Origin of the sequence: Rothia nasimurium (genome assembly GCF_928391935.1) — a bacterium.
GTDB classification, from domain to species: Bacteria; Actinomycetota; Actinomycetes; order Actinomycetales; family Micrococcaceae; genus Rothia; species Rothia nasimurium_D.
The window spans coordinates 1-56,419 of record NZ_CAKMTD010000006.1 but is presented as its reverse complement, the minus strand read 5'-3'; the positions used below and the strand labels follow the sequence as shown (position 1 = coordinate 56,419).

Genomic DNA, 56,419 nt, shown 5'->3' with positions numbered 1-56,419 from the left:
AGGGCGCGGGCGGTGGCGGCCGAACCGGTAAAGGCGACGTGGTCGCGGTAGTCCAGGTAGTCCAGCAGATCGCGGGCAGAGCCGGAAATCAGCTGCAGGGAGCCCTCGGGCAGCAGGCCCGAATCCAGCATGAGACGCACGGTCGCCTCGGTGACGTAGCCGGTGGGGGTGGCGGGCTTGACGATAGTGGGCATACCGGCGATAAAGGCCGGGGCGAACTTCTCCAGCATGCCCCAGATGGGGAAGTTGAAGGCGTTGATCTCAACAGCCACCCCGGGCAGGGTGGTGTAAATGTGCTCACCGATGAAGGAGCCGTCGCGGGAGAGCTGCTCAACGTTGCCGTCGATGATGACGCGGGAGTTGGGCAGCTCGCGGCGGCCCTTGGAGGAGAAGGTGAAGAGGGTGCCGATACCGCCGTCCACGTCGATGTAGTGGTCGCGCTGGGTGGCACCGGTGGCGAAGGAAAGCTCGTAGAGCTCGGCCTTGTGGTCGGTCAGGAACTGGGCCAGCTGCTTGATGATGAGGGCGCGTTCGTGGAAGGTGAGCTTACCCAGGTTGGCCTGGCCGGTGGTGCGGGCGTAGTCAATGGCCCCTGCGGTGTCGATTCCCTCGGTGGATACCCGGTAGATGGGCTCGCCGGTGATGGCGTTGAGAACGTCCTGGGAAGAGGTGGGGTTTTCCGGGGCCCACCAGGAGCCTTTGATGAAGCTGGGAACAAGGGTGGGGGTGCTCGTCATCGAGTGCTTTCCTTACTGTGAGACGGCCACGCGAATAAATGACCGAACGTTCAGTTATTGCTATAAACTATAGTTCATATCACAGGTGAAAGAAAGCCCTGCGCCCCGGCGCAGGCCACACGGAAAGGACGGCCATGACCGACGCACCCACCCCCGGCGAGCAGGTAGAGCTCTGGAAAATTACCTTAGGCGAACTGGACGAAAAAATGGGGGTAACGGTTCTTGAAGAATCAGCAGAGCGGGTAGTGGCCACCATGCCGGTGGAGGGCAACCGCCAGTCCCTGGGCCTGCTGCACGGCGGGGCTATGCTGGCTTTGGGGGAGGCCGTGGGCTCCTGGGGGGCCGTCATTCACGCCTCGTCCATGGGCAAGGTTGCGGTGGGCGTGGACGTGAACGCCACCCACCACAAATCCTCAAAGAGCGGCACGGTGCGGGCCACCTCGTCCGCCATTCACCTGGGCCGCTCCCTGACCACTCACGAGGTCATTATTACCCATGAGGAAACCGGCGCCCGCCTCTGCACCCTGCGGATCACCAACTTCATCAAGTAGGTACCACCTCAGTTGGGTAGGTACCATTTAAATCAGAAAAACCCACCTAGTTCGTGGGTTTTTCTGATTTAAATGGTACCTACTGGGGAGGGTGGGCCTATAAATCCCTAAGTTCTTCAAGAGACTGTGCAAAGCGCGGCTCCATGACGCTCACGCTGTGGGCATCTAAGCCGTTCTTTCTAGCTTCTGAGACAGCCCCCTCAAGAATCGAGTACGCCGTCCGCAACCACTGCCTCGCCGCAGCTTCGGTTAACCCACAAAGACTAAGGATCTCCCGGTGAAGAACATCGTGCAGGGCGTAATCCTCAGAGCCGTACAGCGACAGCTGATGAAAAGCCTCATCGGGTGTTGGATTAACGTCAAAGCTAGGAGCTAAGGACCAAGCCCCAGAGACATACAGGAACCCGTGGTTTCGTAGATGATCATCGGTATTGCCCAAGAGATAGCCGAAAGCGAGGCGCCTCCACAACTCCCCTGTCTTGGCCCCATGCTCACGTGCGAACTCCAGCAAATCAACCCAGTCGCCACCATCGCCGTCCTGGGCTTCGAGGGCGGTCATAGCAGAAATATAGGGAATGCGTGCCCCCTGAGGGGTGCGGTCAAAACGTCTTTGGAGGTAAATCCGCCGGGGGTTTTCAGCCCCGTCTGTAATGGTCAGGGTTCGCCCCTGCGGTACAGTAATGCCAACTTTCTCCTGCAGAGAGCGTGCGGTAAACTCCCATCCCATGATGTCCCAGTCGTCCCCGATAGGCTTAGGGAACTTAGCCAGCCATAGCTGACCGTTAATCTTCACATTCGCCTTGGGGCGAGCCCCGCCTAGAGAACCGGTTGCCCGAAAAAGCCGACGGGTCTGTAAATCTGGAATGTCAGTAAAGTTCTGTTCCACAGCATCTGCCGTTGATAGGAGCTGGGGTAAATCCACCTCAGCCGGAACGCCTGTTCCATCTGCTGCTTGGGCCACGCCCTCAAGCCAAAAACGCGTAGCCCCCTGTCTGCTGATGTCATTTACCCCGAGAAGGTAGTCGTATTCCCCAAGACTAGTCTTACCTGCTGCTCGCTGCAGAAGCTTGCGCCCCCAGCGGTCGGGGGCGCTATCAGAAAAAGGCCCTAGTCCGTCAAAGGCCTGTGGGCCTGCTACAAGGGGCAGGGAAGGTGCTAGCGCAAAAGCACGCGGGTGAGCAAGGTAATCTGTGGTGTACGAAAAGACCCCGTTTCGATACGCGGGATAAAGATACCCGGCGACTACTTCTTGAGTGCCGATAAGGGTTGTAACGGTGACTTTAGGGTTCATTGCGCCGCCTTACCACCTTGGGGAGCTTCTCGTTGGCTCGGAGCTTGCCCACGTCGGTGAGATAAGGATCGGTTGCGGTAACAACTCCATCGAGCATACCCAAGACTTTTAAGACCGTGAGCAGAATGTCGGAGCGAACGGGTTGACCAGACTCAATCTTTCGTAAGGTTACTACCGTGGTTCCTGCTCGTTCTGCAACCATTTGGGCGGTAAGACCCAGAAGTTTACGCTGGGCGGTTAGATTTTCGCCCATGGTGCGCTGTGCCCGACGGACGGGTAGGGGAATGTATCCCACTGAGACCTCCCTTAAGCAGAAGCTTTTCTTTCAGTATAAGCCCCATAGTGAAAGAAAAGCTTCTGTTTGAGGCCAGGTAGCCGCCTCTGCACCCCGCGGATCACCAACTTCATCAAGTAGGTACCACCTCAGTTGGGTAGGTACCATTTAAATCAGAAAAACCCACCTAGTTCGTGGGTTTTTCTGATTTAAATGGTACCTACCGGGCGGGAGGGCCTAGCTGTAGTCGTAGAAACCCTTACCGCTCTTACGGCCCAGCTCCCCGCGGGCCACCATATCGCGCATCAGCTGCGGAGGGGCAAAGCGCTCACCCAACTGCGACTCAAGATACTCAGCAATGCCGAGGCGGACGTCCAGCCCCACCACATCGGTCAAAGCCAGCGGACCAATCGGGAACTTGTAGCCCAGCACCATAGCGTTATCAATATCCTCAGGGCTAGCCACGCCCTCCTCGACCATACGAATGGCCTCAAGAGCAATCGCCACACCCAGACGCGAAGACGCAAACCCAGGAGCGTCATTAACCACCACCGGGGTCTTACCCAGGCCCTCAACCCAGAGGCGGGCAGCCTCCTTCAGCTCGGCAGAAGAATGCTTAGACTGCACCACCTCCACCAGCTTGGACGCCGGCACCGGGTTAAAGAAATGCAGGCCAATAAAGTTACCGGGGCGCTGCAAGGACTCCGCCAACCCGTCAATCGACAGGGAGGACGTATTCGACGCCAACCAGGCACCCTCCCCCAGCTGCTCTTCCACAGCCCGCAAAGCAGAAACCTTCAAATCCCAGTTCTCGGGCACGGCCTCAACCACCAGCTGGCGGTCCGCAAAATCACCGTAATCAACCGACACCGCAAACCGCTCGGTCAGCTCATCAAAATTACCGTCAAAAGCCCCGCGCTCCAGCGACTTAGCCAAATCGCGCTCCACGCGCTCACGGGCAGCTTCGGCCGCCTGGGCGTCCCGCTCAACCACCACAACCTGGGCCCCGGCCAGCAGAAAAGCATGGGCAATACCCGCGCCCATACGTCCGCCACCCAGCACGCCCACGCGGGCAGGAACCTTCAACTCGTGAACTTCAGTCATCACTAACCTCTACTTCTTCTTCCGATCAAGAAAAGCCTGCATACGGTCAAACTTGGCCTGGGACTCAAACAGAATCGCCTGGGCCAGCTCGTCAATGTGGGGGTGGGCCTCACGCGGGGCCCCAAAGACCCGCTTGGTCACACGCACTGCCAGCGGGTCCTGGGCCCCAATACGGTCTGCCAGGGCATGGGCCGCCGCCAACAGCTCGGACGGCTCGTGCAGCTCGGTCACCAGGTGCAGCTCAAGCGCCTCGTCGGCAGACAGGATCCGACCGGCCATCAGAATCTCCAGGGCCACCGGCTCACCCACCAGCTCCTTAAGACGCCAGAGGGCGCCGGCGGCGGCGATAATACCCAGGTTGGTTTCGGGCTGGCCCATCTTGATGTAGGGGGTGCCCAGGCGGAAATCAGCCGCGTAGGCCAGCTCCGCCCCACCGCCCAGGGCGTAGCCGTCAATGGCGGCAATCACCGGCATGGGGAGCTTATGAATCCGGTCGAAAATTTGTGAATTTACCCCGCGCAGGGCGTCCTCCCGGCGGCGTTCGCGAAGCTGGGCGATGTCGGCGCCCGAGGCGAAAATTCCGCGTCCATTGACTTCGCACCCGGTCAGAATCAGGATCTTGGGGGTGACTTCCAGGTAGGCGCAGACCTCGTGCAACTCGGCGACCATGGTGGCGTCAATGGCGTTGCGTACCTCGGGGCGGTTCATGCGGACGACCAGGCGGTCCTCGCCCTCTTCAATAGTGAGGGCTGTGAAGTGCTCGAACATTAGACGGCCTCCACCAGCAGGGCGGCGCCCTGGCCCACGCCAATGCACATGGTAGCCAGGCCCTTGCTGGCGCCCTCGCGTTCCATACGGCCCAGCAGGGTAATGACAATGCGGGAGCCGGACGAACCCAGCGGGTGGCCCAGGGAAATCGCCCCGCCGTCGCGGTTGACGATATCCTCGTTCAGGCCCAGGCGGCGCATGGAGGCCAGGGACTGGGAGGCAAAGGCCTCGTTGAGTTCTACAGCTTCGAGGTCGGCGACCGTCCACCCGGCCTTGGCTAGGGCTTTTTCGGTGGCCGGTACCGGGCCCAGGCCCATGATTTCGGGGGCTAGGCCAGCGGACGCCCCGGCGACGACGCGGGCGCGGGGGGTTAGCCCGTACTTCTTCACGGCCTCTTCGGAAGCCACGATAATGGCTGAAGCCCCGTCGTTGAGGGTGGAGGAGTTGCCGGCCGTTACCACAGAGCCACCAGCAACAACCGGCCGCAACCCGGCCAGGACCTCGGCGGTCGTGCCGGGGCGGGGGCCCTCGTCCGTATCCACCACGGTTTCCCGGCCCTTGCGGTCCCGCACCACCACGGGCACGATTTCGTCCTTAAAGTGCCCGGCTTCAATGGCCGCGATGGCCCGTTCGTGGGAGCGGACGGCAAAGGCGTCGCAGTCTTCACGGGAAATAGAATCGACGCGGGCTACTTCTTCTGCGGTTTCAGGCATGGAGTAGGTGAACTTGTCACGCGCCGCAAAAACGGGGTTGACGAAGCGCCAGCCGATGGCGGTGTCGAAGCTCTGGCCGGGCTTAGCAAAAGCGGTGGTGGGCTTTTCCATGACCCAGGGGGCGCGGGACATAGACTCCACGCCGCCAGCGATCACGATGTCGGCGTCCCCCGCCTTGATCATCTGGGTGGCCATGGTAATGGCGCTGAGCCCTGAGGCGCAGAGGCGGTTGACGGTGATGCCGGGGACGCTTTCGGGGTAGTCGTTGAGGAGCCAGGCCATGCGGGCGACGTTACGGTTTTCTTCACCGGCGCCGTTGGCGTTGCCCAGGATAACCTCGTCGACGACTGCCGGGTCTAGCCCAGTCTTGTCGATGACGTCCTTAATGACCAGGGCGGCAAGGTCGTCGGGGCGGACGGACGAGAGGGCGCCACCGTAGCGGCCGACGGGGGTTCGGGATCCCCCCACCAGATATACCTGGGACATTCTTACTCCTTCGTGAGAACGCTAAGCGGTCAGGCCAGAAATTACTGACCAATCGTTCACTAAATCTTGTCACTTTAAGTGACGCGGGTCAAGAGAAACCAAAGACCCCCGTAACCTTTCCGCCCATAGGCGGGAGGCGACGGGGGCCGAAAGGGGAGCTACTTGCCCTGGGCTTCTTCAGGGTGCAGGTCGATTTCCTGGATGCCCTTGGGAACCAGGCTGACCGCAATGAGGGAGACCAGGGTGATAACAACCAGGTAGACACCAATCATCCAGGACTGGCCGGTTTCCCGCAGGATCATCTGGGCGATCATGGGGGCGAAGGCACCGCCGAGGATCGCGCCGATTGCGTAGCCAATGGAGATACCTGAGAAGCGGACGGAGGCCGGGAACATCTCAGCGTACATAGCCGACTGGGGGCCGTAGGAGGGACCCAGGCCAATGGTCAGGACGAAGATAGCCAGGGTGAAGAGGAAGACGCTGCCGGAATCTACCAGGAACCACATGGGGATTGACCAGAGGAGCATGAGGCCGTAGCCAATCTGGAAGGTGCGGACGCGGCCGAACTTGTCGGACATCCAGCCGCCCAGCATGGTGAAGGTCAGCCAGCCGAGGCCACCGATCAGGGAGGCGGTCATAGTGTCGCCGCGGCTCATACCCAGGGACTTGACGCCGTAGGAGATGAAGAAGGCGATGACCAGGTAGCCTGCAGCGTTATTGGCGATGAAGATCAGGGCCGCCAGGATAACTTCCTTGGTGTTGCTCTTGAAGAGCTGCTTGAGGGGGGCTGATTCGGCCTTCTTGAGGTTCTGCATTTCCTTGAAGACGGGGGATTCTTCAACCGAGTGGCGGATGTAGAAGCCGACCAGGATCAGGATGATGGAGGACCAGAAGGGGATACGCCAGCCGAAGCTCAGGAACTGCTCTTCGGTCAGAATGGCGTTGAGCAGCAGGTTGACGAGGGTTGCCAGGATCATGCCCAGGGGGACGCCCACCTGGGGGAAGGCGCCGAAGAAGCCGCGCTTGTTGCGGGGGGCGTGTTCGACGGACATGAGGGCTGCGCCGCCCCATTCGCCACCGGCTGAGAAGCCCTGGAGAATGCGGAGGGCGATGATGATGAGGGGGGCTGCAATGCCGATTTGGGCGTAGGTGGGGACGAAGCCGATACCGACGGTGGCGACGCCCATGAGGATGAGGGTGAGTACCAGGGTGATTCGGCGGCCGAACTTGTCGCCGATATGGCCTGCGACGATAGCGCCGAGGGGGCGGAAGATGAAGCTGATACCCAGGGAGGCCCAGGAGACGATCTGGGCGATGGTCTTGTCTTCACCTTCGGGGGTGAAGTACTGAGTGGCCAGGATCAGGCCTGCGGCCTGGGCGTAGATGAAGAAGTCGTACCACTCGATGGTGGTGCCGATCAGGGTGCCTGCGAGCACCTTGCGTTCTTCGCGGCTCACCTTGTGAGGCGCTGTGGCTGTGGAAGACATCGGTGTCTCCTTGTGTGATGGGGCGTGGATGAAACCGCTGTGAGGCGGGTGTCACATTTTGTGTATGCAGAGAATCATATACGAAACGCGGGGCTCTGCAACAGGGGTTGAGCAAAAAATTTTTTAACGCTCGGTCAGTAATTCCCGCCCAGGGTGCTATTTCCCGTGGTGGCGGCGGACGTGGGTCAGTGGGCGTCCTGGAAAAAATCAGGACGGACGCGCCCCGCCTGGCGCAGGGCCGGACGGGGCGGGGTAAAGAATCTGCTGGGACCTATTCGCAAATCACCTGGGGGATGCCCATGTGCTTGAGGCCCTCGACGCCGAACTCAAGGCCGTAGCCAGAGGTCTTGATGCCGCCGAAGGGAACCCGGGGGTCAATGGCGCCGTGCTTGTTGATCCAGACGGTGCCAGCCTGAATCTTGGTGGCTACCTCCCGGGCCCGCTCGATATTGGACGACCAGACCGAGGCTCCCAGGCCAACATTCAGCTTATTGGCTTCTTCCAGGGCTTCCTCCAGGGTGGAGTAGCGGATAATCGGCAGGGCCGGGCCGAACTGCTCTTCAACCACCAGGGGGTTATCCTTGGCGATGTCGGCCACCAGGGTGGTGGGATAGAAGAAGCCGGGGGCGGACTCGTCCGGGTTGCCACCCAGCAGGACGCGGGCGCCGCCGTCCTTAGCCTTTTGCACCAGGTCAGCCACGATGTCGTACTGGGCCTTGTTCTGCAGGGGGCCCAGGACGTTCTGCTCCTCAAGGCCCACGCCCATAGGCATGTTCTGGGCGACGGCGGTGAGCTCTTCGCAAACCTGATCGTAGAGGGAGTCAGGGACGTAGAGGCGCTTGAGGGCCGCGCAGGTCTGGCCGGTATTGATAAAGGCGCCCCAGAAGAGGCCCTCGGCGATGGCCTTGGGGTCGGCGTCATCCAGGACGATACCTGCGTCGTTGCCGCCCAGCTCCAGGGTGAGGCGCTTGAGGGTGTCGGCGGTGGAGGCGGCAATCTTCTTGCCGGTTGCGGTGGAGCCGGTAAAGGTGATCTTGTCGATTCCCGGGTGGGTGCTCATAGCCGCGCCAACCTCGGGGGTGGCGGGAATAATCTGCACCAGGCCCTCGGGTAGGACGCTGTTGATAACCTCAACCAGGGCCAGGACACTCAGGGTGGTGTATTCGGAGGGCTTGAGCACAATGGTGTTGCCCATGCGAAGAGCCGGGGCGATCTGCCAGATAGTGATCAGCATGGGCCAGTTCCAGGGGCCAATGCCGCCGACGACGCCGATGGGGCGGTAGTTGAGGACGGCCCGGGTTTCGCCGTCGTCCACCAGGGTTTCTTCGTCCAGGCCGAAGGAGGCGGTGGCGCGGGTCCAGGCGGCGCAGCCACCCACTTCAAAGCGGGCATTGGGGCCGTTGAGGGGCTTGCCCTGCTCGCGGGAGAGTAGCTCAGCCAGGGGCTCGGCGGCAGCTTCAATGGCGTCGGCCATCTTCATCAGGTAGTCGCTGCGCTCGGCATGGCTGAGGGCAGCCCAGGCGGGCTGGGCGGCGCGGGCCTTGGCAACCATTTCGTCGAGGACGTCGGTGCCCAGCTCGGGTGCCAAGCCGATGAGTTCCTCGGTGGCCGGGTTGAAGACTTCCCGGGTGCCACCTGCGGTAACGCGCTCTAGGAGTTCTGCGTAGGTGGTGGGTAGTGACGACATTGTCATCTCCTTGATGTTGGGTACGGTTACATCTATGATGTAAGTCACCACCCCTGCTGTGTTAGGTGGCCCGTGCAGAAACTTTGTCTTACTGTGCTGTGGGTCACGAATTGTGGTGGGGGCCGCCCAATCACCTGTGAAAGGCAGTTCATGCGCGAGACAGAAGCCCCCGAACCCTACAGCTTCCGCCAGCACGAACACATGAACCTGCCCCAATGGATCGCCGGGGCCCGGGAAAGCTTCGGCCTACTCAACATCACTGCCCCCGATTCCGAAAACTTTATCGCCAGCGTCCGCACCGCCTCCCTGGGGGAAGTCCACCTCTTCGACATGCACACCCCCGCCCACACCGTCACCCGCGAACCCACCGCCGACGACCTAGCCCACGGCGGCTACTGCAAACTCAGTCTGCAACTTGAAGGGCAGGCCACCATTACCCAGGACGGGCGAACCTGCACCCTGGGGCCCGGCGACCTGGCCCTCTATGTCACCAAACGCCCCTACCAGTTGGACTATATCGATAATCAACGCAGCCTCATCGTCCTCTTCCCCCAAAACTTCATCCACCTGGGAGCAGACTACCTGGGGGTTATCACCGCAACCCCGGTGTCAGACTCCCAGGGGCTCGGAAAGTTCGCCGTGCCCCTCTTTGAGCAGCTGGCCGCCAACATTGAAGAACTGAGCGGGCCGCACGCCCTGGCCCTGGTGCGGTCAGCCCTCGAAATGGTGATTACCGTGATGGTGGCAGAATCCAGTGAAGCCGGGCGCCAGCCGGGCAATATGCTCTACCACCAGGCGGTTGCCTACATTGAAGAGCACCTCTCAGATCCTGACCTGGGGCCGGGCAAGATTGCCGAGGCCCTCTATATCTCCCTGCGGCAGCTGCACGGGCGGTTCGCTGCCCAGCAGCAGACGGTGTCGAGCTTTATCCGCTCCCGCCGCCTGGAGTGCATTCGGGAGGATCTTGCTAATCCCCTCTACCGGGGGGATTCGGTGCAGACCATTAGCGCCCGCTATGCCCTGTTTGACCCGTCGCATGTGAGCAAGGCTTTTAAGGCCGAGTATGGGGAGTCACCTTCGGCCTATCGGGCGCGGATGATTCTTGAGTAGGGGTGGGGTCTAGCCCCCAAAATGCTTTCCTGGTAAAGTAATGCCTGTAAGGAAAACTACCCTGAAAGGCATACAATCATGGCACCTAAAATAGGCTTCCTCTCCTTCGGTCACTACGGCGACTACCCCGGCTCCAAAACCCGCACAGGAGCCGACATGCTCCACCAGGCCATCGACCTGGCCGTCGGCGCCGAAGACATCGGGCTCGACGGGGCCTTCTACCGCGTCCACCACTTCGCCCAACAGCAGATGTCCCCCTTCCCCCTGCTGGCCGCAGCCGGGGCCCGCACCTCCGCCATCGAGCTGGGCACCGGCGTCATCGACATGCGCTACGAAAACCCGCTCTACATGGCAGAACAGGCTGCCATGGTCGATCTGATTGCCGGTAACGAGCGCCTGCAGCTGGGTATCTCCCGCGGGTCCCCCGAAACCGTCTACAAGGGCTTTGCCCACTTCGGTTACCTGCCCGCTGAGGGCGAGGACGAGGCTGACATGGCCCGCCGCCACACCGCCCTCTTCCGCGAGGCCATTGCCGGTAAGGGCATTGCCCAGAGCATTTCTGACCCCACCCAGCTCGACCCCATTACGCCCCAGTCACCCGGCCTGCCCCGCCGTATCTGGTGGGGTGCTGGCACCCGCGACACCGCCCGCTGGACCGGCGAGCAGGGCATGAACCTGATGTCCTCCACCCTGCTGCTGGAAGACACCGGTGTGCCCTTTGACCAGCTGCAGGCCGAACAGCTGCGTATCTTCAAGCAGGCCTGGGCGGACGCCGGGCACGAGGGTACCCCGCGCACCTCGGTTTCGCGCTCGATCATTCCGATTATTGACGAGCAGAGTAACTACTACTTCGGCCTACGCGCCCAGGCGGAGGGCCAGGACCAGGTCGGTATTCTGGACGGCGCCGTCTCCCGCTTCGGCAAGAGCTACATTGGCGAGCCCGACAAAATCGCCGAAGAGCTGGCCCAGGACGAGGCCGTAGCTGAGGCAGACACCCTGCTGGTGACCATTCCCAACATGCTGGGAGTTGATTTTAACCTGCGCCAGCTGGAGGCCATCGTCCGCGACATTAAGCCCGCGCTCTAACCCCCGTTCCCGCCCCTAGCAAGGGGACCTCATTTCTTCAAAAGGACCGCATAGTATGCGGTCCTTTTGAAGTTTCGTGGTCCCTTTGAGAATGAGGAGTTACTTGACCCCTTCAATCTCGGATTCAGTGACCCACTTATGGTTCTTCATGGTCATGCCACTGGAAGTGAAGTCCACCATATAAACGGTCTCATCGGTGGATGACTCAACCGTTCCCTCAGCTCCCTTCATGCCGGTCATGTGCTCAGCCTCGATGGTCACGGGGGCGCCGTCGGAAAGGCGCTCACTCCCGGCGTCCGCCAGTTCTTCCTGCACAACCCACTTGTGGTCGGTGACGGGGTCAGAGCCATCGGTAGGGGTGTAGTTCACCGAGTAGGTGTAGGTCTGGTAGGCGCCCACGATGGTGGCGGTAGCCCCGTCCATACCACTCATGTGGTCAGCGGCGAGTACAACCTCGGTGCCAACCGGGTAGGTGGGGTCTGATGCTTCAGCGATACCGGCAGGTGCGGGCCCGCCATCTGTCGGGTGGTTGGCGTGATCAGCGTGGGCTGCGGCAGCTGACGAGACCAGAGCCTCAGCCTCGTTTTTAGCATTTGACTCGTTGGACCCGCAGGCGGTCAGAGCCAGCAGAGATAGGGCAGCGAGGGCGAGGACGCGGGTGGGTAGGGTTTTCATAGGTGCCTCCTGGGGCGTTGGTTGGGGTGTTAGGAAAAGCGGAGCAGGCGGGTGGAGTTGAGTACCACGAAGACTGAGGAGAAGGCCATGGCTGCTGCTGCAATCATGGGGTTGAGCAGGCCTGCTGCTGCTACCGGAATAGCCACCGTGTTGTAGGCAAAGGCCCAGAAGAGGTTGCTCTTAATGAGGCGCAAGGTGGCCCGCGAGAGTCGAATGGCCGTTGGCAGTGAGCCCAGGTCACTACGCACAATGGTCATATCGGCAGCCTCCATAGCCACGTCGGTGCCCGACCCCATGGCCACGCCCACATCGGCCTTGGCCAGGGCGGCCGCGTCATTCACGCCGTCGCCCACCATGGCGACCCCCACCCCGCCCTCTTGCAGGCGGGTGATGGTGGCCAGCTTATCGGAGGGGCTAACTCCCGCATAAACATTCGCGGAGTCAATGCCCACCCGGGTAGCTACCGCACGGGCGACGGGTTCGGCGTCCCCGGTCAGTAGAACCGGGGTGAGCCCCAGCTCCTTGAGTTCTGCCAGGGCTTCGGACGCCCCCGGCTTGGGGGTGTCCTGCAGGGCCAGCAGGGCCGCGGGCTGCCCGTTGAAAGCAAGGACGACGGTGGTGCGCCCGGCCTCCTGCCCGGCCAGTAGGGTGCGGGTGTGGGCTTCGCTCAGCTCGATACCTTCGGCAGCTAAGAAGCTGGCCTGACCCACTAGAGCCGTGATTTCTCGGCTTTCGCCCGAGGAAACCTCTTCCAGCAGGGTGGCTCGCACGCCCCCGCCGGGGGCTGACTCAAAGGTGGTGACTTCAGGCAGAGAGGAACCCGCTCCAGCAGCCTGGGCTGCCTGGGTGATAGCCCGGGCAATGGGGTGCTCAGAGCGGCTCTCAGCCGCCCCGGCCACCGCCAGCAGACGCCCTGCGTCCTGGGCTTCAAAGCCCGCTAAGGGGGTTACCTCAGCCAGGGTGAAGGCACCGGTGGTGACGGTGCCGGTCTTATCGAGCACCACGGTGCGCAGGTGCTTGGTGGATTCGAGCACCTGGGCTGAACGAATCAGAATACCCAGCTGGGAACCGCGCGAGGTACCAGCCAGCAGGGCTGTAGGGGTAGCCAGACCCAGGGCGCAGGGGCAGGCGATGACCAGCACCGACACGGCTGCGGTAAAGGCGGCGTTGAGGTCGCCGGTCAGCAACAACCAGCCTGCTAGGGTGGCCAGGGCCAGCCCAATGACAATCGGAACGAAAACCGCAGAAACCCTATCTGCCAGGCGGGCGATAGGAGCCTTGGTGGACTGGGCCTCAGCCACGGTGCGACTCATTTGGGCCAGCACGGTATCGGCCCCCACCCGGGTTGCCCGCACCGTCAGGGAGCCGGACGTATTGACGGTCGCGCCAACGACGGCGTCCCCCACCCCCACCTCAACCGGCACAGACTCACCGGTTAGCAGGGAGGTATCCACCGCTGAGCGTCCTTCAAGGACCTCGCCGTCCACCGCGATTTTCTCGCCGGGGCGCACCAGAAAGATGTCGCCGGGCAGCAGGTCCTTGACGGGAATCTGCACTTCCCGCCCGCCCTGCAGCACCGTGGCAGACTTAGCCCCCAGATTCAGCAGGGCCCGCAGGGCCTGGGAGGACCGCCGGGCGGTACGGTGTTCAATGGTGCGCCCAGCCAGTAGGAAGAGGGTAATCATGGCGGCGGCATCGAAGTAGAGCATGTGGTCCATGCCGTGCCCGCCTGCGGACGCCCCGTGCCCGGCATGGGCGGTCATAGCCGGATCCATGGCCAGCTGCCAGAGCGAAAAAGCGTAAGAAGCAACCACACCCAGAGAAATGAGGGTGTCCATGGTGAACGAGCCGTGCCGCAGGTTAGTCCAGGCCGGGCGGTGGAAGGGCATAGCCGCCCAGGTGGCCACCGGCAGGGTCAGGGCTGCAACCACCCAGCCCCAGTGGGGGAACTGGAAGGTAGCAAACATAGATATCAGAAAGACCGGCAGGGTGAAAACAGCCGCTACCCACAGGCGCGGGGCGAGCGAATCCTGCCCGGCCTCATCCGCCTGCTCCACAGCGTCCTGCTTGAGACTGGCTGAGTAGCCAGCCTTCTCAATGGTCTCAATCAACTGCTCATCGGTGATAGAGGCGGGTGCAACCACCCGGGCAGTTTCCAGCGGAAGGTTAACCGAGGGCTCCACCCCAATCTTCTTGAGCTTACGCTCCACCCGCCCCACACAGGACGCGCAGGTCATACCCCCCACATTCAGATTCACGATACGGGTGTCACCGGTGAAAACCTCAGCGGTGGATTGGGTGGGCATGACGCCTTCTTTCACTTGATGTGTTTGTTGTGTCTATCGGTGCCTGGGGCCGGGCGCATATCGCGGGCTTTGGAGGGCGGCTTTGCCCAGCGACCCTCTTGCTCCTCGCCTGGGGGCTCGTCGCAATTCACGCCAGCCCCGGAGCCAGCTGGGCGCCAGCCGCCCTCCGTCGCCCGCAGGTGCGGGTGCGCGTCGGTAGCCAACTGGCTGGGGCTGGCATGAATCGCGTGCGAGCTTGCGAGCCCGCGAGAAGGTTAGTTGGCAGAGACGCGCGTCCGCACCCCATAGGGAGAGGTGTTTGCCCCTGGATAAAGCCGCCCTCCACAGCCCTAGAAAACTGAGTCGGCTGAGATGCGCGTCCGCCCTGTATCGGTGATTAGCCGACGGGGGTGAACCCGGCTTCTTCGATGGCGGCTGAGACAGCGGCGGCGTCCAGGTCGCCGGTGTGGTTGATGGTGACGGTGGATTCGCCGCCCTTGACCACGTCGACCTCTACGCCGGTGACGTTCTCAATTTCTTCGATTTCTTCGCGCACGCTCATGGCGCAGTGGTTGCAGGTGAGGCCGGTTGCTTTGACGATGGTTGCTGACATGGGTTTTCTCCTTGGGGTGAGGGGCGCGGACGCCCGTACTTGGGTTGGTGGGAGCCGGTGGGCTCCCGCCGGGGTTAGGTTTTTAGCTTTTGACCAGACGGGTAATGGCGGCCATAGCCTCGCTGATTTTGTCGTCGAGGGGGGCGGCGTCGCCGGTGGCTTCTGCCTGGGTAGCAGCATCGACGACGCAGTGGCGCACATGGTCTTCAAGCAGCTGGATAGAGACGCTGTGCAGGGCCTTATTGATGGCTGCGACCTGGGTCAAAATGTCAATGCAGTACACATCTTCATCGACCATGCGGGCTATGCCGCGCACCTGCCCCTCAATGCGGCGCAGGCGCTTGAGGTAGGCGTCCTTGTCGGCGGTGTAGCCGTGCTGGTGCCCCTCGGGTGGGCTGGCCTGGTGGGTTGCGCAGTGTTCTTCGCTCATGCCTTAAACATATACCCCCTAGGGGTATATTTGCAAGGGGGTTGAATCTCGAATGCCCACGAAATTGCCCAAAGTGCGACATTAGAAGGCACGGATGAAAATTTCGGAGACATTCGGCACCGCCAGCCAATACTAAGCCCCCTGTTAGACTGGTTCTATGGCTTCATTCATCGAGGATTACGCTCTCCTGTCAGACATGAACACCGGGGCGCTGGTTTCCCGCACCGGCTCCATTGACTGGTTCTGCGCCCCGCGCTTTGACTCCCGCGCCGTCTTCTCCGCCCTCCTGGGGGAACGCGAACACGGCCGCTGGCTCCTGGCCCCCCTCGAATCAGTCAACCCCGCCCCCGTTGAAGAAGTCCGCACCGAACGCTCCTACCTCGAAAACACCTTTATCCTGCAAACCGTCTGGTCAGTCGGTGAAGCCTCCGTGCGCGTTACTGAATTTATGCCCCTCTCGGGCGGCACCACCATCGTCCGCAACGTCGAGGGCCTCACCGGCGAGGTCACCATGTACCACGAGCTGGCCCTCCGCTTCGACTACGGCAAGACCGTCCCCTGGGTCACCCACTACGAGGGAACCGACCCGGCGGGCAACCCCGACCCGGCCGCCTCCATGCTCGTCGGCATGGCAGGCCCCCACGCCCTCGTCTTCCGAGGGGACTCCCTGCCCGACGGCGACCCCGAGTCCAAGGCCGAAACCTTCACCGTTTCCGCAGGTCAAAGCTACACTTTCACCCTCTCCTACTTCGCCTCCAACCACAACCCGCCCGCCCCCATCGACTACCTGTCCGCCCTCACCTACACTCAGGACCAGTGGCGCGAATGGTCGGACCTCTACATCCCCGCCCAGCCCGATGCGCCCGCCCCCTCCGGGCAGGACGTCCCCGCCCCGGCCACCACCACCATCTCGGCTGAACTAGAACCGCCCGCTGACCTGGAAGAAACCCCCGCCCCTGAAACCCGCCCCACCCCCCTCAGCGAGGCCGGATCCAACACCACCACCCCCGAAGTCGACCACGACACCTACCAGGAAATCGCCCAAACCGCCGCCCAGCAGGTTGTCCCCACCGCCGAGGACCACCGCGAAGAAGCCAACACCCGTTACCGGGAAGCCCGCCTGCGCTCCCTGCTCCTGTTGCGCTCCCTCATCTCCCGCGAAACCGGCGCCCTGGTCGCCTCCGTCACCACCTCCCTGCCCGAGGTCATCGGCGGCAAACGCAATTACGACTTCCGCTTCACCTGGCTACGCGACGTCGCCATGACCATGGACGTTATGCTCACCCACGGCCACGAACGCGAAACCGCCCAGCTGCGCAACTGGATCCTGCGGGCGCTCGCCAACAACCCCCGCCGCGTCCACGCCGTCTACGGGTTGGCCGGCGAAAAGGACGATATTGAGCGCCGCCTGGCCCTGCCCGGTTATGAGGGTTCCCAGCCGGTGAGAAGCGGCAACGGGTCGGGCGACCAGTTCCAGGGGGACGCCCTGGGGCAGGTGCTCGTTACCTTCGCCAACCTGCGGGAGGCCGGGGTTGCTGAAGACCACCTTTCCTGGCCCCTGCAGAAGGCCCTGCTCAACGCGGCGGCTGACCGGATCGGGGAGCCTGACCGCTCCATGTGGGAGACTTTCGGGGAACCTGCCGTCTATACCCACTCCCAGGCTATGCTGTGGGCGGCCTTTGACGCCGGGGTTTCGGCGGTGCGCGATTTCGGGTTGGACGGCGACGCCTCCACCTGGGAGCACTGCCGCGACGCCGTTGCTGAGGAGATTCTTGAGCGGGGCTATAACGCAGATTTGGGCTGTTTCGTCTCAACCTACGGCGGCACTGCCGTGGACGCCTCCCTGCTGCAGCTACCCCAGATTGGCCTTGTGGCTTGGGATGATGAGCGTATGTTGGCAACCGTTGCGAGGATCGAGCAGACGATCGCCCACCCGTCGGGCATGATTTACCGTTACGACAATTCTGACTCCCACGACGGTTTTGAGGGGCAGGACAACCCCCACTTTGTCTCCTCCCTCTGGCTGGCGGAGCAGTATATTCGCTCCGGGCGTGAGGCGGACGGCCGGGCCCTGCTTGATACCGTGCTGGCCTGCGCCAATGACCTGGGGTTGATGAGCTCTGAGTACGATTTTGACCGGCAGCGGCTGACGGGTAACTTCCCGCAGGCCCTGGCCCATATCTCCCTGATTCGGGCGGTCGAGGCACTGGGGCTCTAGTCAGACACCCTCCACCCCTGGGTAGGTACCATCTAAATCGGAAAAACCCACCAGCCAGGTGGGTTTTTCCGATTTAAATGGTCCTTTCCGCACAGGCGCATCACCCAGGCTGCCCTAGAGCAGCTTGTGGGCCGCCTCCACCAGAATCAGCACACCAAACACCAGCAGCACGAGCCCGGCAACACCGTCAATGACGAGGGTGGCACGCGGGTGCAGCAGCCACTTCATGGCCAGGGCTGCCAGCGAAATAATCAGGGCAAACCAGAGCACATTAATGCCGCCGTGAATAACAGCCAGAAGGGACCCCATCACCAGGGGCGGAACAGCCGCCACCATAAAAGGCGGCACGCTGGCTATATAAAAGACCGCAATTTTTGGGTTAAGAATATTGGCGATAAAGCCCGCCAGAAAATCCTTGCGGACGGACCCGCCCCCAGCCGGGGCGTCCGCGTCCTTGCCCCCGGGTAAGGACGCCGCACTGCCAGGCAACGAGGCCTGGTCGGCTTTGAGGACGGTTACCTGCCCCCAGCGCCTGAGATTAAGCAAGAAGGTGACGCCCAGGTAGATCAGGTAGAGGCCACCGGCCACAGTAATGAGGTCAAAGACCAGGGGAGCGGCGGCCATGAGCACGGCCAGGCCGGTCGCGGCGGTAACACCCCAGATGAGTAGGCCCGCTGTGATACCAAAGACGCAGGCGTAGGCGCTGCGCCGTCCGCCCGCCACCAGGGATCGTAGCACCAGGGCGGTGTCTGTGGCCGGGATGATGGTGATCAGAAAAGCGATTCCGGCGAAGCCAAGGAGGGCCTGGGTAAGGGTCATGGGCACCACTGTAGAGTAGGGAACAAACCCGGTTCAATTCCATGTATGTAACCGATCTCAGCTGGCAGCTGCACTCGGTCTATGGGGGCTACGCTGTCGCTATTTTGCCCCACCTGGTGCTGGACGGGCTCTACCGCTCCGAACTGTCCGGTGCTGACCCGGGCAGCCTGTGGGTGAGCGAGCCCTTGGGCGCCCGCCGGGTTTTTGCGGTGCTGCGGGCCAGTTCAGAGCAGGATGCCGCCGTCCGCCTCCTCATCGGCATGTTTCGGGAGTTGAACCCGGCATCGTCCTAACCCACCCAGCGGTAGCCGGTCCCCTTGCGTCCTCGCTCACCCACCATCGCAACGAGGCCTGCCTCAAGGAGCTGCTCTACCGCGTAGCGAACCTGGGCGGGGCTGAGCCCGGTCTGGTCGGCAAGCTGAGAGCGCGTTAGCACCTGTCCGGAGGCAAGAGATTGGGCAATAGCGGGGGCATTCTTGCCAACTCCCTGGGGTAGAACCGGGGCAAGGGGCTGGACCTGTGCGCTAGGACGCTGGGCCGGGGCAGGGCGTACCGGCTGTTCCTGGTGAGCGGGCAGGGGGTGCTCTGCAAACCAGAGAACCACCCGAAACTTGACCCCGGTATCGGTGAAAATAGGTGCGGGTGCCCCTACCGCTTCGAGGGCCTGCTGGACCTCCCGAATCCCTCCGCCTTCGCCCTCAATCACCCGGGCCCCATCTGGGGTTTCGCTCTGCTTCATCAGGTGATAGAGCCTCTGATTGATTGCCGCCTGGGCATGTTCTTCGCTCAGGAGCTGGTGGGTGGACAGGCCGCGCAACCCACCGGGGCTCTCAACAATAAGGCACCGCTCAGTGATACGGATCTGCACAGACTTGCCGGTGCTGAGTGTCAGAGGGCTGAGATCACGGTGAACCAGGGCGTTGGCAATCACTTCCCGCACTGCCGTCATGGGGAGAACTGTTTGGTCGTAGAGATCCCCGCTGCTGCGGTAGACCTGGTAGGTGGGGAGGTTGGCCTCTACCCAGTTCGTGAGGTCCGCAAGCAGGTCAGGTACAGCTCCATCGAAATGTTCAAGATTGCGGCTTCGAGACGTGCCGTTGCGGGTGGTGAGGACGGCGGCGGTCACCCCGAGCGCAGGTTCAGGGCCTTGCGGGTAAAAACCTAGTCCGTACAAGCCCGCTACAGTGGGGGTGCCCTGGGGATCTAGGACGCCTGTAGCCCTGAGAATATCCTCGTCCTCTAGCTGGCGCATACGCCTGCTGCTTGCCCGAGTATGCTCCAAGTAGTTCCTGACGAGCTGGGGGTTTAGGTCCTCCTTGGAGGTATTGGGGGCAGGCTGGGCGTCGTAGCGAATGTGCTCAGAAGCGTGGAGTTTAGCGACCTCAATCATGCGTAGCTCCACGGGGTTCATGGCGTAGTCGCCGTCTGACTGGCGAAGATATGATACGCCCTTGTAGGTGGCAGGCTTCGCTGTGATAGGGAGCCCCTGCACATCGACGACGAGTACGGTGGCAGTTTCGTCCTCCTCCGGGGTGAGGGCAGCGAACTCTAGGTAGGGGGCTGGGACGACGTCGTTTCGGTTGTGAGCGGCGATTGCGGCTTCAAGCTGGGCAACCTGGCGAATGCCGGTGACGGTGAACCCTGCTTTCTCGTCGACACCTAGGATAATAGTTCCGCCACTAGGCATATTGGCGAAGGCACAGAGGGTTTCCCCTAGGTGGGTGGGCATGCCTCCCTGGGCTTTTTTGACTTCAAGGGTGGTGGTGTCGCCTTGGCGTTGGCGCAGTTGCTTGAGGGTTGCCGTGAGGCGGGCGGAGGTCCAGGTCATGGTTAAAGCATGGAAGTGTCATAGTGAAAAGTCAATGTTAATTTTCACTATGACGGTAAGTGTTTCACCATGATTTTTTACCAGGACGCCGCTGTCCGCCTCCTTATTGGCATGTTGCGGGAGTTGAACCCGGCGTCGTCATGGTGAAAATCGGCGGTCATTGCTAACCATCATGGCTATTTTCACCATGATAGTCGCCATGATCTTCGCTATGAAGATTCAACCTGCCTGCCCCAGCGGGCGGCCTTGGCGGCGCAAATCATGAGCTGCACCTGGTGGAAAATCATGAGCGGCAGAATGAGGGCACCCACAGCCCCACCCCCAAAAATCACCGCAGCCATGGGTAGGCCGGTTGCCAGGGACTTCTTCGAGCCGCAGAACTGCACTGCCACCCGGTCGCCGTAGCTAAAGCCCAGTCTCTTGGCCACAACCCCGCTGAGCCAGAGCAGGAACTCAACCAGGGCAATAGACAGAAGAACCAGAAGCAGGATCTGCCAGGGGCTAATGCGGGTCCAAATGCCCTGCACAATGCCGTCCGAAAAGGCCGCGTAGACCACCATGGCAATAGAGAGACGGTCAACGTGCTTGGTGAGCTTGTTCTTGGCTATGTCGCCCACCCAGCGGCGCAGGAGCTGGCCCAGCACGAAGGGCAAGAGCAGCTGCAAGGCAATATCACCAAAAACGGAGCCTGAAATAGCCAGCTGGTCACTCTGCATCAGCACCATCACCAGCAGGGGCGTAGCAACAACACCCACGATATTAGAAGCACTGGCGCTAACAATTGCCCCTGCCACATTGCCCTTAGCAATCGAGGTGAAAGCTACCGAGGACTGCACGGTGGAGGGCACCAGGGTCATAAAGAGCAGGCCCAGGTAGAGCTCCCGCCCGATAAGGCCCTGGATGGGGTAGAGGGCCAGGCCAATGAGGGGAAAAACCAGGTAGGTAAAGCCCAGAATGGTGCTGTGAAGCCGCCAGTTTTTCAGGCCCTGCAGGGCCTCCTGGGGTGAGAGTCGGGCGCCGTAGAGGAAGAAGAGTAGGCCGATGGCGATTTTGGTGGCGACGCTGAACCCCTCGGCAAAGTCTCCGTGCGCCGGGAAGATGATCGCCAGGGCAACGGCGAGCAGAATCAGGGTGATGAGCGGGTCTGGGCGCCAGGAGCGCAGTTTCTGGGGTAGGGCCATTTAGCCCATTTTACTCTTTGCCCTTTTCAGCCTCATACCATTTGGCGCCGCCGAGCGCTGCTAGAACCAGGGCAACAATACCTGCGATAGCGTAGAGAAAACCCATGGGGCTCACCTTCTTTCTTGAGGGCTAATAAACCCCACCCTAACCCATGCTTGTGATTTAGGCAACAGGTTGAGGTGGGGTTTTGGTGCTCAGGGCTAGTTTTGGTCAGCTGGCGGGTTGTCTGGGGCGGACGCCGGGCGCTCGCCCTCCCAGGGGCTGGCAGCCGGGGCGGCCCCTGCGTCCTGACCCTGCTGATCAGGTGAGTGCTGGCCGGGCACTTGCTGGCTGGGCACCTGCTGGCCTGGCGCCGGGGGCTTGGGCGCTGCGTCGTCCTGCCCGTGAGGGGCTTGCCCGCCGGGGACGGGTGCGGCCCAGGTGGGCGGGGCGGGCTGGCGGAACTGCGGGGGCACCCAGCCGCTGTAGAGCATGTCGCCGACGGTGCGGTCGCGGTACTGGGCAGGGCGGCGGTAGGTGGTGTTGACTGAACCCCAGTGCTGGTTGTCGGCGCGTTCGGGGTAGGTGGCCAGGTGGTCGGTGGCCTGCAGGGGATCAGCCCAGGCTTCGGCGGGCTCTGCCGCCGGGATCATGGACAGCGGGTAGGGCGGGTTGTTCTTGGGGCGCCACATGAGGCGGCCGGGCTCGGTGCGGTCGCGCAGGGCGTGGGCACGCCAGGTGACGGGCGGGTGGGTTGAGTTGAGGTTGGCTACCCAGGTGAAGAAGCCGCCCTCGTAAACAGCCCGGTTGGCGAGTTCGTGGAAGTTGACGTCGTTCATGAGGTACTTGCCGGCGGCCAGGACGCAGGTGGTGGTTTCGGCGCCGTCGGGGGCGTAGCGGTAGCCGAAGTTGTCGGCGGTGTATTCCTGGGTGCGGGAGAGGAGCTTACCTGCGACGGGGATTTGCATGAAGAAGCTGGTGAAGATGAGGCGGAAGTAGCTGGTGTGGCCTGCTGCGATGTGCCCGACTTCGTGGCCGATGATGAAGCGCAGGGCCTCGGGGTTGCGGGCTGCGCCGCCGATTTCGAAGAGGTCGGAGTAGATGGCGATGAAGCGGCGGTGCCCGTGGCCGGAGGCGAAAGCGTTGATTTGGCCGTTGCCGAGTACGACGTAGGCGTCGGGCACGCGGCGCAGACCGGCGGCGTGGGCGGCTTGCGCCACCATTTGGTAGGCCTCGGGGAACTGGGTGGGGGTGATGCGTACCCCGCTGAGGCGCAGGCGTCCGTACATGGCACCGCGTACAAAGAAGATGCCCAGGGGCAAGTAGATGGCGATGGCGATGAGCTGGCCCATGAGGTTGCTGATGCCCATGCCGGTGCTTTCAACGCCTGTGGCGATGAAGCTGATGAAGGAGGAGATGAGGTAGATGCCGCCGCCGATGTAGATCAGGAAGGTTAGGGCGTAGGCCATGATGACGAGGGGGAGCTCGGCGGGGTGGCGGATTGAGTTGAGGAACTTGAAGGGGAGGAGGGATTGAAAGCCAAAGAGTTTGGGCGCGGGCAGGGGGGAGATGGGGTGCTGGCGCATGTCTTCGGGGAGCCAGCCTGCGCTGAGGTCGTTGGGTAGGGGCTGGGTGAGGCCCTGTTCCTTGATGGGCGCGGACGCCTGCGGGCCGGGTTGCTGCGGGTAGGGCGGGGTGGTGCCGGGGTTGTTCTCACTCATGCGATTTCCTGCTGGTTAGGCTGTGTCTTCTGGTTCCACAGTAGCAAGAAAAGGCTTGGGGCTGGTGGGTCTTGCCACCTGGCCAGAAACGAAATGCGGGGTTTCTTTCGAACTGCGGATAGAATCACCGCAGTTCGAAAGAAACCCCGCAGTTCGCGTTGAGGCCCTAAAACTTAGGCAACCAGGGCCTCGGTAGCCTCAGCAATAGCCTTTTCCTCGTTGGTGGGAACGACCAGTACGGGAATAGCTGAGTCCTTGGTGGAGATGAGGCGGGGTTCGTCGCCACGTACCAGGTTGGCGTCGTCGTCCAGCTTGATGCCCAGGGCGCCCAGGCGCTCAACAGCCAGCTTGCGGAACTGGTGGGAGTTCTCACCAATACCGGCGGTGAAGACCAGGGCCTTAGCGCCACCAACAGCCACATGGTAGGCGCCGATGTACTTAGCCAGGCGGTAGGAGGTCATGTCCAGGGCCAGCTTGGCGCGTTCGTCCCCAGCTTCCATTGCCTCAACCACGGCGCGCATGTCGTTGTTGCCAGCGATAGCGAGCAGACCTGATTCCTTGTTGAGGATGTGGTCCATCTTCTCGGGGGAGATGTTGCCGCGCTGCATGACGTTGGTGAGTACTGAGGGGTCGATGTCGCCGGAGCGGGTGCCCATGACCAGACCAGCCAGGGGGGTGTAGCCCATGGAGGTATCGAGGCACTTGCCGCCCTCAACGGCGGTGATGGAGGCGCCATTACCCAGGTGGGCGATCACGCCGTTGAATTCTGAACGGTCAATGCCGAGGAATTCGGCGGCAACGCCGGTGACGTAGTCGTGGCTGGTGCCGTGGGCGCCGTAACGGCGTACGCCGTACTTTTCAACGAGTTCTTCGGGGACGGCGTAGCGGTAGACGTGCTCGGGCATGGTGGAGTGGAAGGCATTGTCGAAGACCGCGACCATGGGGACGCCGGGGTAGGTTTCCTGCGCTGCACGGATGCCGAGGACGTGGGCGGGGTTGTGCAGGGGTGCGAGGGGTGAGAGTTCATCAATCTTGGTGATGACATCTTCGGTGATGACGACGGGTGCTGAGAAGACGTCGCCGCCCTGAACAACGCGGTGGCCGATGGCGTCGATGGTCTTGCCGTGCAGGGGCTCAACCAGGGCCTTTGCCATGATATCGAGGGCTACGGTGTGGTTGGGAACGTCGGCTGATCCGATGTTTTCGACCAGACCCTTGGCGATGACCTGGTTCTCTTCACCGGTAGCGGCGGTGTCACGCACCTGGTACTTCACAGATGAGGAACCGCAGTTAATAACGAGTACGAGCATGAAAGTGTTTTCCTTTAGTTGCTTACTTAAGTTCGATGTAATGAGGGGGGCACGCGGACGCCCGCGCCTAGGGCGCAGGCGGACTCCCCGAAAGGCGACTGGCTGGGTCTGGCATGAATCGAGCGAGCCCTCCAGGGCGAGCTCGAGAAGGTTAGTCGCCGCAGGGGAGTCCGCTGTGCCCCCAAGGTTCGCGGCGGAGGGGACGTACCCGGTTCCGCCAACCCAACCCCGCGCGTCCTATTACAGGGTTTGGGCCTGGTGAGCAGCTGGGTCACCGCGTGCGGTGACTTGGGAAGCTGCGAATGGGGTGTGGTGAGCGGAGCGAACTCCGCTTCCCTTGCCCCGTATCGGCTCCTCCTTACAGGGTCTGTGCCTGAATTGCGGTGATAGCCACGGTGTTGATGATGTCATCGACGGTGGCGCCGCGGGAGAGGTCATTGACGGGCTTGCGGAGGCCCTGCAGGACGGGGCCGACGGCTACAGCGCCGGAGGTCTGCTGCACAGCCTTGTAGGTGTTGTTGCCGGTGTTCAGGTCGGGGAAGATGAACACGGTTGCCTGGCCTGCGACCTCTGAGCCGGGGAGCTTGGAGGAGGCGATGGACATGTTGGAGGCGGCGTCGAACTGGATGGGGCCTTCGAAGGCGAAGTCGGGGTTGGATTCGCGTAGTTTTTCGGTGGCTTCGATGACGATGTCGACGTCGGCGCCGGAGCCGGAGGTGCCGGTGGAGTAGGAGAGCATGGCGACCTTGGGGTCGACGCCGAACTGGCGGGCGGTCTCTGCTGAGGCTTTGGCGATGTCGGCGAGCTGCTCGGAGTTGGGGTTGGGGTTGACGGCGCAGTCGCCGAAGACGAGCACGCGGTCTTCCATGAGCATGAGGAAGACGGAGGAGACGACCTTGACGCCTTCGCGGGTTTTGATGAATTCGAGGGAGGGGCGGATGGTGTTGGCGGTGGTGTTGACGGCGCCGGAGACCATGCCGTCGACGATGCCCTTGTGGACGAGCATGGTGCCGAAGTAGGAGGGGTCCATCATGCGGTTTTGGGCGCCTTCGAGGGTCATGCCCTTGTGGGCGCGTAGTTCGGCGTAGGTGGTTGCGAAGTCTTCGGTGTATTCGTTGTTGTCGAGGTCGATGATGGTGACGCCGCGCTTGCCGTCTTCTGCGATGGGTAGGTCGATGGATTCGCGCTGGCAGATTTCTGCGATTTTTTCGGGGTTGCCGATGAGGGTGAGGTCGCAGAAGTCGCGGCGGACGATGATGGAGGCGGCGCGTAGGATGCGGGGGTCGTAGCCTTCGGGCAGGACGATGGAGCGGCGGTCGCTGCGGGCCTTTTCGATGAGGTTGTGCAGGAAGCGCAGGGGGGTCATGGTTGCGGGGCGTTCGAGTTCGAGGCGTTCGAAGAGTTCTTTTTCGTCGACGTTGCGGAACCATTCGCCGAGGGCGGTTGCGATTTTGCGGGGCTGGCCGAGGGCGAGCTGGCCGCGCACCATGGAGACGGCTCGGCCGGCTTTGAAGGTGTCGAGCTGGGTGGAGAAGACGGGGAAGGGGGCCTTTTCGACGAGTTGGCCGATGGCGGTGTCGCCCTTGAGTTCTGCGGCGAGGCCGCCGGTGAGCAGCATGCCGGAGGGGGCAGGGAAGGTGGGGGAGAGGGCGGACGCGAGGGTTGCGACCATGATGTCGGAGCGGTCGCCGGGGACGATGACGAAGTCGCCGTCGGTGAACTGGGAGAGGAAGTTGGAGACGGTCATGGCCGCGATTTTGATGTCGTGGATGTCGCGGTCGAGGAAGTCCTGGCTCATGCCTTCGTGGTTGAGGCCGAGGTTGTAGACAACTTCGGCGACGGTGGGCAGGGAGATTTCGGGGAGTTCGGGGAGGACGTAGACGGGGCGGTTGGAGGGGCCGCGTTTGACGTTCTTGAGGATTTCTTCGCGTAGTTCGGGGCGGGCGCGGTTGACCATGACGGCGAGGACGTCGACTTTGGCGCCGTGGAGTTCGGTGCGGGCGACGTCGACGGCGTTGACGACGTCGGAGACGGTGGATTCTTGGGCGCCGACGACGGCTACGACGGGGGTGCCGAGGTCTTTGGCGAATTGGGCGTTGAGGTCGAATTCGACGGTGGCTGCGTTGTGGGAGAGCAGGTCGGTGCCGTCGACGATGATGGCGTCGCAGTGCTTGGCCATGTCGGAGTAGACGGAGACGGCGATGGAAGACATTTCTTCGTGGTCGCCGGAGGCGAGGAGTTCGCGGCAGCGGTCGAGGGAGACGCCGCCTCGTACTTGGGAGTCGGCGAGGTTGTATTTGGTGCGGAGCAGACGGATGAGGGGGTCTTGGGACTCAATTTCGCCGGTGAAGACGGGGCGGAAGAAGCCGACGCGGTCGGTTTCTTTGAGGAGGGAGTCAATGAGGCCGATGGCGATGAGGGACTTGCCGGAGCCCTGGTTCATCGCTGAAATGTACATGCCGTTGGTCATCTGGGTCTACATCCTTGGTGGCTGTGTTTTTGTGGGTTACGGAGCTGTTGCGCTGCCGTAGGTTTACTTCTGAGTTTATTCCTTTGGGTGGGCTTATGCGGTGGCGGGCCGTGTGTTTGTGTGGTATCTCATGTGGGGCGGGGTGGGGTGGGTGGGTCTTGGTGACGGTGTGTGCCTGGGAGTGGGGTTGGGAGGGGCGTAGGGTGGGGGTATCTGTTCTTGTTGTTGTGAGGAGTGCGCTGTGCGAGCTGTGTCCCGTCGTTCTGTTGTGTTTGCTTTGCCTGTGTTGGGTTTGGTGGCGTGTGGGGGTGGGACGACCTCGTCCTCGTCGTCCTCGTCTCCGTCCTCGTCCCCGTCGGCAAGTGCGTCCCCGTCGGCGTCTGGGCAGGACGCGGCGGTGGTTGGCCTGCGGACGGCGGCTGGCTACCAGCTTAATGCGGTGACGGATGGGGCTCCTACGGTGACCCTTTACACCGATTTGCAGTGCCCTTATTGCGCTAAGGCTGATCCTAAGTACCGGGAGGCTGCGGCGGAGTTGGAGGGCATCATGAATGTGACGGTGCGTCATTTCCCGTTGCCGATGCACGCTAATGCGGTGCCTGCTGCCCAGTCGGTGCAGGCGGCTGAGGCCCAGGGGGCTTATGTGGCTATGGCTGACCACCTCTACACCCACCAGGCCGACTGGAAGGAAATCACCGACACCGCCCAGTTCGCCACCCTCATGGGTGACTATGCCGAGGCGCTGGGCCTGGACCGTGCCCGCTTCGAGCAGGATCTGCCGAGCAGTGAAGCCCTGGCCCTGATTGAGCAGGAGTACCAGGACGGCGTCGCCGCAGGTGTGAAGGGCACCCCCAGTTTCGTGGTGGAGGGCACCAAACTTGAGAATGTGGACTCGTCTACGAGCACTGCCGATATGGTGGCTGCTTTTAAGCAGGCAGCTGGCCTGTAGGCGCTTGTCAAGAGGAGCGTGAGAACTTCACCTGCATGGTCTGTGACTTTGCAGGTGAAGTTTTTTGTTGGCTGTGGGTGGGGTGGGCGTCTGGCCACCGTCCGTTGTGCCCTTTAGAGTTGAAGGTATGAAGATTGCTCTCGCCCAGATGCTCAGTACCAAAGACGTTGCCCGCAATATTGAGACGATTCGTGAATACACGGCGCTTGCGGCAGAGCGCGGTGCCCGCCTGGTGGTCTTTCCCGAGGCTGCCATGCTTAGTTTTGGTGGTCGGCTGTATGACGATGCGGCCCAGCATGAGCTGACCTTCCGCACTGCTCTGGCTGAGTTGGCCCGGGAGCATTATGTGACGGTGGTGGCCGGTGGTTTCGCCCCGGTGCAGCTAGCTGACGAATGGAACCTGCGGGTCTACAACAACCTCTACTGCTTCGACCAGAACGGGGTAGAGACCGTCTACACCAAGATGCACCTCTACGACGCCTTTGGGTTTAAAGAATCTGAGGGGGTCAAGGCCGGTGAGCAGCTGGTGACCGTCACCGTGGACGGCACCAAAATTGGTCTGGCTACCTGCTACGACGTGCGTTTCCCCAAGCTCTTTGCCGACTACTCCCGCGCCGGGGCGAAGGCGACGGTGGTGGCGGCGTCCTGGGCTGGGGGAGAGGGCAAGGTGAGCCAGTGGCAGATTCTGACCAGCGCTCGTGCCCTAGATTCCAATATGTTTGTGTTGGCTGTTGATCAGGCATCGCCTACCAGCGCTGACCCGCGGGCAGATATTACCCAGCCAACCGGGGTGGGCTACTCCCGGGTAGTTTCCCCCTTCGGCGTGACCCTGGCTGAGGCCGGTGAAGCCCCCGAAATTCTGGTGGTTGACCTTGACCTCTCTGAGGTAGACCGCGCCCGCTCCGCCCTGCCCGTACTACGCAACGCCAAGCTGGACTACTAGAGAAAGAGCACCTGACATGGGTTTCTTTGATATTTTCACCGATAAAGCCCCCGCCGAACCGGCCGAGGCCCAGCTCATGGCCACCGCCTACGGGCACGTGCAGGGCGTGGGTTTCCGCTGGTGGGTAGCCGGTATCGCTAAGCCCCTGGGGCTGGTGGGCTACGCCAAAAACATGGACGACGGGTCGGTTGAGATCGTTGCCCAGGGCAGCGCGGACGCCTGTGAGCAGCTCCTTGCCGAACTAACCGGCGGCGATACCGCTGGTAGGGTTGATCATGTTGACTCTGATATCACCCAGCCGGTTGGCTCCTATAAGGGGTTCGGCATCTACTAGGAGGGCGCACCATGGGCCACTCGCACGGCCACTCCCACAGCCATGCCCACGGGCATTCCCACGGCAGCGGGGCTAACGAGCGCCGCCTCATCATCGTGGTGGTTATTGCCTGGTCACTGGTTGCCTTCCAGCTGGTTGGGGCCTGGCTGACCGGTTCCCTGGCCCTGCTCTTTGATACGGTCCACGTCTTCACCGATGCCCTGGGGCTGAGCGTTGCCCTGGCCGCCGCGCGCCTGGCCCGCCTGCCGGCGTCCTCGCGCCACACCTGGGGGTTCCGTCGGGTTGAGGTGCTCTCAGCCATGTTCCAGGCCGCCGTGTTGCTCGGGGTCGGGCTCTTTGTGCTCTACGAGGCGGTGCAGCGCCTGCTTGAACCTGCCCCCATACCCGGCCGCGAAGTGCTGATTTTCGGCGTCATTGGCCTGGTGGGCAACATCGTGATGATTGTGGTGCTGGTGGGCGGCGACCGCACCAACTTCAACATGCGGGCCGCTTTCCTGGAAGTGCTCAACGACGCCCTGGGGTCGGTGGCGGTTATTATCTCGGCCCTCATTATCTGGCGTACCGGCTTCTACCAGGCCGACGCCCTGGTGGCTGTGCTCATCGGTCTGCTGATTATCCCGCGCACCGTCAAGCTCTTCCGCGAAACCGCCTCGGTTCTGTTGGAATCAACCCCGCGCGGGCTCGACCTTGATGAGGTACGCCGCCACCTCGAAGGCCAGCCCCACGTGGTTGCCGTGCACGACCTGCACGCCACCCAGATTTCCTCCGACCTGCCCGTGCTCACCGCCCACATCGTGCTGGATGACGAGTGCTTCACCACCGGCCACTCTGTTGAGATCCTTAAGAACCTGCAAAGCTGTGTGGCCGAGCATTTTGAGGTTTCTATTAAGCACTCCACCTTCCAGATGGAGCCGCGTTCCCTGGCCGCCGATGAAGACCTGCGGCACCTGCACTAGGTAACAGGCGCTAGGCTAGAGAGCATGTCACGCACTATTCAGCTGTCCTTCTCTGGCCTGAGCGCCTCTGTTGCTCCTGACGGCTTCTCTGAGACCGGCCGTATTCTTGAAATTGGTGGGGCGGAGCAGTCCCACGTGGATTTAGCCCACCCCGACTTCATCTTCTACGAGTACCTGCGCCGTATCGGCAACCTGGTTGACCTTCAGGCTGAGCCCGGGGCACCCATCACCGCCGCCCACCTGGGGGCTGGTGCCCTGACCCTGGTGCGCTATATTCAGGCCACCCGGCCCGGCTCAGCCCAGCTGGCTGTTGACATCGAGCGGGAGCTGCCCGGTTTTGTGATGGAGCAGCTACCCCTGCCAGAGGGTACTAACTGCACAATTTTGATTGAGGACGCCGCCGCGGCAGCTCCCCGACTGAGGGATGAGCTGGGTGCCCCGGGCGGTCTGGATGTGGTCGTCCTCGATATTTTCTCGGGCTGGGAGGCCCCGCCCCACCTGACCACCGCCGAGTTTTACACCGACCTGCGCGATTCCCTGGCTTCTGCAAACGGCGATAGCGCGGGAGGCCTGCTGGCGGTCAACGTGGGGGACGACGCCGGGCTGAGCTTCTTCGTTGCCCAGGCCCGCACCCTACTCGATGTCTTTGAGCACGTCTGGTGCCTGGCCGACACCACCATGCTGAGCGGACGCCACGCGGGCAACCTCATTCTGGTGGGTTCGCACGTGGCGCTCACCCAGGACGCCGCCACCCGCCTGGTCGGTGCCGGGCCACACCCGGCGTCCGCTCTGGGTACTAACGAGCTGGTGGAGCTCCTGGGGAAGCTAGGCTAGGGCGCGTCTACCTGAGCAATCGTGCTGGTGACGGGAGCGGGTTCGCCCGCTGCCCGCTGAGGGCGTGAGGTGACGGTGATGCCCATGGAGGCTACCGTCAGCAGCAGGATCGCCGCCCAGCGCAGGGCCCCGGTGTCTTGGGAAAGCAGTAGCCAGCCACCGATCGCCGCAATGCCGGGTTCCAGGCTCAGAAGAATAGAGAAGACATTGTTGGGCAGGCGGCGCAGGGCCGCCAGCTCAAAGCTGTAGGGCACGACGGACGCCAGCAGGCCCGTCCCTACCGCCAGGGCCAGGACGCCCGGGTCGGCAAAAGCCTGCGCCGCCCCGGCCCCACCGAAAGGCAGGGTGAGCAGGGTGGCGATGACCAGGGCGGCACCCAGGCCACCCGCCCCGTCAATCAGCCTGCCAACGCGGGAGCTAGCCAGAATGTAACAGGCCCAGAAAAAGCCTGCGACCAGGGCAAAGACCAGGCCCAGGGTAGAGATATGCTCGGCCCCGAAAGCCTTTTCTACCCCGATGAGGGCCATGCCAATAGCGGCCATGCCAATCCAGAGCCCGTCGATTAAACGGCGGGACAGCACCGCCGCCAGCACCAGCGGGCCCACAAACTCAACAGCAACCGCCAACCCCAGGGGCAGCAGCTCAATGGCATGGTAGAAAGCCCCGTTCATCCCGGCAAAAGAAGCCCCCAACAGGACGACGGAAACCCACTGGGCGGGCGTCCACCGCCAAAAAAGAGGACGCGCCAGGGCGCAAATGACCAGGGCCGCTACCCCCAACCGCAAGGTGGTGACGCCCCAGGCCCCCAGCTGGGGGAAGAGCTGCACCGCAAAAGCTGCCCCCACCTGCAGGGAGATGCAGGATCCGATGACCAAGAGGACGCCGGTGGTCTTATCAGAACCAGAGAGTCGGGAGGTGAGTGCAGGCATGGGTTTTTCTTCCTGGAAGAGATCAGGGGTGCAGAACCATTATGCAAAGTATTGGCCCCTTTGCTGATTCAGGCCGCCAAAGGGCCGTCACAAACAGGGGCGGTTCAGGTGCTAGAAGATGGGGCAGTCAGGCCCACCGGGCCGTCACGCCCACGGCGTACACAATAGCAAGCACACTGTGTTTACAGCTGGTAGCCGGTAAACTAGAGACCATGTTCGACTTCAACGCATCCAGCGCCTTTGACGCTAACGGTCAGCCTAAACCCGCAGTGACCCGCACTGTTGATACCGTGCTGAAGGTTCAGCGTCCCCTGATTGTTTCCATGCTCAAGAAGATGCGGGAGAAGCACCCCCACGAGACTCCCGCCCAGATCGCCAAGCGCCTCGAAAAAGCCTACCTGCGCGATGTAACCGTTGGTGGCGGCGCCGTGGGCGCAACCGCTTTCGTGCCCGGTCTGGGTACTGCGGCGTCCGTCGGCCTATCCGCCCTGGCGGTCGGCGGCTACCTGGAGCGCACCGCTATCTACGCGCAGGCTATGGCTGAGCTGCACGGCGTCCACGTCGAAGACCCCGACAAAGCCCGCCTCATGGTCATGGCCATCATGCTGGGCGAGGACGGCTCCGTGCTCATGAACTCGATCCTGGCCCACACCGGCAAAACCGGCAGTGTCTCCCGCAAGTGGGGCATGATGATGGGTTCCAAAGACTCCGGCAAGGTCTTCAGCATCGAACGTACCATCCGCAATATGTTTATCAAACGCTTCTTGACCCGCCAGTCCGGCGCCCTGCTGGGACGCGCCCTGCCCTTCGGCGTAGGTGCTGTCGTCGGTGGCGGCGCCAACCTGGCCCTGGGCAAGAACGTGGTCAAATCCGTCGAAGAGACTTTTGGGGCCCTGCCCGCCGTCTTCCCTGACGAGCTCAACCTGGACCGGGCCCCCAAGTTTAAGGGGCCGGACGCCCCTGCCCCCGCTTCCCAGCATGACGGCGGGCAGGCGCTCGCAGGGGAGCTGGAGAACTAAAACTTGTGCGGTAGGGCGCGGGGTGTGGGGTGCTGAAACCCACGCCCCGCGTTTTGCTTGTTACTGAGGCTTCTACCAGCTTTTACCCAGTATGCTGAGTCCGTGAGCTTCAACGAAAATCTTGATAACAATTACTCGCAGCGTGGTTCCTCCGGCGGATCAGGCGCTTCTGGTGGCTATGGTGGCAACCGGGGCGGCACCAACCCGCTGCTTATGCTGCTGATGAGCAAGGTCGGCCGTCGTTTCGGCCTGCCCGGCATACTCATGGTGGCGGGCATTATGTTCTTCATGAACGGCGGCCTGGGCGGCCTGACCGGCGGCTCAACCTCTATCTACGGTAGTGAGAGTGAGCAGCAGCAGGTGACCGGCACCGGTAGCTTTGACCACTGCCAGACCTACGAGGACGCCAACCGTTACGACGACTGCCGAATCTTGGCGACTGGCGTCAGCCTGGACAGGGTTTGGACGGACATGCTCCCGGCAGAGGCTGGTGACCAGTACCGGGCCCCCGGGCTTGTGATCGCTGAGGGGCAGGTGTCAACCGGGTGCGGTAGTGCCAATATCTCCCAGACTGGCCCCTTCTACTGCCCGGGCGACGAAACCGTGTATATGTCGGTTCCTTTCTTTGACCAGCTCAAGGCTATGGGTGGGTCGAACGGCGATTTTGCGGTCATGTATGTGACCGCCCACGAGTTCGCCCACCATATTCAGCAGATTATGGGTACTCTCAAGTATTCCAACTACCAGGATCCGGGCGCTGATTCGGGGGCTGTGCAGGTTGAGGTGCAGGCTGACTGCTACGCCGGTGTGTGGGCTTCCCGTGCTGATAAGGGCGAGAATGCCCTGCTGGATCCTCTGACCGAGAGCCAGATTCAGCAGGCTATTGATACGGCCCGCGCTATTGGTGACGACGCGATCCAGCGTTCTGCTGGCCAGGAGGTCAACCCTGACCTGTGGACGCACGGCTCCTCTGAGCAGCGCGTGAGCTGGTTTACCAAGGGTTACACTGAGGGCACTATGGCCGCTTGCGCCCAGCCCTTTAACTCCTAGCCGGACCTTGCCCGCAGGGGATGATGCCTTCCCGTCTCCTGCTCTCTAGGGATCAGATTTTTTCTGGTCCCTTTTTTCTTTAACCCTTGAAGCGGGAGCGGGCGCGGACGAAGGCCCGGGCGGCCAGGCGGGCACCCTTGGCGGTTGCCCCGTTGGCGGCTGCGAGCTCGTCGGCGGTGCTGGCCCGGACTTCTGCCGGTGGGGCGACGGGGGCGGGGGCCTCTAGGGTGCTGGCTTCTACCGGTTCGGGGGCGTCGATGGCGCTGATTTCGGCGTCGGTGAGTTCGAGCAGGTCCGTGTCGAGTGCGGGGGTGTCGCCCCCTGCCGTGTCTGCTGGGGCTGCGGCGTCCTGAGCGATACTGGCCAGCAGGGCCAGGGTGGAGTCAGGTAGCTGGGCAGGGGGTTCTCCCAGGGTGGTGCGTACCTGTTCGATGAGCTGTTGGGCGAAGTCCCGGCGGATTTTCTGGCTAGCCAGAACGGCCCCACCGGCCTTGACGAGCTGTTCCCCGGCTTTGACGAGGAGCAGGGTTTGGGGGTTACGCAGGCCAATGGCGGCAACTGCCCCGAGGACGTTCATCTGCTGGCCCCGGCTGGCCTCTGGGCGGGTGGTGTTGATGTGGGCTAGGAGGTCGTTGACGTCCGTACCCAGGACGGCGGTGGCGGCGTCGTCGCTGGTGGCAGCGAGGATCCCGTAGATGAGGGTGATTCCGTGCAGGTAGGTTTTGATGGCTTGGGCGCTGCCGACGTGGGCGGTGGTGTTGATGCCGGTGGTGGCGGCGCGGTTGTAGGTGGCTATGCCCTGTTGGAGGGCCCCGAGGTGGGTGGCGGCCTGGGTGAGGCCGGCGACGCGGCGGTTGCGGGTGACGGTGCCGACGAGGTCGGGAGTGAGCTCTTGGGCTCCGGCCTGGGCTGATCCTACGAGGGTGAAGTCGCGGACGAAGATGGCCCCTAGGCGTTCTGCGAGGTCGGCAGGGCTTGCCTGGGCGTTGCGGGTCTGGAGTTTGCGTAGACGGCGGACGGCCAGGGGCGGCTGCGGGGCCGGGGTGCGGTTCTGGTCGGGGGTGGGGGCGTCGGTCATGAGTCTATTCTAGGGAACCTTGCGGGGTGGGGCCGGGAGATGTTGGGGCAGGGTGCGCTAAAGCCCCCGACCCTAGGGGCCTACCGGGTGGCAGGTGGTGTTTTATCCCTGGGGTGGGGGCTTAGCAGGTGGCGCTGAGGCGCTACTGGCCTAGCGGGTGGCGTGCTCCAGCAGGGAGGGTGCCAGGCCGATGTAGGTTGCCGGGGTGAGCTCGGAAAGCCGGGCTTCGGCGTCCGCGCTGAGGCCGAGCTCAGCGACGAACTCCTTGAGGCGGGCGGCGTCGACGCGGTGGCCGCGGGTCAGCTCCTTGAGACGCTCGTAGGGGTCTTCCATGCCGGGGACGCCTGCGATTGCTTCGGCGCGCATGACCATCTGGATAGCCTCGGCCAGGACCTCCCAGTTCTCGTCCAGGTCTTGGGCGATGACGTCGGTGGCGATGTCCAGGCGCTCCAGGCCCTTGACCACGTTAGAGATAGCCAGCACGGAGTGGCCGAAGGCGACGCCGATGTTGCGCTGGGAGGAGGAGTCGGTCAGGTCGCGCTGCCAGCGGGACTGCACCAGGGTTGAGCCCAGGGTGTTGAAGAGGGCGTTGGAGATTTCGAGGTTGGCCTCGGCGTTCTCGAAGCGGATGGGGTTGACCTTGTGGGGCATGGTGGATGAACCGGTGGCGCCCGCAACGGGAATCTGGCGGAAGAAGCGGATAGAGATGTAGCTCCATACGTCGGTGCAGAGGTTGTGCAGCACCTGGTTGAAGTGGGCGATGGAGGAGTAGAGCTCAGCCTGCCAGTCGTGGTTTTCGATCTGGGTGGTCAGGGGGTTCCAGTCCAGGCCCAGGCCGGTGACGAACTCTTCTGAAATCTTCTGCCAGTCGGCGGTGGGAACAGAGACGACGTGGGCGGAGTAGGTGCCGGTTGCACCGTTAATCTTGCCCAGGAACTCGGCGTTTTCAACGTGCTTGATCTGGCGGTTGAGGCGGTAGGCGAAAACGGCCAGTTCCTTGCCCAGGGTTGAGGGGGTGGCGGGCTGGCCGTGGGTGCGAGAAAGCATGGGTACGTCGCGGGCCTCTTCGGCCAGCTTCATGATCTGCTCAACCAGGCCACGGGCGGCGGGCAGCCAGACGTTGGTGACGGCATCCTTGATGCCCAGGGCGTAGGAGAGGTTGTTGATGTCTTCACTGGTGCAGCCGAAGTGGACCAGGGGCTTGAGGTGGCCCAGGCCCAGGGGTTCGAGGCGGCGGGCGATGAAGTATTCTACGGCCTTCACATCGTGGACGGTGACGGCTTCAATTTCTGCCAGCTCGGCGGCAGATTCTTCGGTGAAGTCGGTGACGATGGCGCGTAGACCGGCACGCTGCTCGTCGGTCAGGGGCTCAAGACCGGGCAGGACCCGGTGGTCGCAGAGGTAGATGAACCATTCAACCTCAACGTGGATGCGGTCGCGGTTGAGGGCTGCCTCTGAGAGGTAGTCGACCAGGGGTTCGGTGGCGGCCTTGTAGCGTCCGTCGAGGGCGCCAAGGGCTAGACCAGCGCCGGTGAGGGAGTGACGGCCAGAGGGCAAGGTGGTGCAATTTTCGCGGTGAGACATGCCTCTAGTTTCTCATGTTCGCGTGTGGGAGCGCACGTTTTCTGGGATTGATGGAATGCGCTACGCCTTGAAGGCGTCATATTGGTTCTGTAGATTCACCAGTTTTGGGCTGGTATCGACGTTTTCGCTGGTGGGGAGAGTGGAGGCTTATCCACAGGTCTGGCGGCCCCTGGTGCCTGGTGGATGGGCTTGCCTAAGGTGGGGGCACCGTTATGTGTTGTGAATACATCAGGAGGGCCGCATCTTGGTTTCTTTGTATGACATCGCGTCTGCTGCCGGCAGGGCTGGCTTGGGTAGTGAGGTTGCTTCGGGGGCTAGGTCTGAGGCTTTGGGCCTGGCTGGGCGGGTTCGTGAGTGGTCTGTTCAGTTGGCAGGTGAGGTGGAGCTTGAATCCCGCGCTGTTCAGGACGCTGCCGCTGAGGCTCTCCGGGTGGGGCAGGTCCATTGGGAGTCGAGTGCGGGCCAGGCCTTTAGGGTTGCCCTTGATGTAGAGCATTATGCTGGCCAGCACCTTGGGCAGGAGCTTGCTGAGGCCGCTACCCAGGTACGGGTTGCCGGTGAGATGGTCGCTGCTGAGTTAGAAATAGTTGCTGCTTCAATTGGGGCAGCTGGGGCTGCCGTTGATACGGCGCTGGCTGGTCTTGGGGCTATTGAAGACCTGATGGACGATTTTCTGGGCCACGCTGAAAGGGCTGGTCTTCCTGCCCTGAGGGGAGCCTTGGACTCGGCGGCCTCTCATCCCTTGCTTGCTCGTGCTGGTGGCGTTCTGATGAGCCTGGGGAGGTAACTATGGCTATTGGTGTTGTTGCTGATTCTCTGATGTCTCGGGCAGGCCTTGGGCTGGGTGGCCGGATCTCGGTTGAGTTCTCTGAGCTGCATTCAATAGCTGGTGGCTTGCGCGGAGTGGCTGACCGCTATGAGTCCGCTAGCCAGCGCCTCCTTGCCCTTACCACCCAGGTGGGGCTGCTGGCGTCCTTAGATATGAGTGGCCACGGGGCAACAGCCGCCGCCACTCTCGGGGCGAGCGGCACCGCCCTGTGGGGGCTGGTGGCTACCATGCAGAAGCTCGCGGACGGCGTGCGTCGCTCAGCCGAAAACTACGAGGCGGCAGAAGCCTTCGCGGTCAGCCTCCTGCACCACACCGAGCTGACGAAGACCGCTGCGGGTCGGGCAGCCCAGGCTGGTTACGAATCAGCCTTCGGGTACGTCACTGGAACCCTGGCTTTTATGGTCTACAAGGGCAAGGTGCTCGTGGACGCAACGCCTAAGGCCTCAAGGGAGTACCTGCGACACAACCCCCAGGGGCAAAAGCTGATGAAGGACGCAACGGGCGCACTGAACCAGGCGTCAGCCCAGTTGGGGATAACAGGACGCCTGCGGGCCACTCGCGATGTATCGCACATAGTCAGCCCTCAACCAGTGATTGACCATCTCGAACCGGGCAGGAGCATACCGACCTCCACGCCCCACCCGCTCCCTACCCAGGTGCCCCTAACCTACCAAGACATGGCAGACCACCTCCTTGCCATGAGCCAGATAGAGAACCGGGCAGACGACCTGCATACAGCAGGGAACTTTCAAGGGGAATGGGACCACGTACTGGTGCAAACCCTCCACAACCCTGAAACCGGCGAAACCCAGTACCTTGTGACGATACCCGGCACTGACGGGGACCTCCTGCCCGGCAGTGAAACCTGGGACCCGCTACAGCAGTTTCGCGGGGGAACCAACTCCTGGGGAGGGACCTTCAGCAACAGCGCAGCAGGGGACTCCCCAGACCTTCCGCCTGAACAGTACACCGCCATGATGCAACAGGTCGATGAAGCCCTCAAAGCCGCTGGCGCCCCTGACGGTGCAAACGTCTCCCTCATGGGCTTTAGCCAAGGGGGAATCGTCGCCACGACCCTGGCAGCGAACACCGCCTTCAATAGTCGGTACCGGCTTAAATTCTTGGGCACCCAGGGAAGCCCCATCGACCACATCAAACCCAAGGACGGCCTCATCCACCTTGATATGCGATACGAGGGGGACTTCGTCCCCTCCCTCTCCCCAGACCGGAAAGACTACCGGCCAACACGTTCACACACCCTGACCCGCAAACCTGAGGGCGCAGGTTCTCACGGGGCCCAGGAATACGCCGACATGGCCGCCCTGGACGCCGCCACCCACCGTCCTGTCCCTGAACTCGTGGACGCTTTCGGAGGATACGAGGTGAAAGACGTCTTCGTATTCGCCGGAACAACCCAGAAACCCACTATCACACGGTCAGAACAAGCCATGATGGGGATTGCTGGTGTGGCTAACTTCGTGAACGCAAGCGGCCAGCAGCTGGGAACGCCGATTGCCCCACTCATCGACAGCACCAACGTCAACCCCGCCAACTTCCTCCAGGATATCGACGACCTCATGGGGGGCCTCGAAGAAGACTTCATTAACCCAGTGGATGAATGGATCGATCAACAAGCAGAAGGAACCAACATCTTTGGGGTAGAAATCCACAACCCCCGGATTACCCTCCCACCGAGTAACGAACCGCCACCTGCCCCGCACAACACCAGCGGAATCACCGTCTACGAAGCTACCACCGAGCATCACCTGCAGAACCTGGTGGATGTTGCAGGGCTTGGCCGCCTGCCCCTTGACGGGCTGGTAGATACAACTGCAGAACTGGTTGACAGGGGCATTGAATTCTTCCACACCACCCAGCCGATTGAACCAGAAACAGTCTAGGTGAGCAGGTGAAACCTAGGTGAGGAGGGAAAACGTCACCCGCCTGCTTGAACCGGAAGCAGGCGGGAGGACATCAGTTACTCAGCGGTATTAAGCAACTGGGTAGAGCGGGTTGTGGCCAGCGGTGACGCGCTCGCTATCGCGCACCGGGGCAGGGGCGGTGGCCCCGGCGTCCGTATCGAAGGGGGAGCCGCCCAGGGCCTCGCGGCCGTGCGGGGTGAGCCAGCCCTCCAAGCTGGGCCCTGCGGGCACGATGCCGGTGGGGTTGATGTCCTCGTGAACAATAAAATAGTGTTCTTTGATCTGCTGGAAGTCCACGGTATCGCCAAACCCGGGGGTCTGGAAGAGGTCGCGGGCGTAGCCCCAGAGGTTGGGCATGGAGGCTAGGGTCTGGCGGTTGCACTTGAAGTGGCTGTAGTAGACGGCGTCAAAGCGTACCAGGGTGGTAAAGAGGCGCACATCAGCCTCGGTGATGTGGTCCCCCATGAGGTAGCGGCGGGTGGCTAGGCGCTCTTCAACCCAGTCTAGGGCGGCCCAGAGACGCTCGTAGGCGGCCTCGTAGGCTTCTTGGGAACCGGCAAAGCCGCAGCGGTAAACCCCGTTGTTGATTTCGGTGTAGATACGCTTCATCACTACCCGCATTTCCTCTTCGAGGTCGGCGGGCCAGAGGTCAGGGGCTCCTTCCCGGTGGTAGGCCTTCCATTCTTTAGAGAAGTCCTCGGTAATCTGCGGGAAGTTGTTGGTAACGACACCGCCTGACTCGATATCGACGATGGCGGGTACGGTAATGCCGCGGGGGTAGCCGGGGAAGCGGGCGAAGTAGGCATCCTGAATCCGCTCAATACCCAGCACCGGGTCCCTGCCGTCTTCATCGAGATCAAAGGTCCAGGAGCGGACGTCGTGGGTGGGGCCGGGCAGGCCAACTGAAATAGCGTCTTCCAGGCCCAGCAGGCGGCGGACGATCAAGGTGCGGTTAGCCCAGGGGCAGGCACGAGCGGCTACCAGGCGGTAGGCACCGGGCTTGACGGGCCAGAGCTGGTGGTCGGGGTCAAGCTGGGCGGTGGCAACGGGGTCTGCCACGATCCGGTCTTCGATGTAGGTGGTGTCGCGGTTGTATTCTTCCCCGGCGTGAACGTAAGAGCCTCGGGTGGAGTGGTCGGTCGTGCTGGTGCTCATAGAAAAACTTTCCCACAAAATACTTTCGATGTAAAGCATTTTCTGGGGTGGTGGTGTTATGTAATCACCACCTCACCGGGCTAGACGGGAAAAGCGGGGGCCGGGGCAGGACGTCCACGACGGCTAGCCCCTACCGGGAGGGTAAGGTCAGCCCCCGGTACATGCGAGCCGTCTGAGCCGGGGCCCAGGCTCCACCGCAATCGACGGGGAGCCCCTCGTCCTCAAAGCCCCGGCGGCCATAAAACTCCCGGGCCCGCTCATTGCCCACGATGTACCAGAGGTAGGCGGGCTCATCAGGGTAGAGAACAGCGTCAAAAAGAGCCGCCCCTAAGCCCGTGCCGTGTGTCGAGGCAAGAGTGTAAAGGTGGGTGAGCTCCCGCGTCCCCTCACCAACCGGGGGCAGGCCAATCTCTAGCTCCCAGGCCAGGGGGCCGGGGCGGGACAAGGCAAAACCGACCGGGGCGTCCCAATCAATCTCGCCTCCCACCGCGCAGCTCAGACCACCGGCGGGCGTCCAGGCCGGATTTTTGTAGGCAAAAAAGGCGCGGGTACCGGGTGCTGCGATATTCTCGGCAAACTCTTCCAGCCAGCCGTCCCGGTTAGCAGCCTGCCGGGCCCCAAAACCGGGGTCTACCAGCCCGTTATAGGTTTCTGCCAGGCATCGCAGCTGCAGGTCAACATACTTCTCGGCGTCCTCAGCGCCCACCGGCGCCACCACATACCTGCCATCAGCTACAAAACCCACGCGCGTCCGTCCTTTCACATCACCGTTACTTTTCGCATTACTGTCACTGCCCTCTCACTCTAGCAAGCCCTCCAACCCCCGCCCCACCCACTAGGCTAGAGGGGTGGCAAAACGCAGACGAACCCCCAAAAAACACATCGACACCCCCGAAGCCCTGATCGAAGGCACCTACCCCATCGACACCGGCGTCGCCGAACTCATTGAAGACGACTACACCCCCGGCGGCTGGGTGCTCGAAATCAACGGCATGGAATCCTCCCACATCGTGCTCGGCCAGCCCCGCGAACTCGACTTCGAATACATGCGCTGGTTAGCGGTCGTTATCGAATCCTTCGTCGACGCCCACCTTAACCCGGCCAAGCTCCGGGTCACCCACCTGGGTGGCGGGGCCTGCTCCATGGCCCGCTACCTGGCCGACGTCTACCCGGCCTCCCACAACACCGTCGTCGAACTCGACGGAAAACTAGCCGCCTACGTGCGCGAATGGTTCGACCTGCCCAAGGCCCCCACCCTCAAAATCCGGGTGGGCGAAGCCCGCGCCGTCACCGAGAGTTTCAGCCCGGCCTCCCGCGACATCATCATCCGCGATGTTTTCGCAGGCTACGTCACCCCGGAGCCACTCACCACCCTCGAATTTACCCGGCTGGCCGAACGCTCGCTGGCCCCCGATGGGCTCTACATCATCAACTGCGGCGACGACCGCTCCCTGGCCGGTGCCCGGGCCGAGGCGGCCGCTATCGCCCAGGTCTTTGAGCACACCTGCATTGTGGCTGACCCGGCCATGCTTAAGGGGCGGCGCAGGGGCAACATTATTATCGCTGGCTCCCACGCGCCCCTGCCGGTAGCCGGTGACCTGGCCACCGCCGCCATCACTAAGCGCCTGTTGGGTGGCGGGGTGCCCGCCCAGTACAAGGACGACGCCTGGGTGCGCGATTTCGCCCGCCCGGCTACCCCGCGCCGCGACGCCCACCCCGAAGCTGACCTGGCCCAGCTGGACGCGCAGCTTCGCGCCGGTCAATAAGGTAATCGCCCTATCCCTTCTCTCTTCACCCCGAGATAATCTCTAGGGTCGTGAGAAAAGGAAGAGGGCGAAATGTCTGCCGGGGTTAGCTGACCTCACCGTCAACGTACAACCAGGCCCCGCCGTCCTTGGTGAAGCGGGAGACTTCGGTCTGTACGCCGCGCACCCGCTCGTCCTCGGGTGTGCCCGGTACTGACCTGTAGTAGGCGGCGAATTCCACGCCGCCGGTGCTGTCGAAGGGGCCGCCTGCCGTGCTGAGAATGTCGAGTCGGTACCAGCGCAGGGTGGGGTCAAGCTCTAAGGACGCCGGCCGGGTGCTGGGGTGCCAGGTGGCCAGCAGGTAGTCGGGCAGGCCCGCCGCAAAGGCGCTGAATCGCGACCGCATGAGGGCCTCGGGGGTGGGGGCTGTTAGCTCGCCGGTCTGGGCAAAGCGGGCGTGGTAGCGTCCGCAGCAGGCGCCGTAGGTTTCGCCGGTGCCGCAGGGGCAGCGGGTATCAGGTTCAAACATGGTTACTACTCTAACGGGTCACGAAAACCCCCGCTCCCTCGCCCCTGCCCCGGTGCTCAAGACCGGAGAGAAGAAGCGAAAAAGCGGGGGTTCGCTGGGTGTGTCACGCGGGTTAGGCGTGCATCCAGCCCTCAATCACGCCCATGCCGAAGAAGACCAGGAAGGCAGCCGAGACGATGTACATGATCGGGTGTACCTCCTTGCCGCGGCCCTGTACCAGGCGGATGAAGGTGTAGGCGACGAAGCCGGCGCCGATACCGTCCGCAATGGAGTAGGTGAAGGGCATCATGATGATGGTGAGGAAGGCGGGAATGCCCAGGCCCCAGTCGGTCCAGTCGATGTGAATGGCCTGGCGGACCATCAGGAAGCCCACCACGACCAGGGCGGGGGCAACGGCCTCGAAGGGCACGATGGATACCAGCGGGGAGATGAAGACAGCCAGCAGGAAGAGGGCACCGGTGACGATGTTGGCGAAGCCGGTGCGGGCACCTTCACCGATGCCGGTGGCAGATTCCACGAAGATCTGGTGGGCTGAGGACGACGAACCGCCACCGAGGACCGAACCGGCGGCGTCGATGAGTAGCACCTTGTCGATGTTCTCAATCTTGCCGTCCTCATCGATGGTGCCAGCTTCGGAGGCCAGGCCCACGGAGGTGCCCATGACGTCGAAGAAGACAGCCAGCAGAATCGCGAACATGAGCATGGTGGCGCCCAGGGTGCCCAGGGAGGAGCCTGAGAAGGCGCCGACCATGTCAACGGAGCCCAGCAGGGAGAGGTCGGGGTGGCCGATCCACTGGGTGGGAATGCCGGGGATCATGAGGGACCAGCCGGTAGCGGAGTCCATGGAGGAGCCGGAGGGCCAGACCTTTTCCAGCACGATCGCCAGGATGGTTGAGGCAACCACGCCAATCAGAATCGCGCCACGCACGTTGCGAATGAAGAGGGCAATGGTGAGGAAGAGGCCGAAGAGGAAGACGAAGATGGGCCAGCCCTGCAGGTGGCCGCCCGCGCCGAAGGAGACGGGGACGGTGGTGCCTGCGGCGTCGGGCATGCGACGGACGATACCCGCGTTGACCAGGCCAATCAGGGAGATGAAGAGGCCGATACCTACGACGATGGCGGTCTTGAGGGACTCGGGGACGGCCTCAAAGACGGCGCGGCGGAAACCGGTGAGTACCAGAATACCCATGACGATACCGGCCCAGACGACCAGGCCCATGATCTGGGGCCAGGTCAGGTTGGGGGTGGTGGCGATGGTGGAGGCCAGCAGGGCGTTGACGCCCAGGCCTGCAGCCATGGCGAAGGGCTGGCGGGCCCAAACACCCATGATGATGGTGAGGATACCGGCGATGAGGGCGGTGGCTGCGGCGACGCGCTCGACGCCGAGGGTGTTGCCTGCGGCGTCGGGGCCGAGGCCTAGGATGAGGGGGTTAAGAACCACGATGTAGGCCATGGCGAAGAAGGTGGCCAGGCCGCCGCGGATTTCGGTGGATAGGGTGGATCCGCGTTCGGTGATTTTGAAGTAGCGGTCGAGGGCGCTGGTGGGCGCCTGGTTCGCGGGTTTTTGAGCCGCGGTGTTCTCAGCAGACATGTGAAAATCCGTAGATACTCGTGTGGGTGTGTGGCCCAGAAATGAAAGGGCGCCGTCTGTGGTGCGGACGGCGCTGATGTACCTGTCCAGTGTACGCCTGTGTGCTGGTATTTGGCGAGAGTGGCAGGTGTGACGCTGTGCAAGGGGAGTGCTTGGAAGTAGATGCCCCTGAGGTAGTATTTTAGGTGAACCTAACTTACAAGAAAGGCTGACCATGGATTCTGCTTCCTACTCCGCCATCGACAACCTGCCTGCCCGCTCACGCGCCGTCGTCCTGACTGACCGCCCTGCCCGCTATGCCAAGCAGCTGGCTAGCCACTTCGGGCATAAGATCCTGGCTGAAGAAATTGAGGGCGGCCACCGGCTCACCTTTAACCGGGACGGCAACTTTGGCGGCTACGGCGATGTGCTGGTGCAGGAGGTGGACGGCGCTGAGCGTCTTGTCCTGCTGACCTACGCTGAGAGCCCCGAGGGGCGGGAGCGCCTGGAGGGCGTGCTGGGTCGCCACCTGGAGCGTTTTGGTGAGAAGGACGGCCTCACCGTCACTTTCGTAGTCCTCTAGGCTCTTGGCGCAGGCGGGTGTATGTTTGAAACTGAAATTTTTTCCCCGCTGCACCGTTGGAGCGTTATGAGTCAGAGAGACCCCCGCGACCTTGAGATTGCCCGCGATTTCCTTGCCGAGCTTTCTTCCCGTCTGAACCTTGACCCTGCCCTGATGGAAAATGCTATGCCCCATCTTCTAGGCATGACCAAGCATGTGGCGCACGGGGTGGTGCGCCCGGCGGCCCCCTTGGCTGCTTTCCTGGTGGGGTACGCTGCCGGTCAGGCTCCGGGGCAGGACGCTGATGAGCAGGTGGAGAGCGTCCGCGCAGCTTTGGAGCAGGTCGAGATCCTCATTGATGAGTACAAAGAGCGGGCCGATGGGTAGGCTCAACCGTACCGCCCCGGCCACCCGCTATGTGCTCAAAGATGACGGCACTTTTTCGGTAGACCGGCGTGCTGACGCCCTGACCGCCGAGGAGCCCCTCGAAATCAGGCTGGACGGGCAGACCGTCACCACCACCATGCGCACCCCCGGTCATGATGTTGAACTGGCCCACGGCTTCCTGCACGCCGAAGGGCTGATTAAGAGCGCGGCAGAAATCAGCACCGCCCGCTACTGCGCCGGGGCCACCGGGCCCGATGGTGCTAACACCTACAATGTGCTTGATGTGAGCCGCACAGTCCCCGAAAATCCCCAGCCCTCTTCGTCAGGCGGCGTCCTGCCCCTTTTCGAGAAGGCCGCGCCCCTGCGCCTGACTGTTACCAATTCAGCCTGCGGGGTGTGCGGGTCGGCCTCGATTGACTCGATTATGGGGAAGGCTACCCGCCCTATTCCTCCTACCGCCCTCACCCCCGTCCAGGTACTGGAACTGCCTGCCCGCCTGCGCGACCACCAGGTGATTTTCAAAAAAACCGGCGGTATTCACGCCGCGGCTGTCTTTGAACCAACCGGTGAGCTGATCGTGGCCCGCGAAGACATCGGCCGCCACAATGCCGTCGATAAGGTGGTCGGCCACCTGCTCATGAACGGGGGGCTGGAATCTCCAGCGCCGGGTTTGCCGGGCCGGACGTTGGTGGTCAGCTCGCGGGCGTCCTTTGAGCTGGTCCAAAAGGCGGTGCTTGCCGGTTTCTCAGCGCTTATCGCCGTATCAGCCCCGTCCTCGCTTGCCGTTGATCTTGCCAAGGAATCCGGCCTGACTCTCATCGCTTTCGCCCGTGAGCACCGTTTTAACCTTTACTCCGGAACTCTGGATAGTTAGCACAAGTAATATAGCCCACATGGCGATAGACTAGGGCTATGACTACGGTAACCAAAAACGAAGAAGTCCCCCTCGTCAGCCGCGTGAGCGAAGAAGCTAACGCCTTTGACAACCCGAGGGTTGGCCGCCGTACCAAGGCCGCAGCAGGTCTGGGCGGCGTGATGCACGCTATGGCCCACGCTATTCCTGCGCGGGGCTTGCTCCCCCTGGTCAATATGAACCAGCACGGGGGCGTCGACTGCCCCGGTTGCGCCTGGCCAGAGCCCAACCAGAAGGACCTCAACTTCGTTGAGTTCTGCGAGAACGGCGCCAAGGCAATTGCTGAGGAAACTACCTCTGACCGCGCCGGTGTTGATTTTTGGGCCCAGTATTCGGTCACTGAACTCCGTGATAAGACTGATCACTGGCTGGGTAAGCAGGGCCGTATTACCCAGCCCCTGCTGTATGACCGTTCTAGCGGGGATGACCACTACCGTCCAATCAGCTGGGATAAGGCCATCGGTATGATTGCTGACCAGCTGAAGAAAACCGACCCTAAAAAGGCCGTCTTCTACACCTCCGGCCGCGCTTCTAACGAGGCTGCCTACTCCTTCCAGCTGCTAGCCCGTCGTCTGGGCTCCAACAACCTGCCTGACTGCGGCAACCTCTGCCACGAGTCCACCGGCGTTGCCCTTAAGGAAGTAGCCGGCCTGGGCAAGGGGTCTATCACCATGAACGACCTCGAAACCACCGACCTGCTCATCTCTGTAGGGCAGAACCCCGGCACCAACCACCCGCGGTCGCTGACCAGCTTCAAGAAGATGAAGGAAAACGGCGGCAAAATGGTGGTGCTCAACCCCATGCCTGAAACCGGTTTGATGGCCTTCAAGGAGCCTCAGTCGCCGGTGGGTATGTTCAAGCCTGAGAAGTTGGCGGATGAGTACCTGCAGGTGCGGCTGGACGGCGACCGCGCCTTCTTCCAGCAGCTCAACAAGGAGCTGATTAGGCGCGACGCCATTGATCACGTCTTTATTGAGAAGTTCACCAGTGGCTTTGAAGAGCTGAAGGAGCACCTGTTGGGCTTGGACGACGCCGAGCTGGAGCGGGGTTCAGGCATTTCGGCTGCCCAGGTGGGCCGGGTTGCTGACCTGGTTCAGCAGGCTAAGACCGCTATTGTCTCCTGGACCCTGGGCGTCACCCAGCACCGCGAATCGGTGGGGACCCTGCGGGAGATGATGAACTTCCTCTTCCTGACCGGCAATATGGGTAAGCCCGGGGCTGGTTCGGCTCCTTTCCGTGGCCACTCGAACGTGCAGGGTAACCGCACCGTGGGTATCTGGGAGAAAATGCCCGAGTCCTTCCTGGCTGCTGTTGAAGACTACTTTGGCTTTCCCGTGCCCCGCGAAGAGGGGTTAGACACCGTGGATGCCCTGCGCCAAATGCGCGACGGCAAGAACCAGTTCTTTATGTCCCTGGGCGGTAACCTGGTGCGGGTTGCTTCAGATACAACCGCCTGCGAGAAGGCCATGAGCCAGCAGGAGATGACCGTTCATCTGTCTACCAAGCCCAACGGTTCTCATGCCTGGCCCGGCGAGAAGGCCCTGATCCTGCCCGTCCTGGCCCGAACTGACCAGGACATTCAGAAGTCTGGCCCGCAGAAAATTACAGTGGAGAACTCCTTTGGTATTGTCTCCGCTTCTATTGGTAAGCGCACCGCTAACGAGGATCTTGACCTCAAATCAGAGGTAGATATTATCTGCTCGGTGGGCCGTGAAACCTTCGGCGATGATTTCTGGCAGCCCATGATTGACGACTACGGCGTGATTCGTGAGGCTATCGAGGGTACTCTTCCCGGCTTTGAGGGCTATAACGAGCGGATTGAGAAGCCCGGTGGCTTCTATCTGCCCAATGGCCCGCGTGAGCGTGTCTTCAATACGGCAACCGGTAAGGCTATGCTGACGGTCAATGAGACTAACGTGCTGGAGGTTCCCGAGGGCCACCTGCTGCTGTCGACGGTGCGCTCGCATGACCAGTTCAATTCCACGATTTACGGGCTGGACGACCGCTACCGCGGGGTGCGCCAGGGCCGCCGCGTGGTCTTTATGAACAAGGCTGATATTGCTGCCCTGGGCCTGGAGGACGGCTCCCTGGTGGATATTGTCTCGGTCTGGGAGGACGGCGAGCGTCGGGCTCCTAACTTCCGCGTAGTTGAGTACGACCACGCCCGCGGCTGCTGCACCGTCTACCTGCCCGAGGGGAACGTGCTGGTTCCGCTGGATTCGGCGGCGAAGCGCTCGAACACTCCGGTCTATAAGTCGGTGCTGGTGCGCCTGGAAGCACTGGGGCGTAAGGCTTAAGCGGCTGTAGCGGGTGGGTCCGTGCTTACTCAAGGTAAGTTTCGAATACGCCCGGAATTAAGTGAAATCTGCCCTGTAATTTCAGGTATACCTGAAATTACAGGGCAGATGAAGTTTTAATCCAGCACCGGGAAGTTGTGGTGCCCGGCGTGTACCAGGAGCTGGGTGCGGGTGGTGACGCCCATCTTTTTGTAGACCTGTGAGAGCGTGTTTTTGACGGTTGAGAGTGAGTAGTTCAGTTTCTGTGCGATTTCCTGGTTGGTGTGCCCCAGACAGACGAGCTTGGTGATGGCCTGCTCTGTCGCGTTGAGTTCGCTCCAGGGGTCGCCCTGGGGTGGTTGGGTGAGGTTCATGGAGATAACCAGGCTGGCGAGGGCCCGCCGGTCGATGATGGCCCGCCCTTCAACCGCAGCTGTGACTGCTTGTTTGATTTCCTTGGCGCGGGAGTTTTTGAGGAGGTAGCCGTGTACGCCTGCGGCGAGGGCTTGGCTGACGTAGCTGTAGCTATCGAAGGTGGTGACGGCGATGATTTTGGTGTCTGGGTGGGTTGCCAGGATGTGTTTGCTGGCTTCTATGCCGTCCATGACGGGCATGTTGAGGTCCATGAGGAAGACGTCGGGGCGTAGGGTGTTGGCGATAGTGATGGCCTCTTGCCCGTTGCGTCCTGTGGCGATGAGGTTGAGGTCGGGGTCGTTTTTGATGTAGAGGCCCAGGAGTTCGTTGAAGTCGGGGTCGTCTTCGATGAGGGCTACGGTGGGTTGCTGCATGGTGGGTGCTTTCTAGGCGGTGGCGAGGGGGAGGTGGATGGTGAGGTTCCAGGTTGTGTCTGTGATTCCGTAGTGCATGGTTCCGCCGAGGGCGCGGATTCGTTCGTTCATGCCGACGAGCCCGTAGCCGGTGCCTCGGGTGCGTTTTTTGGGGGTGCCGGGGTTGGCGGGGTTGGAGGTGGTGACGGTGACGCCGGTGAGGTTGGGTTTGGCGGTGACGGTGATGGTGCAGCCTGGTTGGGCGTAGTTTTTGGCGTTGTGGCAGATTTCTTGGATGAGTTTGTGGAAGGTGGGGCGTACTCCGTCGGGTATGTCGGTTTCGGTGATGGTGATGTTTTCCTGCAGGGTGAAGCCGTGGTCGGTGAGGTCTTTGCGGGCTTGGGCTAGGGTTTGGGTGAGGTTGATGGTGGGGGCGGACGTCTGGGGTAGGGCTGTGGGGTCGGTGTCGCCTCGGGTGGTGCGGATGAGCAGGCGCATGTCTGTGAGGGCTTTGTGGGTGTGTTCTTCGATGGTGTGCAGGGCGGCGTCTTTGCTGCTGGGGTCGGTTGCGTCGAGTCCTTGGCCGGTGGTGAGGCCGATGACGCTGATGTGCCGGGCTACGGTGTCGTGGAGTTCGCGGGCTAGGGAGCGGTTTGATTCAGCTACCTGTTCTTTGTAGTCGGCGTATTCCTGGGCCAGGGTCCTTTTCTGTTCCCAGGAGATCCGTAGTGCTAGGGGAAGGGCGATAAAGAGGAAAAGACTGAAGATCAACGAGGCTGAGTTAAAGGGCTGATGTTGGGCGTAAGCCGTGATGGATTCTCCCGCTGTATGTGAGATGGCGAGGAGAAAAATACCTGGTAGGGGGCCGGTGAGAACGAACAAAAAGGTGCTCGCAAGAATGTAGAAGGCCAGGAGGGCAGATATCTGGTTGTAGTAGGCCGAACTGAGAAGTATGAGCGCGCAGAGGGCGTATACAGAATGCCGGTAGGCAGTGTAGTAGAGCGCCGCACAGAGGGCGATGAGCGCGAAGAAAGCGATATGCATGGGTAGGTGGCCGTCGGGGTGGCTGACGGCTTGGAGGAAGACTGTAGTGCCAATCGCTAGGGACAGGACGAGTGTGGCGAGCCGGACTGCGCGGGAAGGACGTGTGGTCGGCAGGGACCGTAGGGTGTGTAGTAGCTGGGTCACGGGTGCGCTTGCCTATGATGTGAAGAAAAAACTGGCGGCAAGGAGGGCTTTGGCAAGGACTTTCATTGGATTCTCCCTTCCTGTGGATGGGGTGCTTCTCCATCTTTCATAATCCGTAGGCACGCGATGCGTCAAGATTTTAAGCACAACTCAGTACTTAAGTACTGAAGGTGCTTCTATCTCTTGAAAACTTCAGATGTGTCTGGTGGAATAATTACAATTCTTGGCATTCAAAGGAGATTGCACCATGCCACGTCGAGCCCTTCCCCTTGCCCTACTCATTCCGCTACTGGCTGCCTGCTCCAGCGGCGCGTCCACTACAGCTGAGGCACCAAGCTCCACCCCGAGCGTCCGCACCACCACTGTACCGCCACCTGCTACCACAGCAACCGCCAGCCCCGAAGAACTAGCAACCCAGGGCCCCACTATTTCTAACGAAGATATTCAGCGGGGCATCGACACCGGCAATATCTACGTGCTCTACTCCGGCGTCATGTGCTTCGGCGGCACACTAGCTGACCCCACCGAGTTTGCTGAGCAAGAACTAGCCAGCGACTACATGAGCGAGGAAGAATACCAGCAGCACTACAGCCAGATCCCGGCAGAAGTCCTTGCTCAGAGCGAGAACAACAAAACCAGTATCTTCACCGCTCCCCAAGAATGCCTAGACGCAGGCTGGTCCCACGCCGGAGCAATCTAAAGCAAGGGTCCTACACGGCATTTAAGGCTCAGATAGAGCGAACTCTCAGGCAAGAAGAGGCGAATAAGGTAACCCTAACCCGGTGCTCACCGGTAAACTGGTGACCAACTGTGTACAAACGTCCTCAGCTGGTCACCGCGCTCAAGTGTGCCCGGCGCCGAAAGGAAAACCCGTGTCAACCGAAGCCCCCCGCGCCCTGCGCGTCGCCGTCATCGGTGCAGGCCCCGCAGGTATCTACGCCGCAGACATCCTCACCAAAAGCGAAGAAGTCCGCACCGGAGCCGTCCCCGTAGCCATCGACATCTTCGACCGCTACCCCGCCCCCTTCGGCCTGATCCGCTACGGCGTAGCCCCCGACCACCCCCGCATCAAGGGCATCATCAACGCCCTGCACAAGGTGCTCGACCGCGGCGACATCCGCTTCTTCGGCAACGTCAACTACGGCACCGACCTCACCCTGGCCGACCTGCGCAAGCACTACGACGCCATCATTTTCGCAACCGGCGCCATCAAGGACGCCGACCTCAACATCCCCGGCGTTGAGCTTACCGGCTCATACGGTGCGTCCGACTTCGTCTCCTGGTACGACGGCCACCCCGACGTGCCCCGCACCTGGCCGCTGGAAGCCAAAGAAATCGCCGTCCTGGGTAACGGCAACGTAGCCCTCGACGTCGCCCGCGTGCTCTCCAAGCACGCCGACGACCTGCTCGTCACCGAAATCCCCGACAACGTCTACCAAGGCCTCAAAGCCTCACCCGTCACCGACGTGCACGTCTTCGGTCGCCGCGGCCCCGCCCAGATCAAGTTCACCCCCCTCGAACTGCGCGAACTAGCCCACTCCCGCGACGTTGACATCGTGCTTTACGAAGAAGACTTCCAGTTCGACGACGCCTCCCGCGAAGCCATGGAAACCAACGCCCAGACCAAGGTCATGATGAAGACCCTCAACGGCTGGCTCGAAGAGCAGAAGGAAAACCCCGGCACCGCCTCCCGCCGCCTGCACCTGCACTTCCTACAGTCACCGGCTGAAATTCTCGGTGAACACGGCAAGGTCACCGGAATCCGCATGGAACGCACCGAGCTCAACGGCAACGGCGGCGTCACCGGCACCGGCGAATTCATCGACTACCCCGTCCAGGCCGTCTACCGCGCCATCGGCTACTTCGGCTCCGAACTGCCCGAGGTCGGCTACGACAGCGAACGCGGCGTCATCACCAACGTCGAGGGCCGCGTCATCGACGACAGCGACGTGCCCGTCCCCGGCCTCTACGCCACCGGCTGGATCAAGCGCGGCCCCGTCGGCCTGATTGGCTCCACCAAGTCAGACGCCCTCGAAACCGTCACCCACCTGCTCGAAGACCGCGAAAACCTCTACACCGCCGAGGCCGCCGACCCCGCAGCCATTGAGGCCTTCCTTGAAGCGGCCGGCGTCCGCTACACCACCTGGGAAGGCTGGCACCGCCTAGACGACCACGAAAAGGCCCTGGGCGCAGAAGCCAAGGACGCCGCCGGCGAGCCCCGCGCCCGTATCAAGGTGGTTGACCGCGACGAGATGACCGCGATTTCACGCGGCGAGTAGCGTTCAACTTCCTTCAAAAAGGACCATCTAAATCGGAAAAACCCACCACGCTGGTGGGTTTTTCCGATTTAAGTGGTACCTACCCGGGTGGGGTTAGCGCATGAGCACCCAGTCCAGGTAGGGGTTGAGGAAGACGCCGTCGGGGTCTAACTCCTCACGCAACTCCACGAAGTCCTCAAAGCGGGGGTAGAGCTGGGCGAGGGCGTCCGCGTCCTGGGTGTGGAACTGCCCCCAGTGCGGGCGTCCGCCGTGGGCCTTAAAGACCTCCTCCAGGGCCCCAAACAGCTCAGCGTGGGGCTGGCGCCAGTAGGCTCGCGCTGAGACATAGAAAGTCTCACGCCCGTAGGCCTGCGACAGCCAAATATCATCAGCGGCAGCGGTGCGGACGACCAGGGGGTAGCCCATCTCGTTGCGGTAGGACGCCAGGTGGTCGCGCACATCACGCATCACCCCGGCAAACTGCGACAGGTCAAAGGCGTATTCCATGTTGTTCTGCCGCACTGTGCGGTGAATCGTGAAAACACGGGCGGAGTAGTCGGCGTAGCGGCGGTTGCCCTTACCCCAGTTGGACACCTTGTTCAGCACCGGCTGCGCCGCTGGCACCTTGGCCCCGGCGTAGCTGAGGGCTGAGAAGACCCCGTTGTTGAGTAGGTGGTCGCCCCCGTAGCGTCGGGCCTGGCTGATGGAGGATCCGGCCGGCATGTAGCCGTCGGTGAGTAGGGCCAGGCGGGTGAGCCTGCGGGTGCGCACCTCGCCTGAGCCGGGGAACCAGCTGAACTCGTAGTGGTCCGCCCCGCGGGAGCGGTCTTCAAAAGAGTGCACAATGGTTTGGTAAGAATGGCCCCGCTCCGCCGCGTGCAGGCGGAACTGGGGCACCACCTTAAAGGTCAGCTCCACGATGACGCCCAGCGCCCCCAGTCCGCACAGGGCTGCCGAGAAAATTTCCGGGTTCTGCTGGGAGGAGCAGACCAGCAGGTCACCGGTCGCGTCCACCAGCTTGAGCTCAGCCACCTGGGTGGCGAAGACACCGTAGGTCAGGCCGGTGCCGTGAAAGCCGGTTGAAATAGCCCCGGCCAGGGTCTGCTCATCGAGTCGCCCCAGGTTGGTAAAAGCCAGGTTGTAGTAGCCCAGCAGGCGGTTAGCCTCACGCACGGTGGTGCCCGCTAGGAAGGTTGCGGTGAGCTCGCCTGGGTCCACCCGCACCAGGCCGGTCAGATGATCCAGGGTCAGCAGGGTGCCTGTCGGCTGCCCAATAGCGGACGCACTCCGCCCCCGCCCCACGACCTTGATTCGGCTGCCGGCTGCGGCGGCGTCCTGAACCTGCTTTTGCAGCTCGGGCACCGATCGGGGAGCCAGGACGCCGGTGGGCTGGGTGGTGTGTTGGCGGGCCCAGGTGCTCCACGAGGGGGTCTGGTCTGCTGTAGCCATGCTTGCCTCTTTTCTCTCGTTTCCTTATTTTCCCATGTTTTTGGCAGGGGCTAGGGGATAGGACGCTACCTATTGCTCTCCTGGGATGAGGCAGGGGAGCAGGGGGCGGGCCGTCCACTGATTCGAACTGTCTGCTACAAACATTGCCCCTAGCGAACCGCAGGGTGTCATCATGTGACATAGACCCTCTTCTGCCAGGTGGGGGACTAGACTGGTGGTAAGGCCCCGGCAAAAACGCCGGAAACCCGGCTGACGCAAGCGGGGTCATCGAAAATCTAAGGAGATGACCATGACCGAGCGCGAACTCACCTTTGGTGAAAAAGCAGTAGCAGCCCGCGATAATCTGGCCGACGTCGCCAATGCAGCCGGCGAAATCATTGTTGGTATTGATGGCTCAGAGCAGAGCTACGGTGCCCTGCAGTGGGCTGTCCATGAGGCTGCAGTCCGTAAGGTTCCCGTCCGCATGGTGACGGCTTACTCCCTGCCCGTTTTTACCGGTACCGGCTTTGACGCGGGCTACTCCATGGTGGACGAGGAGGCCTTGACCGACGGGGTCGCCCAGATTCTTGATGAGGCCTACTCCCGGGTGGGTGATTCAGGTGTTGAGCTCCGGGCAACCGTTGAAACGGGGGACGCTACTGCTGTTCTGCTGGAACTTTCTAAGAAGGCTGAACTGATGGTGGTGGGTTCTCGTTCCCACGGTGGTTTCCTGGGCCGCCTGCTGGGTACTGTTTCAACCTCCCTGCCCGCCCACTCGCATTGCCCCACCGTCGCTGTGCCTCACTCCTTTGCTGAGAAGATTGAGGCTGACCCCGCGATTCTTGACCGCTCACTGCCCATCGTTGTTGGTTCGGATGGCTCCGACGAGGCCCGCCTGGCCATGATGCAGGCCGCGGATGAAGCTAACCGCCGTGGCGTTAAGCTCACCCTGGTCAATGCGCTGGCCCCCTACACTGGCACCCTGAACTGGGTGCCTGCTGCGGTTGATTTTGAGGCCCTCTACCGCGAAATCGCTGACCTGCAGCGTAAGGCAGCCGAGTGGATTCGCGGCTACTTCCCCCAGCTGGAAATCGAGTTCAAGCTGATTGATGGCTCCCCCGTGCAGGTTCTGCTGGAGGCGGGTAAGACCGCCGACCTGGTGGTTGTGGGTACTCGTGGCCGGGGTGGAATCGCTGGCATGATTCTGGGCTCCACCTCCCAGGGTATTTTGCACAATACCCAGGTGCCGGTCATGATTGTGCCCCAGATTGATGATCCCCGTATTGAGCAGGCACCTGATGCCAGCGTCTCCTGGGGCTAGAAACTGCCCGCGCTGAATTTTTAAGAAGAAAATCCTCTAGCCAGCCCCGGACGAGGGGAGTAGGCTGGTGGTAAGACAAGGCAGGAGAGCTCCCGCCGAAGCCGGTTTTCCCTTGAAAATGGGCTCCGACGGTGCTCTCCTGCCGTCTTTTTTAAAAAAGTTTGAAAAATTTTTGGGGCGGACGGCGGTAGGCGGCAAAGTGGGTCTGACTAGTTTGTTTACCTGTAACCTGGATAACTAGAGGGTGAATTTTGTGGCTCAGAACACCTCATTTTTGGCTCAAAATGGGCTGTTTGGGGCTGTTTCGATTTGCACGCCTGTTTGAACTCGCGTAATGTATTACTTGTTCGAGCGACGGGCTGAGGAAACAAAGCCGGTCACGACAAGCGAACTAGCCCCTATCGTCTAGCGGCCTAGGACGCCGCCCTTTCACGGCGGTAACACGGGTTCAAATCCCGTTGGGGGTACTGTGAAACCTTTGGTTTCACGGCCATGTAAGAACTTCGGTTTTTACGTATGGCCCCGTAGCGCAGTTGGTTAGCGCGCCGGCCTGTCACGCCGGAGGTCGCGGGTTCAAGTCCCGTCGGGGTCGCTCCGACCGCGTAAGTTCTCACTTGTGAGAAGACGCGGTTGTGGCATATCTAAGGGTATGCCTGGCTCTGTAGCTCAGTTGGTAGAGCGTGCGACTGAAAATCGTAAGGTCACCGGATCGACGCCGGTCGGAGCCACGAAATCCACTCTCTAGGCTTCTACATGAGAGTGGGTTTTTTGTTTTAACACTCAGTAGCCCCAGCCTGTGAGTTCACGGACTGGGGCTATTGTCGTATTCCGGCTTTTTCTAGAGGGTCTGCAATGCCGGGTTAAGGGTCAAAATGTGTGTCTGGCTCGGCGTGTCGCGGGGGTTAGATTTGGCCTTTTTGAATGCCGATTGAGTGGGTGTAGTCGGTGTCGATAGCGTTGTCGTAGAGGGCTGGGCGTCCTGTTTCGTGGTCGGCTTGGTTCTCGGTTTGGGTCAGGGTGGATACTTTGGCGAGTTGGCCCTGGCCCCAGTCGGACTGCCTGGCGATTC

The 56,419-nt window shown here is 62.0% G+C and carries 51 protein-coding genes, 3 tRNA genes and 1 pseudogene (1 of these 55 cut by a window edge); 26 read left to right on the top strand and 29 right to left on the bottom strand.

All coding sequences use genetic code 11. The features are described 5' to 3' along the window. Positions 1-737, bottom strand: partial view of a phenylacetic acid degradation bifunctional protein PaaZ gene (gene paaZ, locus L7A15_RS07545; protein WP_237208524.1) — the beginning only. 1,342 nt of this gene lie to the left of the window's left edge; only the first 737 of its 2,079 coding nucleotides appear in the window; its start codon is at positions 735-737; its stop codon lies off the left edge, out of view. Between the two features lie 134 nt (positions 738-871). Between paaZ and L7A15_RS07540 the strand changes: the two genes are divergently transcribed. Continuing rightward, positions 872-1,288, top strand: coding sequence for a PaaI family thioesterase (locus tag L7A15_RS07540; protein WP_237208523.1), 417 nt, complete (start codon positions 872-874; stop codon positions 1,286-1,288). Between the two features lie 97 nt (positions 1,289-1,385). Here L7A15_RS07540 and L7A15_RS07535 read toward each other — a convergent pair whose 3' ends face one another. The 7 genes from L7A15_RS07535 to L7A15_RS07505 all read right to left on the bottom strand — a co-directional run bounded on the left by L7A15_RS07535 (position 1,386) and on the right by L7A15_RS07505 (position 9,098). After that, positions 1,386-2,579, bottom strand: a complete 1,194-nt coding sequence (locus L7A15_RS07535; RefSeq protein ID WP_237208522.1) for a type II toxin-antitoxin system HipA family toxin — start codon at positions 2,577-2,579, stop codon at positions 1,386-1,388. Continuing rightward, the gene (locus L7A15_RS07530; protein ID WP_237200703.1) at positions 2,569-2,874 is read right to left on the bottom strand and encodes a helix-turn-helix domain-containing protein; all 306 of its coding nucleotides are present in this window, start codon (positions 2,872-2,874) and stop codon (positions 2,569-2,571) included. The genes L7A15_RS07535 and L7A15_RS07530 overlap by 11 nt, the downstream gene beginning before the upstream one ends. A gap of 216 nt (positions 2,875-3,090) precedes the next feature. Beyond that, positions 3,091-3,957: a 3-hydroxyacyl-CoA dehydrogenase family protein gene (locus tag L7A15_RS07525; RefSeq protein WP_237208521.1), complete on the bottom strand. Its 867-nt coding sequence runs from the start codon at positions 3,955-3,957 to the stop codon at positions 3,091-3,093. 9 nt (positions 3,958-3,966) lie between these two features. Further along, positions 3,967-4,725, bottom strand: a complete 759-nt coding sequence (locus L7A15_RS07520) for an enoyl-CoA hydratase/isomerase family protein (RefSeq protein WP_237200701.1) — start codon at positions 4,723-4,725, stop codon at positions 3,967-3,969. Further along, positions 4,725-5,924: a thiolase family protein gene (locus L7A15_RS07515; RefSeq protein ID WP_237208520.1), complete on the bottom strand. Its 1,200-nt coding sequence runs from the start codon at positions 5,922-5,924 to the stop codon at positions 4,725-4,727. Before L7A15_RS07515 ends, L7A15_RS07520 begins: the two co-directional genes overlap by 1 nt. A 158-nt stretch (positions 5,925-6,082) precedes the next feature. Next, the gene (locus tag L7A15_RS07510) at positions 6,083-7,411 is read right to left on the bottom strand and encodes an MFS transporter (protein ID WP_237208519.1); all 1,329 of its coding nucleotides are present in this window, start codon (positions 7,409-7,411) and stop codon (positions 6,083-6,085) included. Positions 7,412-7,682: 271 nt separating this feature from the next. Continuing rightward, a complete protein-coding gene (locus L7A15_RS07505) occupies positions 7,683-9,098 on the bottom strand; it encodes an aldehyde dehydrogenase family protein (protein ID WP_237208518.1) in 1,416 nt (471 codons plus the stop codon). Positions 9,099-9,248: 150 nt separating this feature from the next. On the opposite strand from L7A15_RS07505, the gene L7A15_RS07500 reads away from it, so the two are divergent. Together L7A15_RS07500 and L7A15_RS07495 are read left to right on the top strand one after the other, a co-directional pair. Further along, positions 9,249-10,208, top strand: coding sequence for a helix-turn-helix domain-containing protein (locus L7A15_RS07500; RefSeq protein WP_237189388.1), 960 nt, complete (start codon positions 9,249-9,251; stop codon positions 10,206-10,208). 78 nt (positions 10,209-10,286) lie between these two features. Continuing rightward, positions 10,287-11,294: an LLM class flavin-dependent oxidoreductase gene (locus tag L7A15_RS07495; protein ID WP_237208517.1), complete on the top strand. Its 1,008-nt coding sequence runs from the start codon at positions 10,287-10,289 to the stop codon at positions 11,292-11,294. A gap of 99 nt (positions 11,295-11,393) precedes the next feature. Here L7A15_RS07495 and L7A15_RS07490 read toward each other — a convergent pair whose 3' ends face one another. The 4 genes from L7A15_RS07490 to L7A15_RS07475 all read right to left on the bottom strand — a co-directional run bounded on the left by L7A15_RS07490 (position 11,394) and on the right by L7A15_RS07475 (position 15,297). Beyond that, positions 11,394-11,969, bottom strand: a complete 576-nt coding sequence (locus tag L7A15_RS07490) for a YdhK family protein (protein WP_237208516.1) — start codon at positions 11,967-11,969, stop codon at positions 11,394-11,396. A gap of 29 nt (positions 11,970-11,998) precedes the next feature. Further along, positions 11,999-14,275 (bottom strand): heavy metal translocating P-type ATPase, encoded by a 2,277-nt coding sequence (locus L7A15_RS07485; protein ID WP_237208515.1) that lies wholly within the window; start codon positions 14,273-14,275, stop codon positions 11,999-12,001. 376 nt (positions 14,276-14,651) lie between these two features. Further along, positions 14,652-14,867, bottom strand: a complete 216-nt coding sequence (locus tag L7A15_RS07480) for a heavy-metal-associated domain-containing protein (RefSeq protein ID WP_237208514.1) — start codon at positions 14,865-14,867, stop codon at positions 14,652-14,654. Between the two features lie 82 nt (positions 14,868-14,949). After that, complete coding sequence (locus tag L7A15_RS07475) at positions 14,950-15,297, bottom strand: metal-sensitive transcriptional regulator (RefSeq protein WP_237208513.1); 348 nt, start codon at positions 15,295-15,297, stop codon at positions 14,950-14,952. A 157-nt stretch (positions 15,298-15,454) separates the two neighbouring features. Between L7A15_RS07475 and L7A15_RS07470 the strand changes: the two genes are divergently transcribed. Then, a complete protein-coding gene (locus L7A15_RS07470; protein ID WP_237208512.1) occupies positions 15,455-17,515 on the top strand; it encodes a glycoside hydrolase family 15 protein in 2,061 nt (686 codons plus the stop codon). Between the two features lie 114 nt (positions 17,516-17,629). On the opposite strand, the gene L7A15_RS07465 is transcribed toward L7A15_RS07470, so the two are convergent. Further along, the gene (locus L7A15_RS07465) at positions 17,630-18,334 is read right to left on the bottom strand and encodes a LysE family translocator (protein ID WP_237208511.1); all 705 of its coding nucleotides are present in this window, start codon (positions 18,332-18,334) and stop codon (positions 17,630-17,632) included. Positions 18,335-18,375: 41 nt separating this feature from the next. Between L7A15_RS07465 and L7A15_RS07460 the strand changes: the two genes are divergently transcribed. Further along, positions 18,376-18,627 (top strand): hypothetical protein, encoded by a 252-nt coding sequence (locus tag L7A15_RS07460; RefSeq protein ID WP_237208510.1) that lies wholly within the window; start codon positions 18,376-18,378, stop codon positions 18,625-18,627. Here L7A15_RS07460 and L7A15_RS07455 read toward each other — a convergent pair. The 5 genes from L7A15_RS07455 to pta form a co-directional block, all read right to left on the bottom strand. Then, entirely contained in the window at positions 18,624-20,162 is a 1,539-nt protein-coding gene (locus L7A15_RS07455; RefSeq protein WP_237208509.1) for an ATP-binding protein, read from the bottom strand. The genes L7A15_RS07460 and L7A15_RS07455 overlap by 4 nt on opposite strands. 209 nt (positions 20,163-20,371) lie before the next feature. Continuing rightward, on the bottom strand, positions 20,372-21,343 hold the full coding sequence (locus tag L7A15_RS07450) for a bile acid:sodium symporter family protein (RefSeq protein ID WP_237189808.1): 972 nt from the start codon (positions 21,341-21,343) through the stop codon (positions 20,372-20,374). 201 nt (positions 21,344-21,544) lie between these two features. After that, complete coding sequence (locus L7A15_RS07445; protein WP_237208508.1) at positions 21,545-23,044, bottom strand: M48 family metallopeptidase; 1,500 nt, start codon at positions 23,042-23,044, stop codon at positions 21,545-21,547. Positions 23,045-23,217: 173 nt separating this feature from the next. Further along, positions 23,218-24,354, bottom strand: coding sequence for an acetate/propionate family kinase (locus L7A15_RS07440; protein WP_237208507.1), 1,137 nt, complete (start codon positions 24,352-24,354; stop codon positions 23,218-23,220). Between the two features lie 358 nt (positions 24,355-24,712). Further along, the gene (gene pta, locus L7A15_RS07435; RefSeq protein WP_237208506.1) at positions 24,713-26,824 is read right to left on the bottom strand and encodes a phosphate acetyltransferase; all 2,112 of its coding nucleotides are present in this window, start codon (positions 26,822-26,824) and stop codon (positions 24,713-24,715) included. Between the two features lie 300 nt (positions 26,825-27,124). Here pta and L7A15_RS10680 point away from each other — a divergent pair, with 300 nt between their 5' ends. The 6 genes from L7A15_RS10680 to L7A15_RS07410 all read left to right on the top strand — a co-directional run bounded on the left by L7A15_RS10680 (position 27,125) and on the right by L7A15_RS07410 (position 30,840). Further along, positions 27,125-27,259, top strand: a complete 135-nt coding sequence (locus L7A15_RS10680; RefSeq protein WP_272878723.1) for a hypothetical protein — start codon at positions 27,125-27,127, stop codon at positions 27,257-27,259. Between the two features lie 25 nt (positions 27,260-27,284). After that, a complete protein-coding gene (locus tag L7A15_RS07430; RefSeq protein ID WP_237209035.1) occupies positions 27,285-27,773 on the top strand; it encodes a DsbA family protein in 489 nt (162 codons plus the stop codon). 127 nt (positions 27,774-27,900) lie between these two features. Next, positions 27,901-28,716, top strand: coding sequence for a carbon-nitrogen hydrolase family protein (locus L7A15_RS07425; protein WP_237209034.1), 816 nt, complete (start codon positions 27,901-27,903; stop codon positions 28,714-28,716). A 16-nt stretch (positions 28,717-28,732) separates the two neighbouring features. Then, positions 28,733-29,050 carry an acylphosphatase gene (locus tag L7A15_RS07420; protein WP_237186760.1) on the top strand — a complete coding sequence of 106 codons (318 nt, stop codon included), beginning with the start codon at positions 28,733-28,735 and terminating at the stop codon, positions 29,048-29,050. An 11-nt stretch (positions 29,051-29,061) separates the two neighbouring features. Continuing rightward, positions 29,062-30,006, top strand: coding sequence for a cation diffusion facilitator family transporter (locus L7A15_RS07415; protein WP_237209033.1), 945 nt, complete (start codon positions 29,062-29,064; stop codon positions 30,004-30,006). 24 nt (positions 30,007-30,030) lie between these two features. Then, the gene (locus L7A15_RS07410; RefSeq protein ID WP_237209032.1) at positions 30,031-30,840 is read left to right on the top strand and encodes a spermidine synthase; all 810 of its coding nucleotides are present in this window, start codon (positions 30,031-30,033) and stop codon (positions 30,838-30,840) included. On the opposite strand, the gene L7A15_RS07405 is transcribed toward L7A15_RS07410, so the two are convergent. Continuing rightward, positions 30,837-31,769, bottom strand: a complete 933-nt coding sequence (locus L7A15_RS07405; protein ID WP_237209031.1) for an EamA family transporter — start codon at positions 31,767-31,769, stop codon at positions 30,837-30,839. The genes L7A15_RS07410 and L7A15_RS07405 overlap by 4 nt on opposite strands. Positions 31,770-31,981: 212 nt before the next feature. On the opposite strand from L7A15_RS07405, the gene L7A15_RS07400 reads away from it, so the two are divergent. Together L7A15_RS07400 and ypfJ are read left to right on the top strand one after the other, a co-directional pair. Further along, entirely contained in the window at positions 31,982-32,788 is an 807-nt protein-coding gene (locus L7A15_RS07400; protein ID WP_237209030.1) for a di- and tripeptidase, read from the top strand. Positions 32,789-32,890: 102 nt separating this feature from the next. After that, complete coding sequence (ypfJ, locus tag L7A15_RS07395; RefSeq protein WP_237209029.1) at positions 32,891-33,838, top strand: KPN_02809 family neutral zinc metallopeptidase; 948 nt, start codon at positions 32,891-32,893, stop codon at positions 33,836-33,838. A gap of 79 nt (positions 33,839-33,917) precedes the next feature. Here the strand turns inward: ypfJ and L7A15_RS07390 are convergent, their stop codons facing one another. Continuing rightward, a complete protein-coding gene (locus L7A15_RS07390) occupies positions 33,918-34,916 on the bottom strand; it encodes a hypothetical protein (RefSeq protein WP_237209028.1) in 999 nt (332 codons plus the stop codon). Between the two features lie 150 nt (positions 34,917-35,066). Then, positions 35,067-36,500 (bottom strand): adenylosuccinate lyase, encoded by a 1,434-nt coding sequence (purB, locus tag L7A15_RS07385; protein WP_237189364.1) that lies wholly within the window; start codon positions 36,498-36,500, stop codon positions 35,067-35,069. A gap of 244 nt (positions 36,501-36,744) precedes the next feature. Here purB and L7A15_RS07380 point away from each other — a divergent pair, with 244 nt between their 5' ends. Together L7A15_RS07380 and L7A15_RS07375 are read left to right on the top strand one after the other, a co-directional pair. Beyond that, entirely contained in the window at positions 36,745-37,287 is a 543-nt protein-coding gene (locus tag L7A15_RS07380; RefSeq protein WP_237209027.1) for a hypothetical protein, read from the top strand. 2 nt (positions 37,288-37,289) lie between these two features. Further along, the gene (locus L7A15_RS07375) at positions 37,290-39,230 is read left to right on the top strand and encodes a hypothetical protein (protein ID WP_237209026.1); all 1,941 of its coding nucleotides are present in this window, start codon (positions 37,290-37,292) and stop codon (positions 39,228-39,230) included. A 90-nt stretch (positions 39,231-39,320) separates the two neighbouring features. On the opposite strand, the gene L7A15_RS07370 is transcribed toward L7A15_RS07375, so the two are convergent. Both L7A15_RS07370 and L7A15_RS07365 read right to left on the bottom strand, forming a co-directional pair. Beyond that, positions 39,321-40,406 carry a glutathione S-transferase family protein gene (locus L7A15_RS07370; RefSeq protein WP_237209025.1) on the bottom strand — a complete coding sequence of 362 codons (1,086 nt, stop codon included), beginning with the start codon at positions 40,404-40,406 and terminating at the stop codon, positions 39,321-39,323. A 130-nt stretch (positions 40,407-40,536) separates the two neighbouring features. Further along, a complete protein-coding gene (locus tag L7A15_RS07365; RefSeq protein WP_237209024.1) occupies positions 40,537-41,151 on the bottom strand; it encodes a GNAT family N-acetyltransferase in 615 nt (204 codons plus the stop codon). Between the two features lie 103 nt (positions 41,152-41,254). On the opposite strand from L7A15_RS07365, the gene L7A15_RS07360 reads away from it, so the two are divergent. Then, positions 41,255-42,172: a spermidine synthase gene (locus L7A15_RS07360; protein ID WP_237209023.1), complete on the top strand. Its 918-nt coding sequence runs from the start codon at positions 41,255-41,257 to the stop codon at positions 42,170-42,172. A gap of 85 nt (positions 42,173-42,257) precedes the next feature. On the opposite strand, the gene L7A15_RS07355 is transcribed toward L7A15_RS07360, so the two are convergent. Next, a complete protein-coding gene (locus L7A15_RS07355) occupies positions 42,258-42,680 on the bottom strand; it encodes a YchJ family protein (RefSeq protein ID WP_237209022.1) in 423 nt (140 codons plus the stop codon). A gap of 112 nt (positions 42,681-42,792) precedes the next feature. Next, complete coding sequence (locus tag L7A15_RS07350; protein WP_237209021.1) at positions 42,793-44,271, bottom strand: NCS2 family permease; 1,479 nt, start codon at positions 44,269-44,271, stop codon at positions 42,793-42,795. A 214-nt stretch (positions 44,272-44,485) separates the two neighbouring features. On the opposite strand from L7A15_RS07350, the gene L7A15_RS07345 reads away from it, so the two are divergent. The 4 genes from L7A15_RS07345 (at position 44,486) to L7A15_RS07330 (ending at position 48,409) form a co-directional block, all read left to right on the top strand. Further along, positions 44,486-44,833: a DUF2218 domain-containing protein gene (locus L7A15_RS07345; protein ID WP_237209020.1), complete on the top strand. Its 348-nt coding sequence runs from the start codon at positions 44,486-44,488 to the stop codon at positions 44,831-44,833. A 66-nt stretch (positions 44,834-44,899) separates the two neighbouring features. Then, on the top strand, positions 44,900-45,199 hold the full coding sequence (locus L7A15_RS07340) for a DUF6457 domain-containing protein (protein ID WP_237209019.1): 300 nt from the start codon (positions 44,900-44,902) through the stop codon (positions 45,197-45,199). Further along, the gene (gene fdhD, locus L7A15_RS07335) at positions 45,192-46,073 is read left to right on the top strand and encodes a formate dehydrogenase accessory sulfurtransferase FdhD (protein WP_237212390.1); all 882 of its coding nucleotides are present in this window, start codon (positions 45,192-45,194) and stop codon (positions 46,071-46,073) included. The genes L7A15_RS07340 and fdhD overlap by 8 nt, the downstream gene beginning before the upstream one ends. A gap of 38 nt (positions 46,074-46,111) precedes the next feature. After that, the gene (locus tag L7A15_RS07330; RefSeq protein ID WP_237209017.1) at positions 46,112-48,409 is read left to right on the top strand and encodes an FdhF/YdeP family oxidoreductase; all 2,298 of its coding nucleotides are present in this window, start codon (positions 46,112-46,114) and stop codon (positions 48,407-48,409) included. A 116-nt stretch (positions 48,410-48,525) separates the two neighbouring features. On the opposite strand, the gene L7A15_RS07325 is transcribed toward L7A15_RS07330, so the two are convergent. Next, positions 48,526-49,176 carry a response regulator transcription factor gene (locus tag L7A15_RS07325; RefSeq protein WP_237209016.1) on the bottom strand — a complete coding sequence of 217 codons (651 nt, stop codon included), beginning with the start codon at positions 49,174-49,176 and terminating at the stop codon, positions 48,526-48,528. A gap of 12 nt (positions 49,177-49,188) precedes the next feature. Continuing rightward, a complete protein-coding gene (locus L7A15_RS07320) occupies positions 49,189-50,343 on the bottom strand; it encodes a sensor histidine kinase (protein WP_237209015.1) in 1,155 nt (384 codons plus the stop codon). A gap of 247 nt (positions 50,344-50,590) precedes the next feature. Between L7A15_RS07320 and L7A15_RS07315 the strand changes: the two genes are divergently transcribed. Both L7A15_RS07315 and L7A15_RS07310 read left to right on the top strand, forming a co-directional pair. Next, positions 50,591-51,043 carry a hypothetical protein gene (locus L7A15_RS07315; RefSeq protein ID WP_237209014.1) on the top strand — a complete coding sequence of 151 codons (453 nt, stop codon included), beginning with the start codon at positions 50,591-50,593 and terminating at the stop codon, positions 51,041-51,043. Positions 51,044-51,215: 172 nt separating this feature from the next. Continuing rightward, positions 51,216-52,622 (top strand): FAD-dependent oxidoreductase, encoded by a 1,407-nt coding sequence (locus tag L7A15_RS07310; RefSeq protein ID WP_237209013.1) that lies wholly within the window; start codon positions 51,216-51,218, stop codon positions 52,620-52,622. 93 nt (positions 52,623-52,715) lie between these two features. On the opposite strand, the gene L7A15_RS07305 is transcribed toward L7A15_RS07310, so the two are convergent. Further along, complete coding sequence (locus tag L7A15_RS07305; protein WP_237209012.1) at positions 52,716-54,050, bottom strand: D-arabinono-1,4-lactone oxidase; 1,335 nt, start codon at positions 54,048-54,050, stop codon at positions 52,716-52,718. 289 nt (positions 54,051-54,339) lie between these two features. Here L7A15_RS07305 and L7A15_RS07300 point away from each other — a divergent pair, with 289 nt between their 5' ends. The 4 genes from L7A15_RS07300 (at position 54,340) to L7A15_RS07285 (ending at position 56,078) form a co-directional block, all read left to right on the top strand. Next, a complete protein-coding gene (locus tag L7A15_RS07300; RefSeq protein ID WP_237209011.1) occupies positions 54,340-55,350 on the top strand; it encodes a universal stress protein in 1,011 nt (336 codons plus the stop codon). A gap of 394 nt (positions 55,351-55,744) precedes the next feature. After that, a tRNA-Glu gene (locus L7A15_RS07295) sits at positions 55,745-55,817 on the top strand. Positions 55,818-55,868: 51 nt separating this feature from the next. Beyond that, positions 55,869-55,942, top strand: a tRNA-Asp gene (locus tag L7A15_RS07290). A gap of 63 nt (positions 55,943-56,005) precedes the next feature. Then, a tRNA-Phe gene (locus L7A15_RS07285) sits at positions 56,006-56,078 on the top strand. Between the two features lie 174 nt (positions 56,079-56,252). Here L7A15_RS07285 and L7A15_RS07280 read toward each other — a convergent pair. After that, positions 56,253-56,419 (bottom strand): annotated as a pseudogene (locus L7A15_RS07280) (IS256 family transposase); the annotation flags it as partial.

Coding starts and splice junctions, on each gene's coding strand:
- L7A15_RS07540 (WP_237208523.1), top strand. CDS start 872: ATGACCGACGCACCCACCCCCGGCGAGCAGGTAGAGCTCTGGAAAATT.
- L7A15_RS07535 (WP_237208522.1), bottom strand. CDS start 2,579: ATGAACCCTAAAGTCACCGTTACAACCCTTATCGGCACTCAAGAAGTA.
- L7A15_RS07525 (WP_237208521.1), bottom strand. CDS start 3,957: ATGACTGAAGTTCACGAGTTGAAGGTTCCTGCCCGCGTGGGCGTGCTG.
- L7A15_RS07520 (WP_237200701.1), bottom strand. CDS start 4,725: ATGTTCGAGCACTTCACAGCCCTCACTATTGAAGAGGGCGAGGACCGC.
- L7A15_RS07515 (WP_237208520.1), bottom strand. CDS start 5,924: ATGTCCCAGGTATATCTGGTGGGGGGATCCCGAACCCCCGTCGGCCGC.
- L7A15_RS07510 (WP_237208519.1), bottom strand. CDS start 7,411: ATGTCTTCCACAGCCACAGCGCCTCACAAGGTGAGCCGCGAAGAACGC.
- L7A15_RS07505 (WP_237208518.1), bottom strand. CDS start 9,098: ATGTCGTCACTACCCACCACCTACGCAGAACTCCTAGAGCGCGTTACC.
- L7A15_RS07500 (WP_237189388.1), top strand. CDS start 9,249: ATGCGCGAGACAGAAGCCCCCGAACCCTACAGCTTCCGCCAGCACGAA.
- L7A15_RS07495 (WP_237208517.1), top strand. CDS start 10,287: ATGGCACCTAAAATAGGCTTCCTCTCCTTCGGTCACTACGGCGACTAC.
- L7A15_RS07490 (WP_237208516.1), bottom strand. CDS start 11,969: ATGAAAACCCTACCCACCCGCGTCCTCGCCCTCGCTGCCCTATCTCTG.
- L7A15_RS07485 (WP_237208515.1), bottom strand. CDS start 14,275: ATGCCCACCCAATCCACCGCTGAGGTTTTCACCGGTGACACCCGTATC.
- L7A15_RS07480 (WP_237208514.1), bottom strand. CDS start 14,867: ATGTCAGCAACCATCGTCAAAGCAACCGGCCTCACCTGCAACCACTGC.
- L7A15_RS07475 (WP_237208513.1), bottom strand. CDS start 15,297: ATGAGCGAAGAACACTGCGCAACCCACCAGGCCAGCCCACCCGAGGGG.
- L7A15_RS07470 (WP_237208512.1), top strand. CDS start 15,455: ATGGCTTCATTCATCGAGGATTACGCTCTCCTGTCAGACATGAACACC.
- L7A15_RS07465 (WP_237208511.1), bottom strand. CDS start 18,334: ATGACCCTTACCCAGGCCCTCCTTGGCTTCGCCGGAATCGCTTTTCTG.
- L7A15_RS07460 (WP_237208510.1), top strand. CDS start 18,376: ATGTATGTAACCGATCTCAGCTGGCAGCTGCACTCGGTCTATGGGGGC.
- L7A15_RS07455 (WP_237208509.1), bottom strand. CDS start 20,162: ATGACCTGGACCTCCGCCCGCCTCACGGCAACCCTCAAGCAACTGCGC.
- L7A15_RS07450 (WP_237189808.1), bottom strand. CDS start 21,343: ATGGCCCTACCCCAGAAACTGCGCTCCTGGCGCCCAGACCCGCTCATC.
- L7A15_RS07445 (WP_237208508.1), bottom strand. CDS start 23,044: ATGAGTGAGAACAACCCCGGCACCACCCCGCCCTACCCGCAGCAACCC.
- L7A15_RS07440 (WP_237208507.1), bottom strand. CDS start 24,354: ATGCTCGTACTCGTTATTAACTGCGGTTCCTCATCTGTGAAGTACCAG.
- pta (WP_237208506.1), bottom strand. CDS start 26,824: ATGACCAACGGCATGTACATTTCAGCGATGAACCAGGGCTCCGGCAAG.
- L7A15_RS07425 (WP_237209034.1), top strand. CDS start 27,901: ATGAAGATTGCTCTCGCCCAGATGCTCAGTACCAAAGACGTTGCCCGC.
- L7A15_RS07420 (WP_237186760.1), top strand. CDS start 28,733: ATGGGTTTCTTTGATATTTTCACCGATAAAGCCCCCGCCGAACCGGCC.
- L7A15_RS07415 (WP_237209033.1), top strand. CDS start 29,062: ATGGGCCACTCGCACGGCCACTCCCACAGCCATGCCCACGGGCATTCC.
- L7A15_RS07410 (WP_237209032.1), top strand. CDS start 30,031: ATGTCACGCACTATTCAGCTGTCCTTCTCTGGCCTGAGCGCCTCTGTT.
- L7A15_RS07405 (WP_237209031.1), bottom strand. CDS start 31,769: ATGCCTGCACTCACCTCCCGACTCTCTGGTTCTGATAAGACCACCGGC.
- L7A15_RS07400 (WP_237209030.1), top strand. CDS start 31,982: ATGTTCGACTTCAACGCATCCAGCGCCTTTGACGCTAACGGTCAGCCT.
- L7A15_RS07390 (WP_237209028.1), bottom strand. CDS start 34,916: ATGACCGACGCCCCCACCCCCGACCAGAACCGCACCCCGGCCCCGCAG.
- purB (WP_237189364.1), bottom strand. CDS start 36,500: ATGTCTCACCGCGAAAATTGCACCACCTTGCCCTCTGGCCGTCACTCC.
- L7A15_RS07375 (WP_237209026.1), top strand. CDS start 37,290: ATGGCTATTGGTGTTGTTGCTGATTCTCTGATGTCTCGGGCAGGCCTT.
- L7A15_RS07370 (WP_237209025.1), bottom strand. CDS start 40,406: ATGAGCACCAGCACGACCGACCACTCCACCCGAGGCTCTTACGTTCAC.
- L7A15_RS07355 (WP_237209022.1), bottom strand. CDS start 42,680: ATGTTTGAACCTGATACCCGCTGCCCCTGCGGCACCGGCGAAACCTAC.
- L7A15_RS07350 (WP_237209021.1), bottom strand. CDS start 44,271: ATGTCTGCTGAGAACACCGCGGCTCAAAAACCCGCGAACCAGGCGCCC.
- L7A15_RS07345 (WP_237209020.1), top strand. CDS start 44,486: ATGGATTCTGCTTCCTACTCCGCCATCGACAACCTGCCTGCCCGCTCA.
- L7A15_RS07340 (WP_237209019.1), top strand. CDS start 44,900: ATGAGTCAGAGAGACCCCCGCGACCTTGAGATTGCCCGCGATTTCCTT.
- fdhD (WP_237212390.1), top strand. CDS start 45,192: ATGGGTAGGCTCAACCGTACCGCCCCGGCCACCCGCTATGTGCTCAAA.
- L7A15_RS07330 (WP_237209017.1), top strand. CDS start 46,112: ATGACTACGGTAACCAAAAACGAAGAAGTCCCCCTCGTCAGCCGCGTG.
- L7A15_RS07325 (WP_237209016.1), bottom strand. CDS start 49,176: ATGCAGCAACCCACCGTAGCCCTCATCGAAGACGACCCCGACTTCAAC.
- L7A15_RS07315 (WP_237209014.1), top strand. CDS start 50,591: ATGCCACGTCGAGCCCTTCCCCTTGCCCTACTCATTCCGCTACTGGCT.
- L7A15_RS07305 (WP_237209012.1), bottom strand. CDS start 54,050: ATGGCTACAGCAGACCAGACCCCCTCGTGGAGCACCTGGGCCCGCCAA.
- L7A15_RS07300 (WP_237209011.1), top strand. CDS start 54,340: ATGACCGAGCGCGAACTCACCTTTGGTGAAAAAGCAGTAGCAGCCCGC.